The sequence below is a fragment of the Hyphomicrobium sp. genome (assembly GCF_036262015.1).
Taxonomy (GTDB): Bacteria; Pseudomonadota; Alphaproteobacteria; order Rhizobiales; family Hyphomicrobiaceae; genus Hyphomicrobium_C.
On sequence record NZ_DATAJR010000006.1, the window covers coordinates 224,320 to 281,990 of the forward strand.

The 57,671-nt window shown below is 62.7% G+C and carries 46 protein-coding genes and 2 tRNA genes (2 of these 48 only partly in view); 24 read left to right on the top strand and 24 right to left on the bottom strand.

Translation table 11 applies throughout. From position 1 onward, the window contains the following. From folD to VHO05_RS06640, 3 genes are all read right to left on the bottom strand, one after another. A protein-coding gene (folD, locus tag VHO05_RS06630; RefSeq protein WP_329645807.1) for a bifunctional methylenetetrahydrofolate dehydrogenase/methenyltetrahydrofolate cyclohydrolase FolD crosses the window boundary here: on the bottom strand, nucleotides 1-57 show its beginning. The gene continues 843 nt to the left of window position 1, outside the view; only the first 57 of its 900 coding nucleotides appear in the window; the start codon lies at nucleotides 55-57; its stop codon lies off the left edge, out of view. Between the two features lie 206 nt (nucleotides 58-263). Beyond that, nucleotides 264-1,205 (bottom strand): 50S ribosomal protein L11 methyltransferase, encoded by a 942-nt coding sequence (locus VHO05_RS06635; RefSeq protein ID WP_329645808.1) that lies wholly within the window; start codon nucleotides 1,203-1,205, stop codon nucleotides 264-266. 12 nt (nucleotides 1,206-1,217) lie between these two features. Beyond that, nucleotides 1,218-2,909 (bottom strand): GMC family oxidoreductase N-terminal domain-containing protein, encoded by a 1,692-nt coding sequence (locus VHO05_RS06640; protein ID WP_329645809.1) that lies wholly within the window; start codon nucleotides 2,907-2,909, stop codon nucleotides 1,218-1,220. 344 nt (nucleotides 2,910-3,253) lie between these two features. Here VHO05_RS06640 and VHO05_RS06645 point away from each other — a divergent pair. The 5 genes from VHO05_RS06645 to VHO05_RS06665 all read left to right on the top strand — a co-directional run bounded on the left by VHO05_RS06645 (nucleotide 3,254) and on the right by VHO05_RS06665 (nucleotide 6,258). Further along, nucleotides 3,254-3,325, top strand: a tRNA-OTHER gene (locus VHO05_RS06645). A gap of 4 nt (nucleotides 3,326-3,329) precedes the next feature. Further along, a tRNA-Pro gene (locus VHO05_RS06650) sits at nucleotides 3,330-3,394 on the top strand. A gap of 375 nt (nucleotides 3,395-3,769) precedes the next feature. Next, nucleotides 3,770-4,930, top strand: coding sequence for a slipin family protein (locus tag VHO05_RS06655; protein ID WP_329645810.1), 1,161 nt, complete (start codon nucleotides 3,770-3,772; stop codon nucleotides 4,928-4,930). 69 nt (nucleotides 4,931-4,999) lie between these two features. Beyond that, on the top strand, nucleotides 5,000-5,734 hold the full coding sequence (locus tag VHO05_RS06660; RefSeq protein WP_329645811.1) for a GH25 family lysozyme: 735 nt from the start codon (nucleotides 5,000-5,002) through the stop codon (nucleotides 5,732-5,734). 89 nt (nucleotides 5,735-5,823) lie between these two features. Beyond that, a complete protein-coding gene (locus tag VHO05_RS06665; protein ID WP_329645812.1) occupies nucleotides 5,824-6,258 on the top strand; it encodes a heme-binding protein in 435 nt (144 codons plus the stop codon). Between the two features lie 36 nt (nucleotides 6,259-6,294). Here the strand turns inward: VHO05_RS06665 and VHO05_RS06670 are convergent, their stop codons facing one another. Next, the gene (locus tag VHO05_RS06670) at nucleotides 6,295-7,407 is read right to left on the bottom strand and encodes a saccharopine dehydrogenase family protein (RefSeq protein ID WP_329645813.1); all 1,113 of its coding nucleotides are present in this window, start codon (nucleotides 7,405-7,407) and stop codon (nucleotides 6,295-6,297) included. A 372-nt stretch (nucleotides 7,408-7,779) separates the two neighbouring features. Between VHO05_RS06670 and VHO05_RS06675 the strand changes: the two genes are divergently transcribed. Beyond that, nucleotides 7,780-9,981, top strand: a complete 2,202-nt coding sequence (locus VHO05_RS06675) for a putative bifunctional diguanylate cyclase/phosphodiesterase (protein ID WP_329645814.1) — start codon at nucleotides 7,780-7,782, stop codon at nucleotides 9,979-9,981. A 16-nt stretch (nucleotides 9,982-9,997) separates the two neighbouring features. Here the strand turns inward: VHO05_RS06675 and VHO05_RS06680 are convergent, their stop codons facing one another. The 7 genes from VHO05_RS06680 to VHO05_RS06710 form a co-directional block, all read right to left on the bottom strand. After that, nucleotides 9,998-10,564 (bottom strand): TIGR00645 family protein, encoded by a 567-nt coding sequence (locus VHO05_RS06680; protein WP_329645815.1) that lies wholly within the window; start codon nucleotides 10,562-10,564, stop codon nucleotides 9,998-10,000. Between the two features lie 74 nt (nucleotides 10,565-10,638). Further along, nucleotides 10,639-11,631 (bottom strand): murein L,D-transpeptidase family protein, encoded by a 993-nt coding sequence (locus VHO05_RS06685; protein ID WP_329645816.1) that lies wholly within the window; start codon nucleotides 11,629-11,631, stop codon nucleotides 10,639-10,641. 159 nt (nucleotides 11,632-11,790) lie between these two features. Continuing rightward, nucleotides 11,791-12,669: a murein L,D-transpeptidase family protein gene (locus VHO05_RS06690; RefSeq protein ID WP_329645817.1), complete on the bottom strand. Its 879-nt coding sequence runs from the start codon at nucleotides 12,667-12,669 to the stop codon at nucleotides 11,791-11,793. Nucleotides 12,670-12,702: 33 nt separating this feature from the next. Continuing rightward, nucleotides 12,703-13,704 (bottom strand): murein L,D-transpeptidase family protein, encoded by a 1,002-nt coding sequence (locus tag VHO05_RS06695; protein WP_329645818.1) that lies wholly within the window; start codon nucleotides 13,702-13,704, stop codon nucleotides 12,703-12,705. Nucleotides 13,705-13,851: 147 nt separating this feature from the next. Next, nucleotides 13,852-14,835 carry an acetyl-CoA carboxylase carboxyltransferase subunit alpha gene (locus VHO05_RS06700; protein ID WP_329645819.1) on the bottom strand — a complete coding sequence of 328 codons (984 nt, stop codon included), beginning with the start codon at nucleotides 14,833-14,835 and terminating at the stop codon, nucleotides 13,852-13,854. 238 nt (nucleotides 14,836-15,073) lie between these two features. Further along, on the bottom strand, nucleotides 15,074-16,036 hold the full coding sequence (locus tag VHO05_RS06705; RefSeq protein ID WP_329645820.1) for a site-specific tyrosine recombinase XerD: 963 nt from the start codon (nucleotides 16,034-16,036) through the stop codon (nucleotides 15,074-15,076). A gap of 177 nt (nucleotides 16,037-16,213) precedes the next feature. Beyond that, nucleotides 16,214-17,971 carry a hypothetical protein gene (locus VHO05_RS06710; protein ID WP_329645821.1) on the bottom strand — a complete coding sequence of 586 codons (1,758 nt, stop codon included), beginning with the start codon at nucleotides 17,969-17,971 and terminating at the stop codon, nucleotides 16,214-16,216. A gap of 388 nt (nucleotides 17,972-18,359) precedes the next feature. On the opposite strand from VHO05_RS06710, the gene VHO05_RS06715 reads away from it, so the two are divergent. The 4 genes from VHO05_RS06715 (at nucleotide 18,360) to VHO05_RS06730 (ending at nucleotide 22,787) form a co-directional block, all read left to right on the top strand. Next, nucleotides 18,360-18,941, top strand: coding sequence for a shikimate kinase (locus VHO05_RS06715; RefSeq protein WP_329645822.1), 582 nt, complete (start codon nucleotides 18,360-18,362; stop codon nucleotides 18,939-18,941). Nucleotides 18,942-18,987: 46 nt separating this feature from the next. After that, nucleotides 18,988-20,142 (top strand): 3-dehydroquinate synthase, encoded by a 1,155-nt coding sequence (aroB, locus tag VHO05_RS06720; RefSeq protein WP_329645823.1) that lies wholly within the window; start codon nucleotides 18,988-18,990, stop codon nucleotides 20,140-20,142. A gap of 87 nt (nucleotides 20,143-20,229) precedes the next feature. Continuing rightward, a complete protein-coding gene (locus VHO05_RS06725) occupies nucleotides 20,230-21,555 on the top strand; it encodes an HlyC/CorC family transporter (protein WP_329645864.1) in 1,326 nt (441 codons plus the stop codon). A 71-nt stretch (nucleotides 21,556-21,626) separates the two neighbouring features. Further along, entirely contained in the window at nucleotides 21,627-22,787 is a 1,161-nt protein-coding gene (locus VHO05_RS06730) for an NAD(P)/FAD-dependent oxidoreductase (RefSeq protein WP_329645824.1), read from the top strand. Here the strand turns inward: VHO05_RS06730 and VHO05_RS06735 are convergent. After that, nucleotides 22,760-23,035 (bottom strand): BolA family protein, encoded by a 276-nt coding sequence (locus VHO05_RS06735; RefSeq protein ID WP_329645825.1) that lies wholly within the window; start codon nucleotides 23,033-23,035, stop codon nucleotides 22,760-22,762. The genes VHO05_RS06730 and VHO05_RS06735 overlap by 28 nt on opposite strands. Nucleotides 23,036-23,140: 105 nt before the next feature. Between VHO05_RS06735 and VHO05_RS06740 the strand changes: the two genes are divergently transcribed. The 5 genes from VHO05_RS06740 (at nucleotide 23,141) to VHO05_RS06760 (ending at nucleotide 28,344) form a co-directional block, all read left to right on the top strand. Further along, entirely contained in the window at nucleotides 23,141-23,773 is a 633-nt protein-coding gene (locus VHO05_RS06740) for a J domain-containing protein (protein ID WP_329645826.1), read from the top strand. A 142-nt stretch (nucleotides 23,774-23,915) separates the two neighbouring features. Next, on the top strand, nucleotides 23,916-24,917 hold the full coding sequence (gene cobS / locus VHO05_RS06745) for a cobaltochelatase subunit CobS (RefSeq protein WP_329645827.1): 1,002 nt from the start codon (nucleotides 23,916-23,918) through the stop codon (nucleotides 24,915-24,917). Between the two features lie 25 nt (nucleotides 24,918-24,942). Next, nucleotides 24,943-25,260, top strand: coding sequence for a hypothetical protein (locus VHO05_RS06750; RefSeq protein ID WP_329645828.1), 318 nt, complete (start codon nucleotides 24,943-24,945; stop codon nucleotides 25,258-25,260). Then, entirely contained in the window at nucleotides 25,257-27,140 is a 1,884-nt protein-coding gene (gene cobT / locus VHO05_RS06755) for a cobaltochelatase subunit CobT (RefSeq protein WP_329645829.1), read from the top strand. The genes VHO05_RS06750 and cobT overlap by 4 nt, the downstream gene beginning before the upstream one ends. A 28-nt stretch (nucleotides 27,141-27,168) precedes the next feature. Continuing rightward, complete coding sequence (locus VHO05_RS06760; protein WP_329645830.1) at nucleotides 27,169-28,344, top strand: esterase-like activity of phytase family protein; 1,176 nt, start codon at nucleotides 27,169-27,171, stop codon at nucleotides 28,342-28,344. Here the strand turns inward: VHO05_RS06760 and VHO05_RS06765 are convergent. Beyond that, nucleotides 28,284-28,955, bottom strand: coding sequence for a CAP domain-containing protein (locus VHO05_RS06765; RefSeq protein ID WP_329645831.1), 672 nt, complete (start codon nucleotides 28,953-28,955; stop codon nucleotides 28,284-28,286). The genes VHO05_RS06760 and VHO05_RS06765 overlap by 61 nt on opposite strands. Nucleotides 28,956-29,373: 418 nt before the next feature. On the opposite strand from VHO05_RS06765, the gene VHO05_RS06770 reads away from it, so the two are divergent. From VHO05_RS06770 to VHO05_RS06780, 3 genes are all read left to right on the top strand, one after another. Beyond that, nucleotides 29,374-30,534, top strand: coding sequence for a hypothetical protein (locus VHO05_RS06770; RefSeq protein WP_329645832.1), 1,161 nt, complete (start codon nucleotides 29,374-29,376; stop codon nucleotides 30,532-30,534). A gap of 34 nt (nucleotides 30,535-30,568) precedes the next feature. After that, on the top strand, nucleotides 30,569-33,943 hold the full coding sequence (locus VHO05_RS06775) for a helicase HerA-like domain-containing protein (RefSeq protein WP_329645833.1): 3,375 nt from the start codon (nucleotides 30,569-30,571) through the stop codon (nucleotides 33,941-33,943). Nucleotides 33,944-34,643: 700 nt separating this feature from the next. Next, the gene (locus VHO05_RS06780; protein ID WP_329645834.1) at nucleotides 34,644-37,124 is read left to right on the top strand and encodes a transglycosylase domain-containing protein; all 2,481 of its coding nucleotides are present in this window, start codon (nucleotides 34,644-34,646) and stop codon (nucleotides 37,122-37,124) included. A 16-nt stretch (nucleotides 37,125-37,140) separates the two neighbouring features. On the opposite strand, the gene VHO05_RS06785 is transcribed toward VHO05_RS06780, so the two are convergent. After that, on the bottom strand, nucleotides 37,141-37,686 hold the full coding sequence (locus VHO05_RS06785) for an isoprenylcysteine carboxylmethyltransferase family protein (protein WP_329645835.1): 546 nt from the start codon (nucleotides 37,684-37,686) through the stop codon (nucleotides 37,141-37,143). Between the two features lie 166 nt (nucleotides 37,687-37,852). After that, on the bottom strand, nucleotides 37,853-38,830 hold the full coding sequence (locus VHO05_RS06790) for a beta-ketoacyl-ACP synthase III (RefSeq protein ID WP_329645836.1): 978 nt from the start codon (nucleotides 38,828-38,830) through the stop codon (nucleotides 37,853-37,855). A gap of 50 nt (nucleotides 38,831-38,880) precedes the next feature. Between VHO05_RS06790 and mutT the strand changes: the two genes are divergently transcribed. Continuing rightward, entirely contained in the window at nucleotides 38,881-39,288 is a 408-nt protein-coding gene (gene mutT / locus VHO05_RS06795) for an 8-oxo-dGTP diphosphatase MutT (RefSeq protein ID WP_329645837.1), read from the top strand. 11 nt (nucleotides 39,289-39,299) lie between these two features. Here mutT and VHO05_RS06800 read toward each other — a convergent pair whose 3' ends face one another. Then, nucleotides 39,300-40,187 carry a methyltransferase domain-containing protein gene (locus VHO05_RS06800; protein ID WP_329645838.1) on the bottom strand — a complete coding sequence of 296 codons (888 nt, stop codon included), beginning with the start codon at nucleotides 40,185-40,187 and terminating at the stop codon, nucleotides 39,300-39,302. Nucleotides 40,188-40,256: 69 nt separating this feature from the next. Here VHO05_RS06800 and VHO05_RS06805 point away from each other — a divergent pair, with 69 nt between their 5' ends. The 4 genes from VHO05_RS06805 to VHO05_RS06820 all read left to right on the top strand — a co-directional run bounded on the left by VHO05_RS06805 (nucleotide 40,257) and on the right by VHO05_RS06820 (nucleotide 42,767). Then, the gene (locus VHO05_RS06805; RefSeq protein WP_329645839.1) at nucleotides 40,257-41,060 is read left to right on the top strand and encodes a ComF family protein; all 804 of its coding nucleotides are present in this window, start codon (nucleotides 40,257-40,259) and stop codon (nucleotides 41,058-41,060) included. A gap of 131 nt (nucleotides 41,061-41,191) precedes the next feature. Continuing rightward, complete coding sequence (gene grxC, locus VHO05_RS06810) at nucleotides 41,192-41,455, top strand: glutaredoxin 3 (RefSeq protein ID WP_329645840.1); 264 nt, start codon at nucleotides 41,192-41,194, stop codon at nucleotides 41,453-41,455. A gap of 4 nt (nucleotides 41,456-41,459) precedes the next feature. Further along, a complete protein-coding gene (locus tag VHO05_RS06815; protein ID WP_329645841.1) occupies nucleotides 41,460-42,329 on the top strand; it encodes a carbon-nitrogen hydrolase family protein in 870 nt (289 codons plus the stop codon). A gap of 3 nt (nucleotides 42,330-42,332) precedes the next feature. Beyond that, a complete protein-coding gene (locus VHO05_RS06820) occupies nucleotides 42,333-42,767 on the top strand; it encodes a DUF1178 family protein (protein WP_329645842.1) in 435 nt (144 codons plus the stop codon). On the opposite strand, the gene VHO05_RS06825 is transcribed toward VHO05_RS06820, so the two are convergent. The 8 genes from VHO05_RS06825 to VHO05_RS06860 are packed head-to-tail and all read right to left on the bottom strand — an operon-like array spanning nucleotide 42,764 to nucleotide 50,880. Further along, the gene (locus tag VHO05_RS06825; RefSeq protein WP_329645843.1) at nucleotides 42,764-43,582 is read right to left on the bottom strand and encodes an SDR family oxidoreductase; all 819 of its coding nucleotides are present in this window, start codon (nucleotides 43,580-43,582) and stop codon (nucleotides 42,764-42,766) included. The genes VHO05_RS06820 and VHO05_RS06825 overlap by 4 nt on opposite strands. Next, nucleotides 43,570-44,058, bottom strand: a complete 489-nt coding sequence (locus tag VHO05_RS06830; RefSeq protein ID WP_329645844.1) for an acyltransferase — start codon at nucleotides 44,056-44,058, stop codon at nucleotides 43,570-43,572. The genes VHO05_RS06825 and VHO05_RS06830 overlap by 13 nt, the downstream gene beginning before the upstream one ends. Continuing rightward, the gene (rfbC, locus tag VHO05_RS06835) at nucleotides 44,052-44,603 is read right to left on the bottom strand and encodes a dTDP-4-dehydrorhamnose 3,5-epimerase (protein ID WP_329645845.1); all 552 of its coding nucleotides are present in this window, start codon (nucleotides 44,601-44,603) and stop codon (nucleotides 44,052-44,054) included. Before rfbC ends, VHO05_RS06830 begins: the two co-directional genes overlap by 7 nt. Then, nucleotides 44,600-45,865 (bottom strand): class I SAM-dependent methyltransferase, encoded by a 1,266-nt coding sequence (locus VHO05_RS06840; protein WP_329645846.1) that lies wholly within the window; start codon nucleotides 45,863-45,865, stop codon nucleotides 44,600-44,602. The genes rfbC and VHO05_RS06840 overlap by 4 nt, the downstream gene beginning before the upstream one ends. Further along, a complete protein-coding gene (gene rfbG / locus VHO05_RS06845; RefSeq protein ID WP_329645847.1) occupies nucleotides 45,858-46,934 on the bottom strand; it encodes a CDP-glucose 4,6-dehydratase in 1,077 nt (358 codons plus the stop codon). The genes VHO05_RS06840 and rfbG overlap by 8 nt, the downstream gene beginning before the upstream one ends. A gap of 1 nt (nucleotide 46,935) precedes the next feature. Beyond that, a complete protein-coding gene (locus tag VHO05_RS06850; RefSeq protein ID WP_329645848.1) occupies nucleotides 46,936-47,718 on the bottom strand; it encodes a sugar phosphate nucleotidyltransferase in 783 nt (260 codons plus the stop codon). 43 nt (nucleotides 47,719-47,761) lie between these two features. Next, entirely contained in the window at nucleotides 47,762-49,174 is a 1,413-nt protein-coding gene (locus VHO05_RS06855; RefSeq protein WP_329645849.1) for an HlyD family type I secretion periplasmic adaptor subunit, read from the bottom strand. After that, nucleotides 49,171-50,880, bottom strand: coding sequence for a type I secretion system permease/ATPase (locus VHO05_RS06860; protein ID WP_329645850.1), 1,710 nt, complete (start codon nucleotides 50,878-50,880; stop codon nucleotides 49,171-49,173). Before VHO05_RS06860 ends, VHO05_RS06855 begins: the two co-directional genes overlap by 4 nt. Before the next feature lie 541 nt (nucleotides 50,881-51,421). Between VHO05_RS06860 and VHO05_RS06865 the strand changes: the two genes are divergently transcribed. Then, nucleotides 51,422-57,671, top strand: partial view of a calcium-binding protein gene (locus VHO05_RS06865; RefSeq protein ID WP_329645851.1) — the beginning only. Its footprint extends 11,669 nt past the window's final position; 6,250 of the gene's 17,919 nt are visible here — the first part of the coding sequence; the start codon lies at nucleotides 51,422-51,424; its stop codon lies beyond the right edge, outside the window.

Genomic DNA, 57,671 nt, shown 5'->3' on the forward strand with positions numbered 1-57,671 from the left:
GCATTTCTGGCGTTCTGCTGCGGCTACGGCCTTGCCGTCGATGAGACGTGCTGTCATTGCGTTTCCCAACAGTAAAATTGATTGAATAATACGCAATAGTTTGGGAGTCGCAAGCACCATTGAGATCCACTCCAGCATCGTGCATTGGCGCGGGAAAATGCGGGAGTGGGTCGCGTCGAGCGGCGAAGATGCTGATTTGGAACGGATTAAACGAAGTCCGCTCTCACGCATGGTTCGCGTGTCGGAGCGGAAGACGAGAGTCGCTAAGGAATCCAGCCCTTATCGAGATCCATGGCCTGGCGTGACTTGGAGGCGCCGTCGCGATCGAAGTGCACGGCCGTCCAGGCGAGATGCGTCCCGGCTTCTTCCGATGAGCGCGAGCGTAGCGTGACGAGCACGCTTTCGCCGGCCTCAAGCGTCATCGGCTTTTCCAGCGGGAAATAGAGCTGCTCCCAATGCGTGCGCGGTGCGCCCGGTGCCGTGGACAGCGTGATGCCGTCGATCAGATCGGCCTCCCACCAGTAGGCGAAGCCGTAAACGGTTTGCGCCTTGTCGAGCTTCCACGAGATCTCGCCTTTACGCGCGCCCTTGGTGTCCGATCCAAGCGTGACCGTGTCCCACACCTTGGCCGAGCGGCCGCCGTCGAGAAGGTCGTCGGCCGTGAAGCTGCGCACGTAAGCGTTGTTGAGGCTCATTTGCCGGGCGACGGACAGATCGAGCCCGAAACCCACGCTGTCCCACACGACAAGCTCACGATGAATGCGGTCCGACACGACCGGAACGGCGAACTGACGGATACGCGCGGGAATGATCACGCCACCATCCTTGAGGTGCCGTTTCCGCGCATCTGCCAGCGTGTCGATGATGTTTTCTTCGAACGCGTAGTTGCCAAGCGTCTCGGAGACGACCACGTCGACGCGTGGAGGATCGTCCATCTCGGTGGAATGGCACGGCATGAGATGGCACGTTTTGCCGGCGCGGTTGGCCTTGATCGTCGCCGCGGCAACGCCAGCCACTTCGGCGGCTTCATAGAGCATCACCTCGCGGGCGCCGAGCTTCGAAGCCATGAGGCCGAGAAGTCCTGTCCCGGCCCCGATGTCCGCAACCGCCGTCTCGCCGGGCCTGATCACCCGCGAGAGCGCGTCATGGAAAGCTTGATTGCGAACGTGGTCGGCGATCAGCGTGCGATGGTATTCGATGCGCATGAGGGCTCAGGATCAGATCGGTGCGGCGGCGTAGCCCGCAGCAGTCTCGGTCGTCTCTGTGACGGGTGCCGTTGTGTAGCTCAGACCGCGATCCTGCGCAAAGTGCAGCATGGCGCGTTCGGCGAGCGCGGTGATCGTGAGCAGCGGATTGACGCCCAGCGAACGCGGGATCACTGCGCCGTCGACGACATAGAGCCCTTCGTGGACGGCCGTATCGCCTGCGTTCACCGATCCGGAAAACACGCGGCACTTGTGATCGACGACACCGTTGGTGCGGTCGCGTCCCATGCCGCAGCCCCCGAGCGGATGCGCGGTTGCCGGCTGATGCCCCATCACGGTACCCGCGAGAGGGTTCTTGACGTACGAGCCACCGCTAGCGGCCACGAGCTTCGAAAGGATGGCATCGAGCTTCGCATAGACCGGCTCGTTTTTCGCGTCGGCCCACGAGAGCGCGAGTTGGTCGTCTTCTAGAGAGAAGCGCCCGGACGCGCTGTCGTGCGACACGGCAAAGAACGTCTGCAGGCTGGCGAACGGGCCCTTATAGACGCCGTTGACGAGGCTCTGCAGGGCGCCGAGCAGCCGCCCGTTCGGAAGGAAGAGGACCGGAAGCACGGACGCGAACGCCGACGGCAGCGCGCCTTCCTGCACGTTGAGTTCGTTAGCAAGGGTGTCGGCGTCGCGGAATTCCAGCTGTCCGGAGACGGACGCGCCGATTTCGAGCCCGTCAACCTTGGACGGATGTCCGACGCCGACGCCGTTGACGATCATCTTGGAGCCATAGCCGAAGGCAATGATGTCGCCGTTGGCCGAAAACCGCTGGCCCAGCCGATCCGAAAGCGCGAGCCCAGCCTCGCGCGACCGCAGCAGGATTTCCGTCGAGCCGAGCGTGCCCGCTGCCAGCACCACGATCTGCGCTTCGAGCGAAACGTCAGACGTCTGGCCGCGATCCGGCCCCACGGCCCGCGCGGACACGTGCCAGATCCCGTCGGGACCCTTGCGCACGGTATCGACCTTGAGGCCCGTGAAGAGTTCCGCCCCGTGACGCACGGCGTCGGGCAGATAGGTCATGGCGACGGTGTTCTTGGCGCCGACGTTACAGCCCGCGCAGCAATCGCCGCACCGCGTACAGGCTTTCTGGGAGATGCCGGCCGGGTTGGTATTGTCCTCGAAGCTGACGGCGACGCGCGGAGGCACAAGCGTTCCGCCGAGCCCCTGGCCAGAGCGTTCGAGAACGCCGAACTTGGTCATCTCGCGTGCCCGCGGATCGGCGGAGGGGCGCAGCCACTGCTCGGCGCGCCGATAGCCTTCCCCGAGCGTGCCGTCCTGCGCCACCTGACCGGGCCAGGCGTCGTCGGTGAACACGCGCCAGTCAGGGATCAGCGACACGCCGGCGTTGACGAGCGATCCGCCGCCAAGGCCGCAACCGACGAGAACGTGCATGTCGCGGCCGAGGCGCACGTCGTAGAGCGCCTGCTCCGATCCGGTCTTGAAGCTCTTGCCGGTGACCTGGAACTCGTTCTTGAGCTCGGAAAATTTCTGCGGGAACTCGCCCGTCTGGATTTCGCGGCCACGCTCGAGCACGGCGACGCGCTTGCCTGCCCGCGCGAGGCGGGAAGCGGTGACACCCCCGCCATAGCCGGAACCCACGACGATCACATCGTAGCGAGACTTGAGCGCTCCGAGCGGAAGACTAAGCCGCGACATTCTCTAATCCCGCCTAACGTGTTGAGCTGCACCGGGCCTTGACCCGGCGGCAACCTGCAGGCCCACACCCGAGCCGGCTGTTCCGCACGTGACGTCCCCACGGCCCAGGGGTATCCCCGTAAGGATCAAAGTGCAACGCGGGCGGACGAAGCTCCGGGTGCCTTTGCGGCCGCATGGTGAATCCAGGCAACGATGCAGCTTAACGACATCTCGAATGAAATTTCGCCAAATTCGGCTGCTTACTCACCAATTCCTGATCCTGACGCCACGTGTCCGGGCTCGTTGAGACCCGGCTGGCGCGCACCGCGCTGCGGGAGTGTGTTCCGCGTCTTCAGGAGCAAAACGAGGCTGTAGCTCAGGGGCAGAGCGCCCGGTTCGCCGGGAGGTCAAGGGTTCGATTCTCTTTAGCTTCTCCAAAACGGCTAGCTCAGTGGATAGAGCACAAGATTAGGGATCTTGCTGTCGTGGGTTCGACTCCCATGCCAAATCGCCTTTCAGCGATCTCCATCTGGGAAGCCGGTCGTTGCTTCGGCCCATGTTTCGCTTCGAGGCTTCGGCCAAGAAGGGGAGCGGAAGGCAAACGTCGATGCGCTCCGCGCACTCGCGGATACCGCCTCGCGGCAGAGCCGGAGCCGTTCGTTGGAGCCTCGCTCGTCCTTTGGGACCGGCGGGATCAGGCGGGCGGCGCAGGGCCGAGCGGCGGGGCTCAAGCGGGGGCCCGCGTTGTCGTCGTGGGGTGACGGCCGGCGACCTGCCGGCCGCTCGATAAAGTTACGAACGAAATGAACGGGACGATCACGTTTTTTTATATCTGAATTGCACCGGCCCTCGATCGTGAGCCGATACCTCTGGAGTTTCCCATGTCTCGCTTGAGCTTTTGGACCACGGCAGTCGTGAAGGACGACGAGCGCGCATTTCTACGGCGCGATGGCCGCTTCGTGCGGCTGCTCGAGCCCGGCCGGTTCGCGGACTTCGATCCGTTTGGTCAGCTATCCGTCGAGATCGTGAAAGTTCTCCGCGCCGAGATCGCGCCCGAGAAGGCGCTGCTACTCGCCAAGACGGAGCCGGACGTGGCGAGCGAAAACTTCGCGATTGTCAAGCCCGGCCCGACCGAGGTCGCCATCGTGTCCATGGACGGCGAGCCGAGGCATCTGGTGCTGCCGAACACGACACGCGCCTTCTGGAAGACGCTGACCGCGATCGATGTCGAAGTCATCGATACGGCGGAAACGTTGCGCGTTGCCAAGCGCCACCTCGACAAGCTCGACGCCTCGCGCGCGGGCGGCGCCATCGTGACAACGGTTGTCGAGGCGAACGAGGCGGGACTTCTCTATGTCGACGGCGTTTTGACGGAACAGTTGAAGCCGGGCCGTCACGCGTTCTGGTCGGTCGGCCGCACCGTGCGCATCGTGAAGGCGGATCTGCGTCCGCAGGCGCTTGAGGTAACGGCGCAGGAAATCCTGACCAAGGATCGCGTTGGCATCCGCGTGACGCTGACGGCCTTCGCGCGCATCGTCGATCTGGAGAAGTCGGCGGCTGCGTCAGGGGACGTCAACGCGACACTGTACCGGTACATCCAGTTTGCCATCCGCGAAGCGGTGGCCGCACGCACGCTCGATGAAATCCTGGCCGCGCGCGACACGATCGACCGCGAGGTGCGGGCGTACGTGACGGAGCGTGCGGCGATGCTCGGCGCGGAGGTCGGTGAGATCGGCGTCAAGGACGTCATCCTGCCGGGTGATGTGCGCGAGCTTCTGAACAAGGTCGTCGAAGCCGAGCGGGTTGCCAAGGCGAACATCATCCGTCGCCAGGAAGAGACGGCCGCCACGCGCTCGCTGCTCAACACCTCCAAACTGATGGAGAACAACCCGCTCCTGATGCGCTTGAAGGAGCTTGAGGCGCTTGAGAAGCTGGTCGAGAAGGTCGGCCGCATCGACTTGCACACCGGTGCTGGAGTCGGGGGCTTCGATGCCCTGCTGACCAATCTCTACAAGCTCGGCGCCGAGAAGGCACCGGACTGAGCCTGAACGTATAAGGCCCGCAACGTGAGTTGCGGGCCTTCGCTTGCGTGCACACATCGGGAGCCGCGCGTGTCTTCACGCATTCGATGCGCGATCATCGTCATAGCGCTTGCAGCGGTCGCAGTTTTCGCGGCGCCCCACGTCTATCCGCGTTTCGAGCTTGCGCCGCTTCTGTATCCGGTCGTCGGTGTCGACGTCTCGAACCATCAGGGCGAGATCGATTGGAACGCCCTGGCATCGAGCGGCGTCGCCTTCGCGTACATCAAGGCGACGGAAGGCGGAACGTTCAAGGACAAGAGCTTTGCGCGCAACTGGCGGGAAGCCGAGCGCGTAGGCGTGAAGCGCGGTGCCTATCACTTCTTCACGCTCTGCAAAAGCGCGATCGAGCAGGCGCAGAACTTCATCGAGACGGTGCCCAAGGAACCGCACGCGCTGCCGCCCGTTGTCGACGCCGAGCACATGGGCCCCTGTACCGCGACGCTCACCCCCAGCGACCACGTCGCGATGCTCGGGCAGTTCCTCGACACCGTCGAGAAGCACTACGGGCGCCGTCCCATCGTCTACACGACCTGGGAGTTCGACGGGGCCATGCTGGACAACGCCCTGCCCCGCGAACGCTTCTGGGCGCGGAGTCTCGTCGTTCCGCCGCCGTTCCGCCGCGACCAGTGGCTGATCTGGCAGTATCACAATCGTGGCCGCCGTCCCGGTGTGAAAGGCGACCTGGATCTCAACGTCTTCTGCGGAAGCCTGGACGAATTCGAGCGCTTCGCCGCCGGCATCACGTCTCCGGAAACCATCCCGTAATCCCGTTTGTCGGTAACCATTGAAATATCGCTAACCTGACGCGATATCACGGTCCCACGCTAGGTCTCGCGCCCCGGAGGAAAAACACCATGCACGTTACGATCGACGACGCTCAGAAAATCGTTGCCGCAGCCGTCAAGGAAGCGCAGCAGACAAAGACTCAAATGTGCATCGCCGTAGTCGACAGCGGCGCAGACTTGAAGGCGTTTTTCCGCATGGACGGCGCCTGGGTGGGCTCCATCGACATCGCCATCAAGAAGGCCAAGACGGCCGTCTTCTTCGGCATGCCGACGGGCGCCATCGGCAAGCTCTCACAGCCCGGCGGCCCGCTGTTCGGCATCGAGCATTCGAATGACGGCCTGATCACCTTCCCGGGCGGTCTCCCCATCGTTGACAATGAGGGCGTTCTGGTCGGTGCCATCGGCGTGTCTGGCAGCTCGGTCGAGAACGACCATCAGGTGGCGGCAGCCGGCGTGAAGGTCGTCGGCGTCTCCGATCTGCCGGAGCATCCCTGGCGCACGTAAGCGATCACGAGTTTGCTGCGATCGGCCCCTCTCGCTTCACGGCGGGAGGGGTTCTTTGTTTGTGGTGCAGGTGATATCGAGCCCCTGTGCCTCCGCCAGGATGTCGGCTAGAGGCACGAGGCCATGGCACGGCAACGCGCCGGTCCGTGTCTCCAACCCTGAAGCCAGCCGCTTCGCCAAAGCAACTGAGACGAGCGCCGGAACATAAGGCCCGTGTCCGCTCCGCGCTGCGAGTATCCAGGTCATGGACTTCGGTTTGCCGTCGCGTCCGAGTCCGCGTAGCGCAACCGTCATGCCGCCCCGATCGCTACCCAGCCGATGAAGGCTGCGCTTCACCGCAAGCAAACGCGGTGCAAGCGATGCGAGGCTCGACACCAGGCCCGCTCGCACCAGCCAGGATGCGGCCCAGAGTCCGAGATGAAACGCGGAGACTTCCAGCCCGGCCTGGAACCGGACCGTCTGGATACCGGCAACATGCGCTGGCAGGAGGTCGAGATCTGGCACATCCACATAGCCGAGCCAGCGCCGCCCCGCCGCGCCGAATGAACCCCGGCGCAATCCTTGCCAGCCGTACACGGTTCGCCAGGTTCCGTTGCTCAGCATGCGCATCGGCTGGCCGACGCCGCCGAGCACGGAAGCAACCGTTGCGACGCCAGGGTCGAACGAGTTGCCCGGCGAAATGGCGATGTCGATCTCACGCAACCCCGCGAACGCGTCGCGGTAGTGGGTGACCACGGCCGAGGAGAGTCCAGGCACCGAGCTCGCGCCGCTGACGACCAGCACGCCAGCGTCGCGTGCCGCTGCGTCCAGCGTCTTGATACCGGCCACGAACGCGCGCGCATCCGCAAGATCTACGTAGTGACAGCCTGCGCCAATCGCGGATCGCGCCAGCGTGTAGTCTCCGCTTTGAAACGGGCCGGACGCATTGATCACGAGGTTCGCGCCGGTCGCCGCAATCTCGGTCGCCGTCACGGACGATGCGTCGAGAGCCACTGAGGAAGTGGGCCGCCCCGTGGCTCGCGTCAGCGCTTTGGCTTGCGCGTCCAGCGCTGCGCGAGTTCGCCCGGCCAACGTGAGATCGAACAGGTCGCTACGCAACAGCAGCTCGGCGATCTTGGCGCCAAACGCCCCCGTGCTGCCGACGATCAAGACCCGAAAGCGATCTCCCCGCGTGATACTCAGGCCCCGCCTCCCTCTATTAACCCGGCCGTAACCCTAAACGCACATTTGCACCAATCCTTCAAATGCAATGCGCCCGCGCAAGAAATGGGCGCGCAATGCTCTGCGTTTGGGCAAGCCGCGCTTCCAGGAAAATCGAACGACCCACAAGTGTCTGTCCCGACGGCATCCGTCGCTCAGGTCTCACGATCTGTCCCGAACTGGGACGCAGCTTCTGCCTGATTTGTGAGCATTTGTTCTAGGAATTCAATGAGTTCCGACGGTTAGAGGCATCCGCTGCGAAAGACGCCGTTAAGCCCTGCCGTCGATGATGAGGCAACAACGATCGAATGGGCTCGGCAAATGAACAGGCGGACTTCCAGCAAACGCAATGGACCAGTAGGCAGGCGTCCGCTGCGTGCCGCCTTGCGCGTGCTCCGGGGAGACGTCGCGACCAGGCACGGCGCGGACGCCGCCGCCCAGATTTCGGAGCTGGAAGGCGCACTTCAGGTCGCGCGCACAGCGGTCGAAGCGGCCCGCACCGCCAATGCGCGCCTGCGCGAGGCAATCGACATTCTTCCCCAGGGCATCGTCTTTCTGGATTCCGAGGGCAGGTACGTCCTTTGGAACGAGCAATACGCTCAGATCTACCATCGCTCCGCTGATCTCTTCAAAGTTGGCGCCCGCCTCGCGGATACCCTTCGCGAGGGTGTTATGCGCGGCGACTATCCGGCCGCCGTTGGGCGCGAGGAGGAGTGGATCGCGGAACGCCTTGAGAAGCTCAAAACGCCGAGTGAGCGCCATGAGCAGTGGCTCGCCGACGGCCGCTGCATCCTGATTGACGAGCGTCACACGAGCGAGGGCGGCGTGATCGGCTTGCGCGTCGACATCACGCAATTGAAGGAACGTGAAGCCTCCTTCCGGATGCTGTTCGAAGCCAATCCCGTTCCAATGTATGTCGTCGCACAGACAGGAAAAACGATCCTGTCGGCGAATGCGGCCGCAAGAAATCACTACGGATATCCCGGCACTGAAATGATCGGACGGCCGGTCGATTGCCTACACCTTGGTCCTGAACACGGCAGCCTTGAGGATCTCTATAGCCCCGCGCCCGGCATCCTGGCCGATCATGTCTGGACCCACTTGAAGCGGGACGGCTCGCAGATCGAGGTGGCGCTCTATTCGCAAGCCATCGAGCACGAGCGCACGTCCGCTGTGCTGGTGGCGGCCGTTGACATCACCGAGCGCCGCCGCGCGGAAGCTCAGGTCGCCTATCTGGCGCACCATGACCCCCTGACAGGACTTGCGAACCGCACGCGTCATTTGGAGCACGCCGACGAGATGCTGCGGTCCGTCGCGGAGAACGGCGGCATTGGCGCCTCGCTCTGCATCGGCATCGACAACTTCAAGTCCGTCAACGAGACGATGGGACCCGCCGCAGGCGATCAACTGCTGCAGGCCGCCTCCCGGCGGATTGCAAAAACGCTGCGGCAGGGCTCGTCCGCGGCGCGCCTGGGCGGCGACGAGTTCGGCATCATCATGCCCGACGTCGCCGATCCGGAAGAAGTGAGCGCCGTCGCCAAGCGGCTGATTGATGTCATCAGCTCCCCGTTCCGAATTCAGGGCCAGCGGGTGAGCATCGGCGCCAGCATCGGCATTGCTGTGGCTCCGAACGACGGCCACGAGGCCGGCAAGCTATTGAAGAACGCAAACCTCGCCCTGTCGCAGGTCAAGCTGCGCGGCAAAGGGGCGTTCCGCTACTTCGAACCCGAGATGAACGCGCGAGCGCAAGAGCGGCACCGTCTCGAACGCGATCTGAGGGCGGCCTTAGAGAACAATGCGCTTCAGGTCCACTATCAGCCGCTGGTCTGTCTTTCGACTGGACGGATTGTGGCCGCCGAGGCCCTCGTGCGCTGGGAGCACGAAGAGCGCGGCTATGTCTCGCCGGCGGAATTCATTCCCATAGCTGAGGAGGCGGGCCTGATCGGCGCGTTGGGCCAGTTTGTGCTCCGGCGCGCCTGCCACCACGCGACGGCTTGGCCCGAAACGATGCGCGTGGCGGTCAACCTCTCACCGATCCAATTTCGGTGCAGCAACGTCCGCGATATGGTCCAAGACGTTCTGTCGGCCACTGGTCTCAACCCCGATCGGTTGGAGTTGGAGATCACGGAGTCGCTCTTTCTCGATCGCTCGAACCTCGTCCTCGATACGCTCGCGGAGCTCCGCAAGCTCGGGACCCGCATTGCCATGGATGACTTCGGCACCGGCTATTCGTCGCTCGGTTACCTCTGCAGCTTCCCGTTCGACAAGATCAAGATCGATAGCTCGTTTGTTCATGGGATTTCGACCAACGTCGAGCAACAGGCCGTCGTTCGTGCCATCGTTGGACTTGGCCAGACGCTCGGCAAAACCATTACGGCGGAAGGCATCGAGACCGATGCAGAGCTGGCGTGCCTGCGTGGCATCGGCTGTGATCAAGGGCAGGGCTTCCTGTTCAGCAAAGCGCGTCCTCAGGATGCCTTGCTGCCCTTCATAACCAAGCGCAAACCGAAGCGCGTCGCCTGACGAGCGCGCTGAGGAATCAATGCGCGTCCTTGCTAGGCGTCGTGCCGCTCGCGGCGGCCGGCTCCTTGTGGTTGCCATGAGCGATGCGGTCGGAAAGCGCAAGCAACACGCTCGAAACGACGAACACCACGTGCACGACGACCAGCCAGAAGATCTCGCGGTCATTGACGTTCTGGATCGACATGAACTGCTTCAAGAGCTGAATGGCCGAAATCGCGACGATCGACGAGAGCAGCTTCAGCTTGAGTCCGGAGAAGTCGATCGTGCCCATCCACTCCGGCCAGTCTCGGTGCCCCGTGTGATCGATCTTGGAGACGAAGTTCTCGTAGCCCGAGAAGATGACGATGATCAGCAGCGATCCGGTCAGCGTGAGGTCCACGAGCGCCAGAACGCCGAGGATCACTTCGGTTTCCGTCGAGGTGAAGGCATGCGCTGCGATGTGGAACAGCTCGCCTGCGAACTTGATGAGCAGCACGACCAGAGAGACTGCGAGGCCGAGGTAGAACGGCGCCAGGATCCAACGGCTGGCAAACACGATAGCTTCGAAAGCGTTTTCGACTTTCTCGATAAACGAATCCCACATGCTGGTGCCCTCATGCGCTTGGCTCTTCGAAGGGCTGTATGGCACGCGGGTCAGACGTCCAGCAAGCGGGTGGATCAGCGCTGGCTAACGGCTTGGCTGGAGGGGGCACCTGCGGCTGGCGCCGCCAAGTTTTGATCTTTGCGCTCGGCCGTAACGACGACTGGAGCCGGGCATCCCGTGCGGATGGCGCCGAGCATCATGTCCTCGCGCGACTTCCCGCGGCGGGGCTTGCCCGTCTCCTCGGTGTGCTTGCTCGATTTCGGGGGCGCATCCTGGACGCGATAGGTGCCCTCGCAGACGCTGACGCGCGGCGGGCGCCGTGTGCGCTCGAACGAATCCGATCCTGCTTTCAGAGAGGCCCAGAACCCATGCCACGGGCTCGACGCCCTGGCTGCGAGCGCTGCGTCTGTCATGCGGAAGGGAAACACGTGGACGGGAATGTGCCGCTGCCCGTCGCGGATTGCGGCCTTGGCGAGCCCGTAGATCTCGCCAATCACGGGATTGGTCATGGCGAAGCAGCCGACCGACGAGCATCCGCCGTGCATCAGAATGTACGAGCCGTCGCGATTGTGGGCGCGGTCGAACGCATTCGGAAAGCCAAGGTTGATCGCGCGCTGCCAGCGGCCGAGATGGCGAATCTGCCGGTTGGTGATCGTGTAGAACCCTTCGGGCGTCTGCTTGTCGCCTTCCTTGAGCTTCGGTCCCACCGTCCCGGACCAGTGACAGATGGGATACGTCGCGAAGAGAACGTACTGCTCGCCCCTCTCGATCCAAATCTCGAGCTCGCTCGTCTCCTTGAAGATGCGCATCAGCATCGGCGAGCCGGACTTGACGCCTGCCTCCGCGAGGCGCTGATCGAACTTGCTGATGTCCGGCGTTTTGGCCAGAGGCAGCCGGCCATCAGCTGCGGCCCGCTGGCGTTCGATCCGGTCGGACGCCACATCCTTGAGCTCGATGGTGAGCGCCGAAGCGCCATGGGTGGCGACCGTGAGCCCGGCAAGCATCGCGAGCCCGGCTGCTACCGCCGGTCGCCCCGCAACGCGCCATTTCGGCATTGGGCCAGCCATCTCGTCACTCGAGGAAAAGGGTACACTACGCAATTCAAAGCACGGCTGACTGGAGGACGAAACCTTGGCTTCGCTTTATCGGTAATTCGACCATTCCAGCGCTGCCGCGCCGCAACAGCAGCTGTGGAAAATGGTGAAAAACTCGGGACTTGCCAGAAATTAGGGAGTGGCCGGACAGCTGGCCTCGACCGGGGTGCTGCCATCCGATCCTTCGGCACCTGGAGCAAAGGCATACTTCGTCCCGCACGCGCTGACCTTGGGAGGCACGTGGCGCGCTTCAAAGAGATCGTATCCGGGCTTTAGCCCGGACCAGAATGCGGCCTGAGGCGAATTCGCGTGGCGGCTCAGGTTGTGCTCCGTCAGACGGAATGGAAACACTTGCACTTGGAAGCGCTGCTGCCCGCCGCGCAGTGCGGCTGTCACCAGGCTCCACATCTCGTCGATGACCGGGTTCGTCATCGCGTAGCAGCCGATCGAGCCGCAGCCGCCGTGCACCATCAGGAATGAGCCGGTGCGCTTGTGGGCCTGGTCGAATGCGTTGGGGAAGCCGAGATTGAAGGAGCGATGCCAGGAGCTGTTCGGATTGAGCGCCTTCGAGTCGACCGTATAGAAGCCCTCGGGCGCCTGCCGGTCGCCCGTCTTGATCTTGGGACCGAGCTCTCCTGACCACTTGCAGATCGGGTAGGTCGCGAAGCGGTGAAAACGGCCGTCGCGCATCATCCAGAGCTCGAGTTCGAACTCGCGCTTGAAGATGCGCATGAAGATCGGATTGCCGACGGCGAGCCCGTGCGAGGCAAGGCGTCCGTTGAGATCGGAAAGGTCCGGCGTTCCCGGCAGCGCGATATTGAAGTCGGCCAGCGTATGCCGCCAGAACCGCTGCGCACGGATCCACTCGCGTTCCGCTTCGAGCGGCCACGCGAACGCGAACAGCCCGATGGTCACGGGCACGGCAATCAGGACGAGGACGAGGAGTCGGAAAATGGTCGCGATGACGCTTCTGCCCGAAGCGCGTCGGCGTTCCGGTTTCGGCTCAGTCACGCGTGAAGCTCCCGAGGACGAAGGTGCGAGGCTCTAGGGATTGAAGCCGAGCGCCGAGGCGCCGGGCGGCATACCGGAGGTTCGCGAGATCGAGCCCGTTGCCGCGAAGTACTCCTGCGACTCCCGCGTCGAAGCCGCGACGTCCGCCGCGCTGCGCGTCTTCGGACCGACGACCGTTACGCGCTCGGTCGCGAGCTGCCATTCGGCGGGGCGCGGTGAAAACGGCTGCAAAGCGGGCCTTTGAAAGCGCGGGCAGCGACCGCTGGGGTCGAGCTTCTGCGGAGAGGCAAGCGTAGCGTTGACCACGTAACGCTTCTCGCACACGGCGATCGCCGGCGGAATGCGGTTGACCTCGAAGAAGTCGTAGCCTTCCTTCAGCGTTTTCCAGAAAGCGTACCACTTATGCTGCTTGAAACGATCCAGCTTCTCCTGCGTCATGCGGAAGGGGAAGGCATGGACCTCGAAGCCGGTCTGACCGCTGCGGAAAGCATCGCGCGCCAGCGCATAGATTTCTTCCGCAAGCGCATCCGTCATGGCGTAGCAGCCGGCTGACTTGCACTTGCCATGCACCATCAACGCCTCGCCCGTACGGCCGAGCGAGCGATCGTAGGCGTTGGGATATCCGAGATTGAAAGCCAGATAAAACTTGGAGTTCGGGTTCATCTGGCTTTGCGAGATCGTGTAGAAGCCCTCCGGCGCCTGCTTGTCGCCTTGGAACTGCTTCGGACCCAGTTCGCCGGACCAGTTGCAGATCGGGTAGGTCTTGAAATGATAGAAGCGCCCGTCGTCGCGCATCTTCCACACTTCGAGCTCGGACTCTTCCTTGAAGATGCGCACGAAAATTGGCGCAGCCGAGTTCATGCCCTTCTTTCCGAGGAGCGAGACCGTCTCTGCTGTGAGTGGTTGTTCGGCGGGCGGGATAAGCCCTGTGGCGGTGCTGCAGGCCGAAACCAAAAGCGCAACGAGCCCGGCGGCGACCGCGAGCTTGAGGCGAGAGACGATCCTGTCACCGAGGATGTTTAGACGCACACGCATTCCCCCTGGCGCATACGAACGACCATCCGACCGAAACCGTAAAGATTCCATTAACGTTACGGATTCCCCAAAGTTTTCAGCGCGTGAACGCAATTGTCAAGTGTTGCCCGGGAATGCGGCACCGGTGGGGCGCTGCCGCTGTGCGCCCTACAACTGGCGCCCGATGCCGAGGAAGCGATCATGGCGCATACGCCTGATCTCAGAGGGAGATTTGCCATCGAACTCTGCCAGGGCCTTGGCGATTGCATCCCCAGCCGTCTGGATGGCGAGGGCGCGGTCGCGATGCGCTCCACCCACAGGTTCGCGGATAATGACGTCGATCACGCCTAGGGTATCCAGGTCCTGGGCCGTGATTTTCATGTTCGTCGCGGCGTCGATGGCTTTGGCTGAGTCGCGCCAGAGGATTGAGGCCGCGGCCTCCGGCGAGGCAACCGTATAGATCGAATGCTCGAGCATCAGGATCCGGTTGGCGGTCGCAATGGCAACCGCGCCGCCCGATCCGCCCTCGCCGATGACGACAGCGATGATTGGCACGCCGACTTCGAGGCACTTGTCGGTCGAGCGGGCGATGGCTTCGGCCTGCCCGCGCTCTTCGGCGCCGATTCCGGGATAGGCGCCCGCGGTATCGACCAGCGTGAGGACGGGAAGATTGAAGCGATCGGCCATGTCCATGAGGCGGACTGCCTTGCGGTAGCCCTCAGGGCGCGCCATGCCGAAGTTGTGCCGGATGCGGCCTTCCGTATCGGAGCCCTTCTCGTGACCGATGACGACCACCGGCCTGCCCCGGAAGCGACCGAGGCCACCCATGACAGCTTCATCTTCGGAAAAGTAGCGGTCGCCTGCCAGCGGCGTGAAGTCCTCGATCAAGGTTGCCACGTAGTCGAGGCAGTGCGGGCGGTCGGGGTGCCGGGCCACCTGGGTCTTCTGCCAGGGGCTCAGCTTTCCGTAGGTGTCGACAAGCGCCGCTTTGGCCTTCTGCTCGAGCTTCTTGATCTCGTCCGAGATCTGGACGCCCTCGCCGTTTTCGAGAGCCTTCAGCTCCGAGACTTTGCTTTCAAGCTCGGCGATCGGCTTTTCGAAATCGAGATACGTGCGAACGGCAATGGGGCGGTCGGACTTTGTGGGTTCCAAGGAGAGGCCTCATCCTGCCGCGGCTCAGCACGGCGTTCTTCGGGATTGCATGAATTTGGGGGCACGTTGACCTTCCCGCTTCTCGCATGTCAAGGCCCGCGCGGATCGTCGTAAATGCCGCGCAAGCCCTACCCGATCGGCCTCTGAGCCGTGGGATGGGCGAAAAAGTCGGCAGTTTCAATTTGCAAAACTGCCGTTTTGCGCCGGTCTCGGACGCCGAGCGGGCAACCTGGCCCATTTAAGGCTCTTTTTTGGCCAGGGGATGATGCTCCGTGACCAGCCGTTTGAGCCGTTCTTCGAGAACGTGCGTGTAGATCTCAGTGGTCGAGATATCGGCATGGCCGAGAAGGCTCTGGACGCTGCGAAGGTCTGCACCCCGATCCAGAAGATGGCTCGCGAACGCGTGCCGGAGCACGTGCGGCGAGACGCGTTCGGGATCTATCCCCGCCTGGATCGCCGTTTCCTTGAGGTCCTGAGCGAAACGCTGGCGGGTGAGATGCCCTTCCTGGCCACGCGATGGAAAAAGGTACCGCGTCGTGACCATCGGGGCGACGCCGTCCTCGGGAGACAGACCGAGCGAGAGGTAGCGAACAAGCGCCGTCCGTGCGCCTGTGTTGAGCGGCACCAGCCGCTCGCGCCCGCCCTTACCGCGGATGGCCAGGAGACGCGGATCGCCCTTGAGCACACTGCGCGGCAGCGAAACCAGCTCCGAGACGCGCATGCCGGTCGCGTAAAGCATCTCGAGGAGGCAATGGTGGCGTACGGCGCGAACGAGCTCGCGGCCTTTGAGGCCTTCCACGGCGCGCGCCGCTGTTTCGATCAGACGATCAACCTCGTCGACGGAGAGAGTCTTCGGAAGAGCGCGCTCTTTCGTGGGGGCGGCGAGCCCTTCGACCGGGCTCTCGCGAACCGCGCCTTCGGCTTCGAGGAATTTGTACAGCTGACGGACCGCCGAGAGTCGGCGGGCGCGGGAGGCCGGCTTGAGACCGGCAACCGAAAGCCCTTGCATGTAGCGCGACACGTCCGGCTTCGTTGCTTCTGCCAGGGAAACGCCGGCTCGGTCCAAATATCCGGTGTAGTCCTCAAGATCGCGGCGGTAAGCGTCGAGCGTATTGGCTGCCGCGCCCTTCTCCGCCACCATCATTTCGAGGAACGCCGCGATATGGCGGCGATCCTTGCTCCCAGTCGTGTCGCCATGCATGTCGCGTCGCCTCACGAGTGTCCCGATTCCGAAGTTCGCTCAAGTTTGCGGCTAGGCTCGGGAGCGAACTTCGGAATCATTGGGGACACTAGAATCATAGACTTGCTAGTGTGATTCAGATCGAGAAATTCGCTCGGCACCTTGCCGCCAATAATGGCGAATTTCTCGATCATCACACTAGCTGACGGAGCGCGGCCAGGCGCCAAGCAGTCCCTCGAGCGCAAGCTGCCTCGCTTCAGCGTCGAGGCCTGCCCGCTTGAGGGCCCGAAGCGCATCGCCAAGCGCAATCATATGCGCGCTTTCCGCTCCATGCGGCCCAATTGTGCGCATGACAAGCAGCACCGTGCGGCCGAACTGCTTTTTCTGGGATGCGTCTGCAAGCTCCGAGAGCACGCCGGTGTCGGGCAGATGCCCGCTGTTCGGTTGCGGCGAACGGCTTGCGATCTCCCATAGCGGTACGGGTACGTTCATATCCAGCGCATCGAGCACGGTGGCTAGGCGATGCAGCAGGGCCGGATCGAATCGGCCGCTGCGCGCCATGGTCTCGAGCGCGCCGAAGCTTTGCCCACGATCCGAGGTCGGCGTGGGATCGGCGATGTCGGCCAACGCAATCCAGTGCGCAAGCGGCTGTCCTCCGGCGCCGATTTGATCCCCGAGGCGCGCCCAGCGGCGCACGCCCTCGAAATTGCCGCTCGCCAGGTTCACCTCGATAGCAGTTTCCGCGAACCATCCGATCTCGGGCACCGGTTCGAGATCCCGCACAGCCGGAGCCATGAGCTGCAGGGAAGGCCAGTAGAGATTGGCGCGCCGTGCATCGTCGAGGAACGCGCGGATGAGACGCGCTTTCTGCATCGGGGTTTGCTGGCTTTGCGCGGATCGAAAGAGACCGGCTCGCTCAATACTGCCCGCGTCGTTCCCGGCTCCTTCAAGGAGATACAGCGGAGCGAGATCACGCGTCGAAAGCGCGTTGAGTTGAGCAGCCGCTTCCCCTGCCGCGAGCCGCACGTCCGGCGCACCGCGCGGATCCTGTGCAAGCCCGGCGAGCAACGCAGGGGTCGCCGCCCTGATGAGCTTGGCGCGGTCGAGCCCGCCCTTGAGCGCGGCGATCCGATAGTCGAGCAAGGACAGCTTCGCATCGGACGGGATTTGGGGCGTAAGGCCATTGGCGACAGCATCGAGAAAGTCAGCGCCAGCGAGGCCGAGATCCAGCTCCTTCAGGAGGCTAGCCTGCAGGGCCGCGCCGGCCGTGTCTCCGCGCGCGGCCGCGCAATAGCCGTTGATCAGGATTGCATCGGCCTGGATCGGCTTCGGAAGCTGCGATTGGACCTGCAGCAGGCCTTTGCCGATCTCGCAGCCGCGCTCGGTATTGCCGAGCCCGATCTCGCTGCGGGCCGTCAAGGCTTGGAGAAGCGGATCGCGCTCGGCATTCGGATCCTTGGCCAGCACCGCGGCGACTTCATCGACGAGGCCGGACTGATCGAGCGCCTCCACGCGAAGAGCCGTGAATCGGGCATTGCCGACTCCGTCGGCGGGTGTCGAATCCGACCCGACCAGCCGGCGCCAGAGGGCGTGCAGGGCTGGAGATCGGGGGGGAAGCTGAAGCGCTGCGATACTCTTTGCGAACTGCTCGGCGGACAGCCCGCTCCAGAGCTCGTAGGGCAGCCCGGAGCCGTCGTTCGACATCACGGGATCGAGCTCTTCCTTGACCACGCCGCGCTCGCCCTCTTGTGTCGCGGCCGACGGCGGAAGGTCTTCCCGCGTGACGCCGCTGTCCGATCGCGCGGGTTCGCTCGTGCCAAAGGGATCGAAATTCTGCGCCGCCGCGCCTGATGCCATGAGCAGCACCAACGAAGCGGCGGACGCCGGAAAGAGGACGCTTCGCCGGAAACGAGTGAAAGCGGAATGGCTCAGCGCGCTCATCGCCCTGCCGGTCATTGCTTGGGTTCGGGGGGCTTTCGGATTTTGACGCCGGGCACCACCTTCACGACCTCGTGCTGGGGTGGCTCGAATTGATGGGAAAGAATGTACAACCCCGCCAAGATCAGCGCCACCAGCGACCCGACCGTGACGAGGAATCGAAAGAGGCTTGGCATTGATGGAAGCAGCTCGAATAAAGGCGCACTACTTGATTGCGGGTGCGATGGTTGTGGTATGTCGAGACGCAACGTGGCGCGATTATGACTGAAATTTCCCTAACCATGGGAAAGAATATACCGTAAGCACGCCAATCGGCTCGCTTGGGCGAGGCAACTTGCAGTATGGGTTCCTCAGCCTCGAGTTCGATACGAAATGTGCCTACGGGATACTGCGTAGACAAGGGCGTATGGATCAGGAAAAGGACATTGTCGACAAGGTTCGTCGCGCTCTGGGGTCGCGCTCGTTGGTGCTTGTCGGTCTGATGGGGTGCGGCAAGTCGTCGATCGGCAAACGCCTCGCCACGCGCCTAGGCCTGCCCTTCATCGATGCCGACGAGGAAATCGAGCGGGTGGCTCAAAAGTCGATCAGCGAAATCTTCGCCGATCATGGTGAGGGCTTTTTTCGCGACCGCGAAGGCAAAGTGATCGCGCGCCTCCTCGCATCCGGCCCGCAGGTCGTGGCGACGGGTGGCGGGGCCTTCATCTCGCCGGGCACGCGCGAGCAAATCCGCGAAACGGGTTTTTCGATCTGGCTGAGGGCGGAGTTGCCGGTCTTGATGCGGCGCGTTGCCAAGCGCGACACGCGGCCCCTTCTCAAGACCGCAGATCCGGAGGGCGTCATGCGCGAACTCATGGAAAAACGTTACCCGATCTATGCGGAGGCCGATCTGACGATCGAGAGCCGCGATGTACCCCATGACGCGATCGTGAATGAGATCCTGGAAGCCCTCGCAAAGCACCCCGCGTTGGCGCTTACGACCTCCATCTGATACCTCTACATCTCGAAGACCCGGACACGAGAAGAAGAACGCCCCAATGCCGACCTTAGCCCACTCTCTCGCTGCGACGACCCGCGCGGCGCGCACGGTCACCGTCCCGCTCGGAGGGCGCACGTATGACGTGCTGATCGGCCCCGATCTCCTCGCAGAGGCTGGCCGTCTCATCGCCGGGCGCTTGGGGAAGGCCCGCTGCGGCATCGTCACGGACGAGAACGTCGCCCGGCATCATCTGGCCGCGCTTGAAGCGAGCCTCAAGGCCGAGGGGCGCCACAAGGGATCGATCATTCTGAAGCCCGGCGAGCCAACCAAGAGCTTTCGTGAGCTCGGTCCGTTGTGCGAGCGTCTGCTTGAGCTTGGGCTCGAGCGCGGCGATCTGGTTGTCGCCTTCGGCGGGGGCGTGATCGGCGATCTCGCGGGGTTCGCGGCCGGCATTCTCCGCCGTGGCATTCGCTTCGTTCAGATCCCGACCACGCTTTTGGCTCAGGTCGACAGCTCTGTGGGCGGCAAGACAGGAATCAACACGCCGCAAGGCAAGAACCTGATCGGCGTCTTCCATCAACCCTCGCTCGTGATCGCCGATACGGATGTGCTGAAGACACTTCCGCCGCGAGAGATGCGTGCTGGCTATGCAGAGGTCGCGAAGTACGGGTTGCTTGGCGACGCAGGTTTCTTCGGCTGGCTGGAGAAGGCCTATGAAGGCGTGTTTTCTTATGACCAGGAAACGCTTATTACGACCATCGAAACGAGTGTGAAGGCTAAGGCGGATATCGTCGCTCGTGACGAGCATGAGACAGGCGATCGCGCCCTTCTCAATCTCGGGCACACGTTCGGCCATGCGCTCGAGGCGTGGACCGGGTACTCGGATCGCTTGCTGCATGGAGAAGGCGTGGCCATTGGCATGTGTCTCGCCTTCCGGTTCTCGGAGAGCCTTGGCCTGTGCCCCGCCGGTTCCGCAGAGCGCGTGTCGCGTCACCTTGAGGCAGTTGGACTCCCGACGCGGATTTCTGACATTCCAGGTGGCAAGGCGGACGCGAACGAATTGGTGCGGCTCATGGGCCAAGACAAGAAGGTCCGCGACGGACGGCTGACGTTCATCCTCGTGCGCAACATTGGCGAAGCCTTCGTTTCGCGCGATATTGACGAGGCGACTGTTCGGCAATTCCTTGCCGGTGAAATCGACGCTGCCCGATGACTGGCCTTTACGCAGTCGGGGTTTTGCACTCGAACAGTGAGGGCGAGCAGCTATAAAGCTGTAGTCGCGCAGCCGCTTGGTATGTCCATGCCACTCGACATCGTACTGCTGATTTCGGCGATCATTCTGCTGATTGCCATGAGCGCCTTTTTCAATTTGAGCGAAACCGGCCTGACCGCCGCCTCGCGGGCGCGCATCCATGCGCTCGATCAGGACGGGAATACGAAAGCCAAACTCGTCAATCGCCTCCTCGCGTCTCCCGAGAAATTCATCGGCGCAGTGCTGATCGGCAATACGCTCGTTGACGTGCTGGCCGCCGGCTTGGCGTCCACGCTTGCCATCCGTCTCGTGGGCGAGGTCGGAGTGATCTACGCCACAGGCATCGTGACGCTGCTGATCGTGATCTTTGCGGCCGTTCTGCCGAAAACCTATGCCCTGGCCTACTCGGAACGCGTTGCCCTCTTTGTTGCGCCGATCATGCGCGTGCTCATTGTGGTCCTCGGCCCTGCAACACGCGCGATTGAGCTGATCGTCCGTTGGATACTGGCCTTCACACCGTCGACCAAGGATGACGAGGCCAACATTCTTGCCGCTCACGAGGAAATCCGCGGTGCGATAGATCTGCAGACGAGGGGCGGCGCTGTAGCGCGCCACGACGCCCACATGCTGGGCGGCGTGCTGGATCTTGGCGACCTCCAGATCGCAGACATCATGATTCACCGCACCAAGATGGAGACCTTCGACGCCAGGGAAAGCCCCCAGGAGATCATCGACGAGGTGCTGCGCTCGCAATACACGCGCGTGCCGGTTTGGAAGGACGAGCCTGAGAATATCGTCGGTGTGCTCAATACCAAGGATCTTCTTGGCGCGCTCGCTCGCTCCAACTGGGACGTCTCCAAGCTCGACATCATGAGCATTGCGGCGGCCCCCTGGTTCGTTCCTGACACCACCACGCTCAAGGATCAGTTGCAGCAGTTTCTGAAGCGCAACGCTCAGATGGCTTTGGTCATCGACGAGTACGGCGAGGTCCAGGGGCTGATCACGCTCGAGGACATTCTCGAGGAGATCGTTGGCCAGATCGCCGACGAGCACGACACTGCGGAATTGCACATTCGCCCGCAAACGGACGGGACCGTCAACGTCGACGGTACCGTGCCGATCCGCGACCTCAATCGCCATATGGACTGGGATCTGCCGGACGATGAGGCGACGACCATCGCCGGTCTCGTCGTTCACGAAGCCCAGTTGATCCCGGAGCCGGGTCAGGTCTTTACGTTTCACGGCTACCGGATGGAGATCCTGCGCCGCAGCCGCAACAAGATCTCAGCCGTTCGCATCAAGCGGCTCGAAAATCCCGAGTCTGCCGCGGATCCCGCACGCGCGAAGCGCGCCCGTAGCAGTACAGACAATTGACCACCGGACTGGCGTGACCCCGCCACAATCGAACGCCACTCTTCCGGGACGTACAGCGATCGGAGAGTGGCATGACGGAGCCCGCGCGTCCCTATGATCTCGTCATTGTTGGCGCGTCGTTTGCGGGATTGGTAGCCGCCCGCACGGCCGCGATGCGCGGCTTGAAAGTTGCTGTTATCGAGGCAAAGCCGGAAGCGGGACACCGGGTCGCGACGACAGGCATCTTGGTCAAGGAAGCCGCCGAAGAGATCGACATCCCGTACACGCTGACCAAGCGTGTTCACGGTGTGCGGCTTTACGCGCCGAGCCACAAGCACATCGATCTGTTCGCGCCGGGTTATTTTTTCCTCACCACCGACACGGCGAACGTCCTGCGCTGGCTGGCCAACGAGGCGATGCGAGCCGGCGCTAAAATTCTATATCGCGCCCGCTTCGAAGGAGCCGACCGCGAAGGCGGCGTTTTCCGCTTTCACGGCATGAACATCGCAGCGCGTTTCATCCTGGGCGCCGACGGCGCAAGGTCCGCCGTCGCGCGCGCGTTTGGGCTCGGTGTAAACACGAAGTTTCTGACGGGGCTTGAAATCGAGTACGAGGGCCTCGCGAACGCTGACCCGCGCTTCCTGCACTGCTTCCTCGATTCGAAACTCGCCCCAGGCTATCTCGGATGGGTCGCGCCGGGCCCTTCTGTCACGCAGGTGGGGGTTGCAGTCGGACCGGGACGCCGTCCCAACCTCAAGGCGTTTCTCGCGGCCACTGATCCCATCTTCGGCTATTCCGGTGCAAGGGCGGTCGAACGGCGGTCTGGCCGCATTCCCGCAGGCGGCCTGGTCCACCCTTGGTCCACAGACGGCGTGATGCTGGTCGGCGATGCCGCCGGCCAAGTGTCGCCAGCAACGGGAGGCGGCATTAAGCTCGCGTTCGAATTGGGGCGCCGATCGGCACAAGTGATTGCCGATCACCTCATGGATCTTGGACCGCCGCCGGCTGTTGCGCTTGCTGCCGAGCTGCCGGGTTTCGCAACCAAGAAAGTAATGCGCGCGGCACTGGACCTTGCACTGCCGAACTGGACTTTCGATATAGCGCTTGGGCTTTCCCCGATGCGCCGGCTTGCGCAGCACATCTACTTCCACCGCCGCAACGCGGGCGGACTGAGCTTCGCGGAGTTCGAAGCGAAGCTGAGCCGCGAAACGGCACCGGGTCTCCCTTATCCCAAGGCTTCACCGGGCGCGTAGGTCGTAAGCGCGAGTGCGTGGATGCCGCCTTTGAGCTCTTCGGCAATGGCGTCATTCACCATGCGGTGACGTCCGACGCGCGATACTCCCTTGAACATGGGCGAGACGATGAGGATTCGAAAATGGCTTTCACCTGTATTGGGTGAGGAGCGGTGGCCGGCATGCAGCTCACTTTCGTTGACGATATCGAGCCGCGTTGGTTCGAGTGCGACCATGAGCTTTTCGCGCAGGCGCGCTTCAGCCGACATGTAGGTGTCCTCCGTGCAATGAGTGGGCCCGTGATATGGCCCTGCGGCAGTCCAGCCGAAGAGTTCGTCTTGTGTGGCCGCGGCCGTGAGATCATAATCTAACCTATGAAGCTCAACTCGAAATACTTCGATTCGATCCGGGTCGCTCCGAAGCGGCAGGCCGAAGGGGAAGCTGCGCAAAAGCATCCGCCCTGCCAGTGGAAGGGGTGCGGCCGTCCTGCGCCTCATCGCGCTCCGAAGGGCCGTGGTCGGGATGGAGAATATTTCGCGTTCTGCGTCGATCACGTGCGTGAGTACAACGCCGCCTACAACTATTTCGATGGCATGAGCGATGCCGAGGTCACGGACTTCCAGAAGGACGCGATGACCGGCCACCGCCCGACCTGGAAAGTCGGCGCCAACTCCTGGGCGCATGGGACCAGTGAGGGCATTTCGCCGGGCGGCCCAGGGGGCGCAGGCTTCAAGGCGCACGACCCCCATGGATTTTTTGCCGAACGAGCCCGTCAGGCCCGCGAGCAACCGGTCGAAAGCCGTCGGGTCCTGAAGCCGATCGAGAAAAAATCTCTCGAAAGCCTGCATTTGCCGGAATCCGCCTCGAAGGCGGAAATTAAGGCGCGCTTCAAAGAGTTGGTAAAGCGCCACCACCCGGATTCCAACGGCGGCGATACGCGCTCCGAGGACACGTTGCGCGAAATAATCCAAGCCTATAACTATCTGAAGAAGGCGGGTCTCGTCTGAGCCGCAGTCGCGGCCCGCTTTTCGGAGCGGGTCGCGCGCGGGCCGGGCGGCTCCGCGAGTATTTTGCAACATCGCCTCCAGGGAGGCGAAGCTCACGCGCTCGAGGTCAGTCCCTCGGACGCTCTTGCCCGAATAGGTTCCAATGCGCGCGCAATCCACGACTGGTACGGCCTCGGCAACGGGGCTTCCCGACATGAAGCTCTCGGTCCGTCAGGTGTTCGGGATCGACTCGGATCTCGAAGTGCCCGCTTACTCTCAAGCGGACGAGCACGTTCCGGATCTCGACCCGGACTACCTCTTCAATCGGGAAGTGACACTCGCGATCCTGGCAGGCTTCAAATACAACCGCCGCGTCATGGTGCAGGGCTATCACGGCACCGGAAAGTCGACGCACATCGAGCAGGTTGCTGCGCGCCTCAACTGGCCTTGCATTCGCGTGAACCTCGATAGCCACGTCTCGCGCATCGATCTCGTCGGCAAGGACGCGATCGTACTGAAGGACGGAAAGCAGATCACCGAGTTCCGCGAAGGCATTCTGCCGTACGCACTGCAGTCCAACACCGCACTCGTTTTCGACGAGTATGACGCTGGCCGCCCCGACGTCATGTTCGTCATCCAGCGCGTGCTCGAAGTCTCGGGCAAGCTGACGTTGCTCGACCAGTCAAAGGTGATCCGTCCGCATCCGGCGTTCCGCCTGTTTGCGACGACGAACACCATCGGTCTCGGCGATACGTCGGGCCTCTATCATGGTACGCAGCAGATCAACCAGGGTCAGATGGACCGCTGGTCGATCGTCGCAACGCTGAACTATCTGCCGCACGACGACGAGGCCCGCATCATCCTGTCCAAGGTCAAGGGCTGGAACAAATCCGACGCCAAGCGCAAGACGGTATCGAACATGGTGCGCGTTGCCGATCTGACGCGCCAGTCGTTCGTCAACGGCGACCTGTCGACCGTGATGAGCCCGCGCACGGTGATGACGTGGGCCGAGAACGCCGAGATCTTCGGCGATGTCGGCGTCGCGTTCCGTCTGACGTTCCTGAACAAGTGCGACGAGCTGGAGCGCCCGCTCGTTGCCGAGTTCTACCAGCGCTCGTTCGGTGAGGAGCTCCCCGAGAGCGCGGCGAACTTCGCGCTCGGCTGAGATGGGATACGCAGGCCTGTCCGCAATGGACGAGAGGGACCAGAGAGACGCACTGACGGCGGCCGGATATACCGGTCTGCGCGGCGCTGTACTGTTCTGTCTCCTGCTCGCCGGTGTGGGTGGCCTGTTGGGATCGGTAGTGATCGCGATCGTCTGGAACATGCTTGCGCCCGCAACCTCCGACACGCTGAGCACCGCCATCGGTGCCGCAATAGGCGCTGGGCTAGGCGTCCTTGTCGGGTCGATCAAGGTCAAGCAGGGCAACATCGAAGCCCGCGAGCAGGTCGACGATCGAGAGTGGCGGCGGCTCGTCCGGCGCGTTACGTCGGATAAGTCGAGATGAGCCTACCGCCCAAACGGCGCGAGTCGCCCTCTGAACCGCTGAAGCGCGTGCTCGGCCTTGCTGTCCGAGCCATTGCGGGCGACCCGGAGATCGAAGTGACCTACGGGGCCGCAAAGCCGGCGCTCGAAGGCAAGCACGTGCGCCTCGCCGAGCCATCCCGCGCGCCGAACGAAAACGAGATCGCCGTGCTGCGCGGCTGGGCGGACAGCTTTGCGCTGACGGCGGCCTGTCATGATGAAGCCCTCCACCGCCGCCTGGCGCCGCCGTCTGGCCCCGGACGCGAGGTGTTCGAAGCGATGGAACGCGCGCGCGTTGAAGCGCTCGGTGCCAATCGCATGCGCGGGATGGCCGAAAACCTCGCCGCAAAATGTGCCGACGAATTTTCTCATGGCCGCTTCGCGCAGGTTTCCGATCGCAATGACGCGCCTCTGGGCGCGGCGCTTGGGCTTCTGGTGCGCGAGCGGTTGACAGGCCGTGCACCGCCGGAGTCGGCGCGCGCTATTGTCGATCTCTGGCGTCCCCACCTTGAGGAACGGGCCGACGCAACCTTCCGCAAGATGGAAGACGTCGCAGAAAGCCAGGAAGAGTTCGGGCGGTTGGTGCGTGACCTCTTGAAGTCGCTCGACTTGGCGGATGACCTCGCCGAAGGACAGGCCGACGAAACCGAAGAGACCTCCGAGGAACAGCCTGACGGCGGGGAGGCGGAGGCCGAGAGCGAGGATCAGGGCGGCGAAACAGGCGAGCAGGAGCGCCAGGAGGATCAATCGGAAGGCGAGTCCGGCGAAGCGAAGGAAACGACGGAAGCGCCAGACCGCGACGACTTCGATGCCGACGCCGACGAGCCCGAAGGCCTCGAAACGTCGGAGCCGTGGCGCCCGAATACGTCCGTTCTCGATAATCCGGAGCCGTTTGGCTACAAGGTCTACACGCGCGCGCACGATGAGGAAGTTGGCGCCGAGGACATCTCCAACCCCGAAGAGTTGGAGCGTCTGCGCACATTCCTCGACAAGGAGCTGAAGGCGCTTGCGAGCGTTGTTGCTCGTCTGGCCAACCGGCTGCAGCGGCGTCTCCTGGCGCAGCAGAATCGCGCGTGGGACTTCGATCTCGAGGAGGGCTTGCTCGACGCCGCTCGGCTCACGCGTATCGTGACCGATCCGTCGCATCCGCTCTCGTTCAAGCGCGAGCGCGACACCGATTTCCGCGATACGGTTGTCACATTGCTGCTCGACAATTCCGGCTCGATGCGAGGTCGCCCGATCATGGTTGCGGCCTGCTGCGCGGATATCCTGGCGCGCACGTTGGAGCGGTGCGGAGTGAAGGTCGAGATCTTGGGCTTTACGACGCGCGCTTGGAAGGGCGGCCAGTCACGCGAGGATTGGCTTGCGGCCGGAAAGCCATCTGCGCCCGGCCGTCTCAACGATCTCCGCCACATCATCTACAAGACGGCCGATGCACCATGGCGCCGCGCCAAGCGCTCGTTGGCGCTGATGATGCGCGAAGGCCTTCTGAAGGAGAATATCGACGGCGAGGCACTCGCCTGGGCCCACGCGCGTCTCATGGCACGCCCTGAGCAGCGCCGTATCCTGATGATGATTTCCGATGGCGCGCCTGTCGACGACTCGACGCTCTCCGTGAACTCGGGCAGCTACCTCGAGCAGCATTTGCGTAAAGTGATCGACGAGATCGAGATCCGCTCGCCTGTGGAATTGATTGCCATCGGCATTGGCCATGACGTGACGCGCTACTATCGGCGCGCCGTCACCATCTCCGATCCGAGCGAGCTGGCGGGCGCCATGACCGACAAGCTGGTGGAGCTGTTCGAGGAGGCGCCGAAAGCGCTACCTACGCATCCGCGCCGCAAAGCGCACCGGGTACACTAATTCATGCAGTAATACGCAGGGGGCTGGCGTGCGCGCTTGGTCGTTCAGTGCTGTGGCCGTCGCCGCGCTCGTTGCTGTGTCTCCGGCATGGGCACAGCTGAAACCGGACACCGCAGGGATTCCCACCCAGGACATCGAGGTTCGCGCAACACCAATCGCAAGCTTCGCCCGGAGCGGCAAACCGCTCGATAATCCGCGCCTTGAATGGCGCGGCGGACTGGTCTTGACGTCGCCGTCGGACAAGTTTGGGGGCTGGTCGGGCCTGGCGCTCGGCGCGGATGGAAAGAGCCTCGTTGCCGTGTCGGATTCCGGCGTGTGGATGACGGGTGAGATCGCCTATGACGGCACGCGCCCCATAGCCGTTCGGTCCGCGCGTCTTGGCTCCTTGCAAACCGCGAGCGGAAAGCCGCTGACCCGGCAACGTGATCGCGACGCCGAAGCCGTCACGTTGGCGAGCGGTACGCCGAAAAAGGGCACGGCCTATATTGCCTTTGAGCAGAACGATCGCATCGGTGTATTCGCTTTGGAAAAAGGCGGTCTCGGTAAGCCCACGTCCTATGTGACGATGCCGAAGGAGGCTGCGCGGATGCGCCTCGATGGGATTGAATCCGTCACGGTGCTCGCCGGCGGCCCGCGCAAAGGGGCTTTGATCGCCTTCGCCGAGAACCCGCTTCGGGGTGAGAAGACGCATCGCGGCTGGATCTGGGTGTCCGGGGAGCCGCGCGGCTTTTCCGTCGCCGACATCGGCCGCTTCAGCATAACCGATGCCGCAGGCCTGCCCGACGGCAGCGTTCTCATCGTCGAGCGGTTCTTCCGCTGGACTGAGGGGCTGAAAATTCGCCTCCGCCATCTTGCGGCCGATGGGATCAAGCCCGGCGGGATTGCCAAGGGGGAAATTCTGCTCGAAGCCGACACTGGGTCCGAAATCGACAATCTCGAAGCCCTCGCCGTCTCTCAGGGCGAGCGGGGCGAGACGGTGATCACGCTGATGTCGGACGACAACTTCAACCGCTTCCTGCAGCGCACAGTGCTTCTTCAGTTCACCCTGAAGAACAAGCCTGCAGCCGCCGCCGGCCCGTCGAAGAAAACGGAAAAGGCAGAGAACGTGCGCTGGGTCTGCGCCGGGTGTAGCGGCGCGCAGCCTTACATCGGCGTGCCGATGACGAGCGTCCAGAAGGATTTGAATTCGGTCTTTGGATCCTGAACCAGCGCCAGACCCATTTCGCGGGCGTCGCCCAGCAACAGATTCTTGTTGTGGCCGGGGCTTTCCTTCCAGCCCTTCAGGACCTCGTTGAACGAGACTTGTCCCGTGCCGACGTTCTCGGCGGCCAGGCGCGGCTTATAACCCGTGCGCTTCACGCGATCCCACGGGTTCGAGCCGTCGGAGCCGTAATGCGAGATGCGGTCCCACTTGGCGAGGTCTCGGCTGTGCTCTTTCGCGGCATCGGTCAGGGCCGTATTGAGCCGGAGCGGCTTCAAGCCATTGTCCTTGCGGTATTGATTGATAAGGTCGCGCGCCTTGTCCGGGTCGAGCGCGGTGGCCGAATAGTCGCGATCAGCAAGGGCACCCGCGGGAGCCTTCTCGAACGAGCCTTTCGGCGCTTTGTCTGGGGTCAGTGCGGCGACCTGTGTGCCGCCGCTCAGGCCGGAGCGGGAGCTGCGGTCGATCGAACCGGTCGTGGTTGATCCAGCAGGACTCAGAGAGGCCTGGCTTCCGAGATCGTTGTAGCCGGAAGAGAGGCCAACGGTGTTGAGGCTGCAGGCACCGAGGCCGAGTGAGGCCGCAAGCACGATCGATAGGGCGACGCGATACATTCCCGTAACTCCCGCAAGAGGACGCGCGGTACTGAGTGTCAACATCGCAGTAAGGAGTTAACTCGCCGTTAACACTAAGACGGTGTTGACCCAGTTATCGCTGCGAGGGGATGAGGTCGCCGCTATCGTTCCCCGGACATGTCCGAAACAGTTGCAGCTTCAATGAAGCCGCTCCTCATCCGTCATGCGTCCCCCCGAAGCCCGCTATGTATTTTGCCAATGAAGGTGTCGCCATTTGGGCAAGGCCGGGGCGAAAGCCGGGCTTCCGGACCCGAGTCGATACAACCAAAAAATTGCCGACGCCGTGCCCGCGAATCCCTTGGAACTTAAGGCCCTCTCCCGCAATGTATCGGAATCATGCCGGTGATTCGCGCGTACGGCTTCTCGTCACTTCAGGCCCAGAAGGAGGCGTGCGGACATGTCGGCGCTTGGCAGCGGTGCTTCCCTTGCCGGGTCGCGGCGCGGTGGCGCATCGGCGACCGGTCATCTGATCCTGGTGCGCGTTGCTGCCGCTGGCGGCGCGACGCGGGCCGAGGTGGCGACTGAGCTTGCGCCCCTCTTTACGCATAAGCTTTCACCCGCCGATTGGCGCCGCTTGGCCGAGAAAGAGATCGGACAGCTGGTTGCGAACGGTTTCGTCACGGAGACGAAGACCCGCCTCGCCCCGACGGATGCAGGGACCCTCGCCGCCGCCCGCTACCTCGGTCAGAAGTCCTATGACCCTCGACCCTGGGCGGAGCTGCGCGACATCGCCCTTATCGCCAAAGGTCTCGGGCTCGAAAAAGAATCCCCGGCCCGGCTCAAACCTTTGTCCCGCGTTGAGGGTCTACGCACGATCATTGTTCAGAAGGCTTTTGGCCTTTCCGTCAAAAAGAACGTTCCGCCCACGAAGCTTCGGGCGCAGCTCGCGGTGGTTGCGCTCGAGCGCGCCTTCGGCAACCGGATCAAGGCGGGCTTCGGAAAAGGATCCGCGCTCTCAGCCAAGGCCGGCCGCCTGCTCGCGGGCCAGCTTTCGCAAATTCCGCGCGCCTTTGCGACGGACGGCAAGCTGATTTCGGAGCTTGCGGCCGAGTACGCGGGCACGACGGACACGGCTCTCGATGGCCTTCGTATTGGCGTGTTGCGGGGGCTCGGAGCGCGTGCGCTTGAGGCCGGACAGACAGACGAGCCGGAAGCGCAGCGTCCGGTGATGCCGGTTCGCGTGACAGCACCGGCAGCCCCGCTTGCGCCTGCGGCCAACGATTCTAAGCCCGTCGCAAAAGCGGCGCCCAAGTCATTGCGCCCGGACCTCAACGAGTTTGCCCAGGCCGTCAAGAAAGCGGCGGCCGGGCGCGCGGAGGGCTGGCCAGGCAGCCGCAAAGCATTTATCTCCCACGTCTGGGACGCGATCCGCGTCACTCAGCCGTCGTGGCAGGTTTCCGAGATCGAATTCAAATGCATGCTGGCCGAGGCCCACCGCCTCGGCGCCCTCGTCCTCGCCAATGCGGATCTCAAGGACCGGAAAAGCATCAAGGATCTCGAAAGCTCCGCAGTTCCTTACAAGAATACTGTTTGGCATTTCGTGCGCGTCGAAGAGTGACGACCGTTACGATCGCGTTGGAGACTGTTGACGCATGCACCAGGACGTCGTTGCCGGGGGAACGGACAAGCTGTCCCAGGCCTTTGAGCACAGCATCACGTGGGAGGACGACATCTGGCGGGCTGATCCCGTCGATGTTCCCGAGGTGCATGTAAAGGCCCGCCGCAAGTTTTCGGACCTCTTGTCCCAGGTGACGAGCGGGCGCAACGGCGCGCCAACCCAATCGCGCATCCTTCTCTTCCACGGACAATCAGGCGCCGGAAAAACGCACCTCTTGCGGGCGCTGCGCACGACCGCACATCGCGAGGGCAGGGCCTACTTCGGCTACGCCCAGATGACGCCTGACATCTCCAATTATGCGGACTACTATCTGCGCCGCCTGATCCACTCGCTGGAAAAGCCGTACGATCCCGACAACGAGGGCATCAGCGGTCTTACACGCCTGACAAACCAATTGGTCGGCGACACGGAGGTCCTCTCCAAAGCGAGCCTCGAAGAGCTGCGCGAAGGCGCGCTGTCCGACGACGATCTCGCGAGCCTCATCTTGCGGTTGGCCGACGAGATCGTTGCCAGCGCCAAGTTCCGCGAGCTCGAGCTCGACATCAACATCGTGCGCGCGCTGCTTTATCTCGAGCGCAAGGATCCGCGCATCGACCAGCGCGTGCGCCAATACCTGTTCGGACGCCAGCTCACGTCGCTCGCGCATCAGGCGGTCGCCGCGCTCGATCCGAACACCGGCGAGGATCGCGCCTTCGAAATCATCACGGCCTTCGGCACCCTGATGTGGACCGTGGAGCGCGCGGCACTCGTCTTCTCGATCGACCAGGTCGAAGACCTGCGCTTCTTCCCGGACGCCGACGAGCGCTTCCAGAAGGCCGCGCGCGATCTCATCCAGATCGCCAACCGCCTGCCGAACGCGATCATCATCATCTCCTGCCTCGAAGATTTTTACGGGCAGGTGCGCGGTGTTCTCGCGCAATCCTACATCGACCGCATCGAGAAATCCGGCCCCGTGCCGCTGCTCGAATCCCGCACACCCGAAGAGGCGCGCCTGATCATCGCCAAGCGCCTGGAGCACCTCGCCGAAGATGGCGCGGCCTTGAGCTTCCCCGATCCGGCGCAGTATTTCGGTCCTGACTTCTTCGAGGAGTTCGGCGGCCTCTCGACGCGTCGCTTGCTTGAGCATGCGCAGAGCCGTCTGCGCGACAAGACCGCTCCCGAACAGGACGACGAGCCGCGCGAGCAGGGCGGTTCTTGGACATCGACCCTGGCGTCCGTGCTGGGCGGCTTCTTCGGCAACGCAGAGGGAGACTCGGGCTCCCGTCCGCTTATGCCGTCGGTCGACTATCGCGATGCCTGGGAGCGCTTCCAAAGCGCATCCGAGGCCGAGATCCCGTCCGACGAGAACGAGCTGCTCGATGTCTTCACGTCCGCCCTTGCGCTTGCACGGGAGGAATGGGGCTCCGCCATCAAGCTCAACATCGGCCGCTTCGAAATTTCCGATGAAGTGCCCGCCATCGACGTGCGGATCAGCCACAAGGCGGGGCACATGAGCGATCTGCGCGTGTTCCTCTGCAACCGCACGACACAGGGCGGCGGCTTGAAGCGCCAGCTCGATAAGGTATTGCCGATGACGGCCGGCAAGAGCTGCGTCATGCTCCGCGCCAGCGACTATCCGCCGAACAAGAAAAACCAGACGGCGCAGGCGTTCCGCAAATTCCGCGAAGGCGGCGGACGTCTCTTCACTATTCCGATCCCGGAGTGGGAGCGGATGATGATGGTGCGCGAGTTCCACGCCCACTACAAGAACGACCCCGGCTTCCAGGCTTGGTTCGAAGACGCCAAGCTGCTGTCGAACATTATCTCGATCATCAGCGTCCTGCGCCTCGATCTTCTGGGCCGCACGCTGCCGCGTATCACGCGCGAGCCGGAGGTCGCCGCTACGGTCGCGCAGCCGCGAAGTCTCGAAGCCCTCCCGCAAGACCCGGCCCTTCCGCCGCCGTGGTCGCTAACCGGAGAGCAGGGCGAGGTTCTGCCGGCCAACGACGATGAGCTGCCGCTGTCCGTCATCCTCGACGAAACGGGTGCCAACGGCACGAGCATTCTCGCCGGCCGCGAAATCGGCGCTCGCGGGAAGCCGGTCTCACTCAACATGAACGTGCTGAAGCGGCACGCCGCGGTGCTCGGTGGCTCAGGCTCAGGTAAGACGACCCTCGCGCTCTGCATCATCGAGCAGCTTCTGCTCAAGGGTATTCCTGCGGTCCTCATCGACCGCAAGGGCGACCTGTGCAGCTATGCCAACCCCGATGTCTGGCGCGCCAACGATGACGAATTCGGCGAGCGTCGCGGCGAGCGCGAGCGCCTGGCCGACGCTATCGACGTGGCGGTTTACACGCCCGGCCGCTCGTCGGGCCGTCCGATCTCGATCACGCTGCTGCCGAACGGCATCAACGAGCTGCCGGATCACGAGCAGCAGCTGCTGGCTAACCTGTCGGCCGCCGCCCTCGGCGACATGCTGCATCTCAAGAACTCGGCCACGCACCAGAAGCAGTCTGGCACGCTGTCGGTTGCGCTCCGCATCCTCGGCTCCCGCCACAGCCGCGAAGTGACGCTCGCCGACCTCATCGCTCTCCTCGAGGACGAGGATCCGGAGCTGACCGATCTTACGCAGCGCATGGATCCGTCCGGCAAGATCCGCCGCGATCTCGTCGCCCAGCTGGACAGCCTCCGCCATCGCAATGCCGCGCTCTTCGAAGGCGGCGGCGAAAGCTTGCGCATGGACAGCCTGCTCGGCATCGGGCCGTTCGCGCGCGACGGCCGCACGCGCCTGTCGATCATCTACACCGGCTTCCTCGGCGACAACGAGAACATCCTGTTCTGGGTCTCGCAGTTCCTTTCGGAAGCGCTGCGCTTCTGTCAGCGCAACCCGAACGACGAGCTGCAGGCCGTCGTCATGTTCGACGAAGCTGACCTCTACATCCCGGCCAACGCCAAGCCGGCCACAGCCGAGCCGCTGCAGAGCTTGCTCAAGCGCGCCCGTTCGGCGGGCCTGGGCCTCATGCTGGCGACCCAGTCGCCCGGCGATCTCGATTATAAGTCACGCGACCAGATCACGAGCTGGTTCATCGGCCGCGTCCGCGAAGACACAGCTCTCCGCAAGCTCAAGGCCGCGTTCCAGAGCGAAAGTGGTCTCGACCCCGCAGCCGTCCTGCCGGGCCAGACCGTCGGCGAATTCCATCTCGTCCAGGAAGGCCTCGTCCGCTCGATGAAGGCGCAGCGTTCGCTGATCGAGGCCGAGCAGGTGCCCTTTGACCGCATCGAGCAGCTCGCCAACGAAACGAAGGGGCAGGACGAGCGTCAGCTTCGGTTGTTCGACGCGCTGCGAATGTCGAGCGCACGCCGATCGTAGGGGATCGGAAGATTGACCTGCGGCGCCCTAAGGTGAGTAGCAAAATTGCAACATCCGGGGCGGATTCGCTCGATTCTGCTCCGCTTGCTGGCGCAATTTTCAGCGTTTTCTAGCGCCAGCAAGAGTGCAACTGCTTCCTTAGAACCATTTGAAGGATAAGCACAAAAAGCTGTCCGCATAATGCGTGTGCCGCCTTGCCGTGCAGTTTGTTAGCCGTTGCGAGATGAAATTGCGGCAAAATTGGGAATAGCGGGTGAGGGAATTTTTTCCTTGTTGTATTATCTCCAAGTTTCGCGGGTGAGGGGTCCTCGCGAAATTGGAAGGAGACATCCACGAAGCGTGGGCGGCTTCGGGGGTGGGTGAGTAAGCGTGCGGGGTATGCTGTGCTATGGTTGCGAAGTCATTTTTGATGCTCGTGGTGGCCACGTTAATTGGTCCGGCGGTCGGAGTTGGGCTTTTCGTCCTCCTCAATACGATGTAGGGGCCGGCCGCATGGCGGTCGTCCAAAAACGGGAATAGCTGGGTGAGCCCCAACCAGGAAGGCTGGGCGCGCGCGTCCGCTTCTTCGCGGCTTCCCGCTTTGCGCGTGTCGCGCACGCGCTGCCAAATTTCCCCCGAGCTTCCGCCATAAACATTTTCTACGACAGCGAGATCGCCAGCGGCAGGTCCGGCTTGGCAATCTTTGAATTTCTGTCGCGTGATGCTGCTCCTTTTTCGCCTTGTCGCTTATGTGCGCGAGCTCTTGATCAGCATTCCGATGCGGTTCGCGAGCCTGTTTGGCGAATGGGTCGCTTTCAATCCTCGCCTCGGTCCATTTCGCTACGTCGCCCTCGCCGCTGCGGCTTACTTCGTATTTGCGGTTGTCCTCGTCTACGCTGTGGCTCCCGTGCGCGGTGTTGCGGGCCACTATCTGCTCGGAGAAAAGCTGCGCTACGACGCCGAGCGCTGGCTCGCCACCGCCATCTACGACCGCACCGGCGCTTTCGTTGGCACCTTCGACGCCCGTCTCGATAGCCAGCGCGACGTCAACTACACCGACGCGGCCATCGATGTCGGGACCTACACGGCCAACCCCGACCACAAGTCGATCCCCGTCCGCGAGGTGCCGCCCCAGTTCTGGCAATGCCTCGTGCACCACGAGGACCGCTACCTCGGCACCTGGCTCAACCCGTTCGGCATTGACCTCGCGGGCGTTCTCAAGATTCCCTATTCGTCGCTGCGCCGCTCGATCGCGTTGAAGCGTCCCAGCATTGGCGTCGGCGGCTCGACCCTGCCGATGCAGCTTGTGCGCGTGATCTACAACACCCCACCGCACAGCGGCGAAGGCGCGATGACGAAACTCTCGCGCAAGTTTTCCGAATGGTGGCTGGCCCCCGTTGTCTACTACGAGCTGACGCGCGGCGGTAATGCCTCACCGTTGAAGCAGTGGACCGCAAATCACATCTGGCTCGCGCAGCGGACCGGCGGCGCGCCGTTGCAGGGCGTGGAAATCACGAGCCGCGTCGTTTTCGGCAAGGACGCAAGCGCGCTTTCGAAGGCGGAACAGTTCGTTCTTGCCTCTGCGGTCAACAAGCCGATCATCCTGCTCTCAGGTGATGAGCGTCTGAACAAGGTGCGTCTCGACCGTTGGCGTTTCATCGTCGAGGTCCGCGCTCGCCTCTGCGCCGAAGCGCTGATTTCCGATGAGGCCGAGAAGAAGCAGGTGCTCTTCGAGTTGATCGCCATGGCGGGCGGCCCGCCCGATCCGAAGGTGCGGCCGAAGCTGCAGGCCGCCCTTGATCGGTACGCGCCCGATCAGGCCCGCCGAGCGGAAGCTAACCCGGTCGCTCGCGCCAACGCACTGATGCCCGCAGCGCGCTTCGGGCTCCGCGAGGAGATGAAGGAGCTCTATGGCTTCGCTTGGCGCGAGCACGTGCGCGGTGTGACCGCCACCTTCGACGCGGCGGCGAACCTGGCGTTTCACGACAAGATCAAAGCAGGTCTCGCGAAGATCGATGAGTCCGTTCGCCAAAAAATCAATCCCGGCTTCACCCTAGATCCTGCGCGCGTTGGGGCGGACTTGAAATTGCCGACAATCACTGTTGTCGCCGCCAATGCCAAGGGCGAGATCGTCCGCTACTACGAAGCTGGCGAAACCGCGCCCTACTTTGGCGCCTCAGTCGCACGAGATCCCGCCACCGGCTATTATCTGCCGTCGCGTGATCCGCGCATGATCGCCTCGACCGGCAAGATGATCGCAGCCATAGCAATTTCTAACAGCGGCCGCGACAGCACCGGATCGCTCTACGTTGACACCGAGGCTCCGTCACACGGTTTGGACACCTGCGCCAAAGGGGGCAGCCGGTACGGCCGTCGCGCCATCGTCGCTTTCGCCTGCTCGCTCAATTCGCCGCTGATCAATCGCGCGGCGCTGGCCGGGCAGACCCGGATCAAGACTCTGATAGATGCGTTCGGATTCTCAATGCCGCCATCAGATGCGTCCGGACAGGGTACGCCTCCGTCGACGGCAGCGGTGCTCGGGCAGATCTCCGGCTCACCACGTCGCGTGCACCACATGTCGGCAGTAATCCTCGCATCCCTCATTGGTCGTGGCGCGACGCCCGTGCGCGAGCCAACTCTGGTGAAGGGATATGATTTCACGAATCCGGACGAGCGCGGCGAGAAGCACGCAGATGTCGGCGCACCCATCATTCCCAATCGCCTCATTCAGCGCCGCGCCACGCCGTTGCTCCGCGCGCTGCTCTCCGCACCACTTTGCTACACGGTCAACGGCACGCCGATGGGAACGCTGAAGTCGCTTTCCTCCTGGTGCGCCTCGCGTCACAAGGGCTTGCGGCTTCACTTTGCCAAGACCGGCACCCAGGTGACGGCGGACCCCAACGCTACAGTCGATGTTTGGACGAGTGGCGGCCTGCAGTTCACGAACGGAGCGGCCTATTCCTACGTCGTGGTGGTCGGAACAGGTTCCGGATCCGAGCCGTGGGCCACCAAGGTGCACGCAGCCGATGTTGCCGCGCCGCTGCTCGAAATTCTGCTCGAGGACCTGTCGCGTGATGCGCGTGAAAATCCGATGCGGGGATTGCTCCCGCCAAAGGCATCTCCACGTCCCGTCGCAAGCAATGAGGGAGCGGCGGTAGAAGATGCGATGACACGCGCCCTCAATCTGCAGCAGCTCCGCTGAACCAGACATCCCGCGCCTAATACACGCCTGGCAAGAAGCGCCACGTCCTTTGCGCGAAAGTGGCGTAGCTTTCGCCGAGACGAGCCGTGAGGAGGCGCTCCTCTTTTCTCGCGGCGAATTTGTAGGCCGCGACCATGACCCCCGCCATGACGAAGGCGCTCGGATCGAAGGAAGTAAGTGGCAGCCAGCTTAGCCAGTAGAGAATGTACGACGCATAGAACGGGTGCCGGATAATGCGGTAGATGCCGCGATCGACGACCGCGTCGGGAGTGCGGTCGCTGAACGCGAGAGAGAGGCCGCCGTTCTGTGTGGCGCGAACAGCCGCGAAGAAAAGAATGAAGGCGGCAAGCGAGATGGCGATGGCAAGGTCAGCATCCAACCCAACGTCGTAGCGATGCGCGATGGCGTGCCAAACGTTGAGACCAGTACCTGCAATCGTCGCGATTGTCAGAAGGGTCGCACCGCGGGGCTCACGTTCTTTGCGCGCAAAGTGCCGCGCCGACGCCCACGCACCGACGCCGAGAAAGAGCATGTTGACCACGAGAGCGATTTCGACAGGCATGCGATCTGATGCCTTCGTTGAGGCCATGCGGGCCGATTTTTTCGAAGCTGTGAAACGGAGGGCCGCTCTGGCCACTTGTCGGTCCGTCCGGGCATATGGGGGAACGGCCAAACGAATGCTAGACGTCTTGCCAGACTGTAAGTTTCGTAAAGTGGCTGACGAAAGCCTAGACCTCGAACACAACGGCGCCGCCGGTGAGCCCGGCACCAGCCGCAGTAAGAAGAAGACGCTCCCCAGGCTTGAAGGCGCGCTGCTCCGAGGCAATCGAGAGCGAAAGCGGAATGGTCGCGGCTGAGCTGTTTGCAAACAGTGCGACCGTTGAGATCATCTTTTCGTCGGGGACACCGAGCTGCCGCTGGACGGCACCGATGATGCGGGCGTTGGCTTGATGCGGGACAACGAAGTCGATGTCCTCGAGATCGAGACCTGCACGCGCAAGCGCTGCCTGCGCCGCGCTTGTCATGATTTTTACGGCACGCGTGAAGACGGCTCGCCCATCCTTGATGTGCATGAGCGTGGCGGTAGGATCGAGATCTCCCTTGAAGGGACGGCGACTGCCTCCCGCCGGAATCTGAATGAGATCGTATGCCGATCCGTCAGATGCGAGATGGACCCCGCGCACGCCGCTGTTCGCTCGCTCCGATGGAACGAGCAAAGCCGCGCCCGCACCATCTCCGAACAGGAGTGCGCTTTTCGGATCGTTGAGGTTGAGGCGTCGAGAAAGGATGTTGGCGGCGATCACGAGCGCGGGCGCACGGTTCAAGCGCACGAAGCTTTCGGCAAAAGTCAGGGCGTAGAGAAACCCGCCGCACGCTCCGGCCATATCGATGGCCCCTGAGCCCGTCATTCCGAGTTGGTGTGCCACGAGGGGGGCCGATGGAGGCAGGAGGTGGTCAGGAGTGGACGTGGCGAGAACGAGGAGCCCGATTGTGCTGCGGTCGATACCGGCGCGGGCAAGGGCCATCTCGCCAGCCTTTGCGGCGAGATCCGAGAGTGCCTCGTCCGGCGCGGCGAAGCGCCGCTCGACGATGCCCGTACGCCGCTCGCTCCAGCCGGCTTCAACGCCAAGCCGGGCCTCGATTTCCGCATTTGTCACGCGCCGCTCGGGCGCATAGTGTCCGAGCGCAAGAAGTGCCGATCCCATGCCCCTTCCTACAGGCGGCCTATTCCCCCGCACAAGGTCCAAATCACCTCATGACTAAGCCCATCCTGCTCGTGGCCGCCGCGGCGCTGGTCGATTCCGACAACCGGGTGCTTCTGTCCAAGCGGCCGGAGGGTAAATCGCTAGCAGGACTGTGGGAGTTTCCCGGCGGGAAGGTCGATCCGGGCGAAACACCCGAGGAGGCGCTGCGCCGCGAGCTCAAGGAAGAGCTTGGCGTTGACGTCTGCGAGACGTGCCTGGCGCCGTTTACATTCGCGAGCCATAGCTACCGGGATTTCCACCTCCTGATGCCGCTGTTCCTGTGCCGCAACTGGGAGGGCGAGGCGGAGCCGCGCGAAGGCCAGGAGATCGCATGGGTTCGCGCCAAGCGTCTCGCAGACTATCCCATGCCGCCGGCCGATGCGCCGTTAGTACCCTGGCTGCGGGACTTGCTGGGCTAAACCGGCGTTGACTAGAGTTTTTGCTCGCGCACGCCGAGAGCGTCTGCAAGGCGGGCCTGCGCAGAGCCCGGTTTGAGCGGCTTCTGCTGGCTTTCGTGCGGGACCCAGGCTGTCAGCGTGAGAATCTCGAAGGTGGCTGGGACGCGTCCGTTGTCGAGCGCAAAGCGCTCCGCATAGATCTCCGCGGCACGAAACAACAGCCTGCGAGTGACGGGCACGCGGCGCCGGTCCGTGAGCATATTGGCGCAACCCATGCCTTTGATCTCGCGCATCAAGGCGAGTGGGTCGGCGTAGGTCACGACAACCGTGTCCGAATCGACCACGGGCAGCGCGAAGCCCGCGCGTTGCAGAAGGCCACCCAGATCGCGCACGTCCGCAAACGGGGCCACGCGCGGGGAGGCGCCTCCGAGAATTTCGTCTTCGGCTGCAAGCCAGGCTTCACGAAGTTCGTACAGTGTTCGGCCGCCAAGCAGAGCAGCGAGCAGAAGGCCGTCAGGTTTGAGGGCCCGGCGGATCTGCACGAGAGCACCGGGAAGGTCGTCGACGAGGTGCAGAGAAAGCCCGGATACCACGAGGTCGAGGGATGCGGGTGCGAAGGGCAGCGCATCCAGGCGCCCAAGCACACGGGGCGCGGGCGCTTGGGCAAGCAGACGCTCGGCGGGATCGAACGAGACGATGGCCTCGATGCTGGGGTTCAAGGCCACGCGGCGGCCGAGGAGGCCATGATGGCACCCGAGATCGAGGGCGAACGGAAAGCTGCGCCGAACGATGGCCAGGCGCTCGCTCAGGTCCTCGGCGACCCGCTGCAACAGAAAATCGTGCGCGCCAGCCGTTGCAGCCGCCCGGTTGCGGCGGGCGGTGAGAAGCGTGGTGTCGAAGATGAGGTGCGGTTCGGACATGGGCCTGTGCTATCTATCCCGCACTAGACATAAGGGGATTGCCTCAATCACGCGAGTGGGGAGCAGAGCGTGCCCAAACGAGGCCCAGCTGATGGCACGGATGAAGACACCTTGGCCGAACCCCGTCCGGGCCTTTTTCGCCGGTTCTTGGGTGCCCTCTCCGACATCGTGATGCCGCCCGTTTGCCTGGTTTGCCGGACGCCCATCGGCGACCACGACGCCCTGTGCGCCCGCTGCTGGCGGGATATCGACTTCATCCGCCCACCTCTTTGCGATCGCCTTGGAATGCCGATGCCCTTCGACACCGGAGGGATCATGATATCGGCCGCAGCGGCCGCTGCGCCACCGGCCTATGACCGTGCCCGTGCGGTTGCCGCCTATTCGGGCTCGATGCGCACGCTCGTCCATGCTCTGAAATTCCACGACCGTCACGACACCCGGCGCCTGCTTGGCCAATGGCTGATCGAAGCAGGCCGTGATCTCGTGCCAGATGCCGAGATTGCGGTTCCTGTCCCACTGGCGCGCCGAAGACTGATGGCTCGCCGCTTCAACCAGGCTGCGATCCTGGCGCGCGAGGTCGCGCACCTCGGCGGCCTGCGCTACGAACCGCTGCTGCTGGAGCGGGCCCGCGCGACCCAAAGTCAGGTGGGTCTTTCGCGCGGCGCTCGCCAACGCAACGTGGCGGGAGCGTTCACGATCCCGGCCCGTCGTGCGTATCAGGTGCAGGGCCGCAAGATCCTGCTCATCGATGACGTTATTACCACCGGATCGACAGTCGGAGCCTGCGCCCGAACTCTGCGGCGGGCCGGTGCGGCGCGGGTGGATGTCCTGGCATTGGCGCTGGTCACGGATCGGGGCATCGTGCCGGCCTGAAAACGCCGAGAAATGTTGGAAAGTTGCCGCAAATCATTGTGACATGGTACCAAACCGCACTTTGCGGATCGAAATCGACCCGCTACATTTCGGGAGCGGATCAGGCTGGCCGTCAAGGAACTCTAGGAGACATGTCCAAAGTCACCATCTACACCTCCGCTCTCTGCCCCTACTGCCACATGGCTAAGGAGCTTTTGCGAGCGAAATGCGTGGCTTTCGAAGAGGTTGACGTAACCGGCAAGGCGGCGTTGCGCGCCGAGATGAGCTCGAAGGCGGGTGGACGCCACACCGTCCCTCAGATCTGGATCGGCGAACAGCACGTTGGCGGCTGCGACGACCTGATGTGCCTCGAGCGGAGTGGCAAGCTCGATCCCCTCCTGAGCGCGAGCAACTAAGTCGATGTCTGCGGAAACTCCCTCTAAGCCACTGCGCGTGGCGCTGGTCCAGATGTGTTCGGGCCGTGACGTGGCACGCAACATACGCGATGCGTCCGCGCTGATCCGCGAAGCAGCAAGTGGTGGCGCGAGCTACGTTCAGACCCCTGAGGTCACCACCCTGATGGAGCTGGATCGCGAGCGCCTGTTCGCGGCGGCGCAACCAGAAAGCGCCAACACGGCTCTCCAGCAATTCGTTGGTCTTGCAAAAGAGCTGAAGATTTGGCTGCACATCGGGTCGATGGTGGTCAAGGCGAGCGATGACAGACTGGCCAACAGGTCCTTTCTCATCTCTCCGCAGGGCGAGGTCACCGCCCGTTACGACAAGATTCACATGTTCGATGTCGACCTCCCCAACGGCGAGGTCTACCGCGAAAGCGCGAACTATGAGCCCGGCGCGCACGCCGTCGTCGCCGGCCTGCCCTGGGGTGCGCTCGGTTTCTCCATCTGCTACGATCTGCGCTTCCCGTATCTCTATCGTGCGCTGGCTCACGCGGGCGCCTCGTTCCTCGCCGTGCCGGCTGCGTTTACGAAGCTCACGGGCGAGGCCCATTGGGTCACGCTGCTGCGCGCCCGCGCCATCGAAGCCCAGTGCTTTGTCTTCGCCGCTGCTCAGGGCGGACTGCATGAGCATGGCCGCGAGACGTTCGGGCACAGCTTGGTCGTCTCCCCATGGGGGCAAGTCCTGGCAGAGGGCGGCGTTCACCCCTCAGTCATTTTCGCCGATATAGACTTGGGAATGATCGGAGACGTGCGTTCGCGCGTACCATCATTACGGCACGACAGGAAATTCGACGTCGTGCGCGCGGGTGCGACACCCGCGGCGGAGGTTTAGGCAGTGATCAAGTTTAGTTTGGTGTGCGGCGAAGGACACGAGTTCGAAGGCTGGTTTCAGAGCGGAGCCGCTTACGAAGCGCAGATTGCGCGCGAGCAGATTGTCTGCCCGCATTGTGGCAACCACGCTGTTCACAAAGGTATCATGGCGCCTGCCGTAGCCACCAAGCGTACGGTCTCGAGTGAGCCTGCTGCTGAGCCTCCACGCGATGTGCCCGCCGATGAAATTCTGAAGCATCTGCGCAAGGTCCGCGAAGAGGTCCACGCCAAGGCCGAGTACGTCGGCGGCAGGTTTGCGGAGGAAGCGCGCAAGATCCATTTCGACGAAAGCGCACCCCGCGGCATTTACGGCGAAGCATCCGCCGACGAGATCAAGGGATTGTCGGAAGACGGTGTGCCGTTCTTCCCGATGCCGCGTCTCCCCGAGGATCTCAACTAGTCGCGGCGCGCGTAGGCCTGCGCCAGCTCATTGATCATCGCCAGAAGTGGCGTTCGCCCGGTCACGCCGAGGCGATCCAAACGCACTGTCTCAATTTGCGGAAACGTTATGGTCGGCGCGTTGGGCGCAATCTTGATCTCGGCGCCAGTCGCGGAGCTGACCCGCTCCAGGATGTCGCGGTGTGTGGTGTTGTGGCCGAACGCGACATTGGTGATCGGCTCGGTCCCATCGGTGGCGATGGCTTCCAGGGCCCGTACGACATCGCCGACCCAAACGTAGTCCTTCTCCGACGCGAGGTCCGTACGGAGGTTCACCTGCATGCTCGCCGCAGCTTCGCGCAACACGTCGGCCAGGAAATTGGCCGACGCCAGATCGCGCCCGAACACATTCGAAAGACGCGCCACACGCGCGTTCGATAGCCCCGACCCGAGGCAGGCGGCCTCGCCCATCAGTTTCGAGAGATTGTAGAGGTGATCGGGGTTGCCGGGGTACGCTGCGATCGGAACCTGCTCGTCCGTTGCGGCGGCCGTTCCGTACACACGCGTCGATGACAGGTAGACGAACGAAGAGAATTTCGAGTTACGCAAAACCTCTGTCAAAAGGCTCACGTGCGCGTCGATAGTCTCGAAGGGGCGCGATCGAAAATCGGCCGTGAGACCGATTGCGTAGAATGCGTGACCGAGATCGGCACCGCGCCAAGAGGCGTCTCCGCGCACGATCTGGCGCACGGCGTAACCGCGTACGCGTAGATGTTCCACAAGTGCCCGCCCGACGAATCCATGCGCGCCGAAGACGGTCGCCCTCAGGTCCGCCATGAGACAGTCCTCGCCGGCGCTCCGACGTTGATCGAATACTCGGGGAGCTCATGCCGGACGACGGATCCCGCGCCGACGACAGCGCCTCGCCTAATGATGGCGCCGTCAAGCAGCACCGAGTTCGCACCGATCCACACATCGTCCTCGATGACGATGCCGCCGCGGCTGGGGCTGAACCCTTGCTCGCGGATGAGGCGGCTCCGGTCGCGGACCTCATGATTGGTCGGGGCCAACGTGCAATTCGCCGCGATGAGAACATTGACGCCGATGCGGATGCCATGACCCGTATACAACACGCACCCCGAATTGATGAACGATCCGGCGCCAATCAGCACGTCGCCGTTGCCGCCCGCCGGTTTGATCTTCACGAACGAGTCGATCGTCACGCCATCTTCGATCACGATCTTTGTTCCACGCGTCGAATCTTCGATATCGGCGAGCGGTGAGATCTTGGCCGTCGGCGAAATGATCAGCATGACACGGGCTCGAAATCGGCCAGCAAACCAAGGCCAGCGTCACGATCGGAGATTGCGGTGACCTCCGGCGACGGCCAACGAATTCCGAGGACCGGATCGTTCCAGAGAATGCCGTCCGCCAGGGCCGGCACGTACGGCGCCGAGATGTGATACGTCACGTCCGTATCGGCCGAGAGCGTCTGGAAGCCATGGGCGACGCCTTCAGGAATGTAGAGCATCTTGCGGTTCGCCGCCGATAGCTCCGTTCCGAACCATTGTCCGTAGGTCGCCGACCCAGATCGGACATCGACGATCACATCGAAGATGGATCCTGCCGTCACGCGAACGAGCTTGCATTCCGCAACGGGCGGCCGTTGCAGATGAAGCCCGCGAACAGTGCCGGCCCTCACGTTGTGAGACATGCTGATCTGATCGAGATGCGGATTGAGCCCTCTGTCCGCGAAGGTCTTCCCGCAGTACAGCCGCGCAAAGAAACCGCGATTGTCCGACACCGGCTCCGGCACGATCACATAGGCGCCGTCCAACGGAGTCGGTTGGAAGATCATGGGATGATCTTTGCTTCGGGAAGCGGCACGATGAACTTCCCACCCCATGCTCGGATTGCGTCCGACTGCACCATGATCTCGTCTTTGAGATTCCAAGGCAGGATCAGCACATAGTCGGGCTTCGTCTCGAAGATCCGATCCGGCGCGTAGACCGGAATGGCCGTTCCCGGCAGAAGAAGCCCCTGCTTGTGCGGGCTGGCATCGACCGCATAGTCGATGAAATCGCCACGTATGCCGCAATAGTTGAGCAACGTGTTGCCTTTGGCAGCGGCGCCATAGGCAACGACGCGCGCCCCCTGCTCCTTGAGCCCGATGAGCAGGTTGAGGAGCGCGCGTTTGGCATGGCGCACTTTTGCGGCGAATTCGCCGTAAACTTCGAGCCCGTCCAACCCTGCTTCGGCTTCGCGCGTCCGGAAGGCGTCGAGCCGCTCGGAAGCGGAAGGTGTGGTTCCGGAATGCCCTGCGAAAATACGGAGACTTCCGCCGTGCGTCGGCAACTCCTCGGCGTCGAACACCGTGAGGCCGTGCCGTGCGAAGAGGCGCTCGACAGCTAGCAACGACAGATACGAGTAGTGCTCGTGATAGATCGTGTCGAAGTAGCTGTTTTGGATGAGGGCCAAGAGGTGCGGGAATTCTATGGTGACGACGCCGCCGTCCTTCAGCAAGGTTTTGAGCCCGCCGACGAAGTCGTTGATGTCCGGCACATGCGCCAGCACGTTGTTGCCTGCGATGACGTCAGCCTTGCCGCTCGCCGCCACTTCGTGCGCCGTCTCGATGCCGAAGAAGCGCACCAGAGTCGGGATGCCGCGTTCGCGCTCGGCAACTTCCGCGCAATTCGCCGCCGGGTCAATCCCGAGCACCGGGATGCCTTGGGCCTTGAAGTACTGCAGCAGGTAGCCGTCGTTGCTCGCCACCTCGACGACCTTGGAGGTCGGGCCAAGACCAAAGCGTTCCGTCATCATCTCCGCGTAGCGACGGGCGTGCTCGAGCCAGGATTTCGAGTAGGACGAAAAGTAGGTGTAAGAGCCGTGGAAGTGGGTTTCCGCCGGCTGCACATCATCGATCTGCACGAGCTTGCAGGTTTCGCAGACGAACGTGCGCAGGGGATAGAAGGCCTCTGCCAGATGCGCCTCAGCGGGGAGCCGCATGGCGTTCGAGATCGGCGACATTCCAAGATCCACGAACACATGGCGGAGTGGCGTCCCACAGGCTCGGCAGGGTAAAGTGCGTGAGACGTCAGCCGGGCGATGGTCGTCAGCCATTGAGATACTCGTCGATCTGGCGAAGGGTAAGAATCTGCATGTCCTGGCCCTCATAGTAGGCCTTGTACCACGCGATAGTCTGATCGAGGGCCTGGCCGAGCCGCCACTGTGGCCGCCAGCCAAGGGCGGCACGCGCCTTTGCGCTGTCCACTTCGAGCAGGCGGGCCTCGTAGGGCTGAAAACGCGTGTCGTGATCCCAACGGGCTCCGTCCCCCCAGCGGGCGGTGATTGCGTCGGCAATGACGCGCACGGAAACAGCGTCATCCTGAGCGGGGCCGAAATTGAAGGTGAAAGGCTGTGGCAGCGTGCTGCGCTCGTCCACCAAGACCTCGGCAAGCCGCAGATATCCCGAAAGCGGCTCCAGCACGTGCTGCCACGGCCGCACCGAAGCCGGGTTGCGGATCATAAGCGTTTCACGCGTGGAGAAGGCGCGGATGGCATCGGGAATGAGTCGGTCTTCCGCCCAATCGCCGCCGCCGATGACATTACCGGCCCGTGCCGAGGCGAGAGCCGGCTGCCCGTCGCCGGAGAAATAGGAAGCGCGATAGGCTTCGACCACGATCTCCGTGCAGGCCTTGCTTGCCCCATAGGGCTCCTTGCCGCCGAGCCGGTCAGTCTCGCGATAGGCCCAAGCCCATTCGACGTTGTCGTAGACCTTGTCGCTCGTTACGACGACGCACGCTTTGACGCTGGGCGTCTGGCGAACTGCGTCGAGCACCTGCGCGGTGCCGACGACATTGGTGGAGAACGTATCCACGGGCTCTGCCCGCGCCGGCCGCACGAGCGCCTGAGCTGCGAGATGCAACACGATATCCGGGGTAGCCGCGGCCATCGCTGCGGTTAGGCTCGCCGCGTCGCGGATGTCCCCGATGGCGGAGCCACCGAAACCTGCGACGCGCGCAGCCGTGAAGAGATTGGGCTCGGAGGGCGGCGCCAGCGCATAGCCGGCCACTTCGGCGCCGAGCTGGCGCAGCAGCGCCATCAACCAGCCACCCTTGAAGCCGGTGTGGCCGGTAACGAAGACGCGGCGCCCCGCCCAGAACGTGTGCGACAGTGGCGCCGTGCCCATACTAGTTCCAGACCTGCCAGGGCGCCTTGCCCGACGACCACATGTCGTTCAAAAGCTGCATTTCGCGGTAGGTGTCCATGCACTGCCAGAAACCGCCATGCTGATGCACGGCAAGCTCGCCCATGGCCGCGAGGCGTTCCAGCAGGCCGGTTTCCAGCGGCTCGTTCAGCTCCGGATCCAGCATGTCGAAAGCGCGCCGATTGAAGACGAAGTAGCCGCCGTTGATCCAGCCTTGGGTCACCTGGGGCTTTTCCGAGAAGCTCGTGATTTTGCCGTCCTCGATGGCGAGCTCGCCGAAGCGCGACGACGGATGTACGGCGGTGACGGTCGCCAGCCGGCCCATGCGCTTGTGAGTTGCAATAAGGTCGTCGATATCGACGTCGGCGACGGCATCGCCGTAGGTCGCGAGGAACGTATCGCCTTCGATGTGGGGCAACGCTTTCAGGATGCGCCGCCCAGTCAGACTTTCCAGCCCCGTCTCGGCAAGGACGACACGCGCATCGAGGAGTTCCGAGTTCGCGGCCCGCCGTGCATAGATTCCGCCGGTGCGGATATCGATTTCAAGGTCATGCGCCCGGTGATGAAAATTGACGAAGTAGTCGCGGATCGCGTCGCCCTTGTAGCCGAGGCACAGAATGAAGCGTCCGACGCCGTGATGCCGATAGTGCATCATGATGTGCCAGAGGATGGGCTTTCCGCCGACCTCGACCATCGGCTTCGGCTTGAATTCGGTCTCCTCGCGCAAGCGCGTGCCGAGGCCGCCGCAGAGAATCAGTGCTTCCATTGATTCGCCCCCACCTGAAACGTCTAAGTCTCAGTAGCTACAGTTATTTCTCTCGCAGGCCATGGCGCATCGACATGGTCAGCGGCTCGAGTATGTAGTCGAGGACCGTGCGCGAGCCTGTCGGGATGATGACTTCGACCGGTGTGCCCGGCGTCAGCTTGACGTTGCCGAGGGTCTTGAGCTCCGACGGGTTGATATCCACGCTGACATCGAAGTAGAGCGCCTTTCCTTCGGGATCGGCCCGCGCATCCGCCGAGCGATTGCGCACGGTTCCATGCACAACCGGGAGACGGCGTCCCTGAGCCGTTAGAACACGAAGCTCGGCGTGCATGCCTTCATGGACTTCCATCGCGTCCGACGGTTTGAGCTGTCCTTTGATGACGATGCCCGATTCGGCCGGCACGATTTCCATCAGGCGTTCGCCCTTGCCGATGACCCCGCCGACGGTGTTGGCGCTGAGGCCGAGCACGTAGCCGCTGACCGGCGCACGGATGGCCGTGCGAGCCAGCGAATCCTTGGCGACGCGCTCGCGTTCGGCGGCATCCGAGATCTTGTTGCGTGCGTCTTCGATTTCCTGGGCGATCTTCAACCGGAAGTCGCTTTCGATCTGGCTGATCTGGTTCTCGAGCTGCCCAACGAGGTGCTCGAGCCGCGAGATATGCCCGAGATATTCCTGCTTCTGCCCATCAAGCGCTGCGGCCGCCCGCTTGAGCTGCATCACGGCGGAGTTCGTCGCGTAGCCCTTGTCGAAGAGCATCTGTTTCGGGCCAAGCTCTTCGTTGACCATGCGATACTGATAGTCGGCGGATTTCGCCTGACCTTGGAAGATCTCGATCTGGCTCTTGGCTTGCTTCACCTGCTCGCGAATGGTGCCGACTTGATTTTGATTGGCTCGACGCCGCGCCTCGAAAATTTGGGTCTGCGAGGTGAGGAGCTGGTCGACCGACGGTTCGTCGCGGCGCTCGATGAGCGAGGCCGGAAAGTCGATCGCATCGCGCTTGGCTGCTTCCGCCTCGAGGCGCGCCAGGACGGCGGTTTGCGTGGTGACGGTTGCGCTCTGGATCTCGAGAGCCGCACGCGGCTGAAGCTGATCCAGCCGAAGCAGCTCCTGCCCCTGACCGACGAATTCGCCCTCTTTGACAAGAACGGCGCTGACGATGCCGCCGTCCATATGCTGCACGGCCTTGCGGTTTCCATCGGCCGCAACGACGCCATAAGTAATGGCAGCGCTCTCGATGGAGCTGAGCGCGGCCCAGCCGCCGAGAAAGCCGAAGAACCCGATAGCGATGCCGACGCCGACCTTGATGAGATGGCCCGCTTGCCGGAAGTCGGTGCCGGTCGGAGGCGGCGGAAGCGCCGGTGGAACCGTCATTTTGGGCGGATCTCCGGCTTGCGATCCTGCAGCCTGGGAGAATTCCGCCTTGAGAAGCTCGAGTTTTGCCAACGCCTGTCTCATGCGCGCTCCGCAATGCGTTTCTGGGCGACCGGGAAGCCGGGCGCGATGCGCGGCATCACCCGTTCGACGGGACCGAAGTCGGCAACAGTGCCATTGGTAAGCACGAGCACCTTGTCGAGAGAGACCAGCATGCTGGGCCGATGAGCGATCATGACGACGGTCGTGCGCCGGGCTTTGAGCATGGCGAGCAGGTTTTGCAGAGCCGCCTCGCCGTCGCCATCGAGATTAGAGTTGGGTTCGTCCAGCACGACCAGCTTGGGATCTCCGAACACGGCGCGTGCGAGCGCGAGCCGCTGACGCTGGCCGCCGGAGAGCGGAGCGCCGGAGGCAAGAAGCCGCGTGTCGTAGCCTTGGGGGAAACCGAGGATCATGTCGTGCACGCCGGCAAGCCGGGCCGCCGCCACGATCGCCTGCGGATCTGCCTGGCGAAAGCGGGCGATGTTTTCGGCAATCGTACCTTCGAAAAGTTCGATGTTCTGCGAAACGTAGCCGGTGAATTCGCCGAACTGGCTGCGGCCCCACGACCAGACTTCAGCCCCATCAAGCCGGATGCTACCAGAGTCAGGCTTGATCGCGCCGACAAGAAGACGAGCCAGCGTGGACTTTCCGGCGGCGCTGGGCCCAACGATGCCCAGTGATTCGCCAGGCTGGACGGCGAAGGAGATGTCGCTCAAGACGGCCGCGCGTCCACCGGGAACCGTATAAGACACGCCTTCCGCCGAAAGCCGTCCCTCGGGAACGGGAAGCTCCATCGTTCTTGGCCGTGCGGGGGTCGCCAGAACCGCTTCGACGCGTCCGAGCGCGTCCCAGGCCGCAAGGATCTGCCGCCACACGCCGACGAGTTGGTCCACCGGCATCAGCGCACGCGTGCAGATGAGCGAGGCCGCAAACAGCGAACCCGGCGAAATCTCGCGCTCGACGGCGAGCCAGGCACCGGCGCCCATGATCAGAACCTGAAGGGCATAGCGTACAAATTTGATAACGCTAGAAATTCCGGAGTTTCGCGCACTGGCCTCGGCTTGCAGGCCGATGCCGCGGACACGGACATCGGCCCAACGGCGCGACAATTCCGGAAGCATCCCCATGGCGCGCACGGTTTCGGCGTTTCCGAGCACGCCTTCCGTCATCCTGTAGCTCTGTTCCGTGAGCCTCGACGATTCGCCGATCTTGCGGCCAACGAGGATCTGGTTCAGTGCGGCCAGCCCCATCACCAGCAGCGCGCCGAAGAGCGCGATCATGCCAAGCACGGGGTGAAGATAGAAGCAGGCGCACAGGAACAAAGGCGTCCAGGGCAGATCGAAGAGCGTGATGATCGCGCTGCCTGTTACGGCATGACGGACGGTATCGAGATCGCGGACGACCGCTCCCTTCGTCGCGCCTGGCACGTCGCCGTCACGTTCCACGAGGCGTTCGAAGAGCTGCGTCGACAACTGCGCGTCGAACTGAACACCGAGTGCCACGAGCAACCTGGCCCGGATCTCCTCGAGAGCGCTCGCCGCGGCGATGGCGCCCAGAACCGCGACCGTCAGGACGATCAGCGTCGCGCCGCTGCCACTGGGTAGGACGCGGTCGAACACCTGGATTGTATAGAGTGGGATTGAGAGCGTCAGCGCATTCACGAAAACGCTGAAACCAGCCGCCCATACAAGAAAGCGTTTATAGCCGGAAAGCCCGGACCTGAAAACAGGCAAGAGATTGCGCGTCATTTGATTGAAACATGCTCTTCCGCTGGAGGAGAATCACGGACGCGAACAATGACGCACACTACTCAGGTTTTATGTCGTCCGCATCAACAAGAAGTAGATGCATCTGCTGGCGCTCCAGGACGACAAATGGGAGCGGAAATAAGATTCATATTCAACTCGAAATGACGATGTTTTGTAGTCGTTTTCGAGGGCTTGCCTAGGCAACAAAAAAAGGCAGAAGAGTCAGCAAGCTATGGCAGCAGCATAAACTGTTACTAGAGCGTTGCGAATAGCTGCTTTCAATTAGCAGTTTAATTGATGGTGTTGTTTCCACATATTTCCCGTAGTTTACCAAATAGAAATAATATCAATGCATTTAATTGGGATGCGTACGGTGAAAAAGCCCGTAATGGGTGTGCCTTATTGGGTCAACGGTAGCTGCAAGTCGAAAAGGGTCGAATGCGCAGCCCGAAAAGTGATCGAGAGGCGATTGCCGGTGGGGTCTTGGTTTTTGGTGGGGACGTTCTTGCGGTAAGCGGGAAACGATAATTCGGGGTCGAAAATGGCTGTCGTCACGTTGCCTAATAAGAGCAAGGCGAACACGTATACGTCCGCAAGCGTCGATACGTTGATCGGCGGCACGTCGACAGACACCGTAAGGGTGACTGGTCCGGTCGTGGACGGGAGCGTCGACCTCGGCGCCGGTAGCGACAAGCTGACCCTGTCGGACTCGGCCAACACGGTGACCATCTCGAACATCGAGAGTGTTCTCGACGGCGCGGGCGCTTCGACGATCACGGTGGCCGGTCAGGCCGCCAAGATGACGATCAACATGGGCGGCGGAAACGACGCCCTGGTGCTCGGGAATTTCGCGAACAGCGCCTCGATCGCGAATACCGAAACGATCATCGGCGGCAGCGCCGTCGACACCATCACCCTCACCACCGCCCTCACGAACACTCAGTCGATCGATCTCGGCGTCGGCAAGGACAAGCTCACGCTCGGTAACTTCGCCAACGTTGGATCCGTCTCCAACGTTGAAACCATCATCAGCGGATCGGGGGCCGACAACATCACCATCAGCACGCAGATGGTGAATGGCATGATCAACCTCGGCGTTGGCAACGACACCGTCACGTTCTCGGACGCCGGCGCGAATTCCGCGACCGTCTCGAACGTAGAAACGATCGTCGGCGGCTCTGCGGGCGACACCATCACGCTCGCCACCGCAACCGTTAAGGCTGCTATCAACCTTGGAGACGGCAGCGACAAGCTGGTCCTCGGAAACTATTCCAACACGGCAACGGTCTCTAACGTGGAGACGATCGTCGGCGGCACCGGCCTGGATACGCTCAATCTGGGCACCGCGCTCACGACGGCAGCGAACATCAGCCTCGGCGGCGGCCTGGATAAGCTGACGCTCGGCGACTTCGCCAACACCGGTACGATCACGAACACCGAGACGATCATCGGCGGTTCTGACGCCGACACCATCACTATCGGCGCAGTGTTCACGCGCGGCTCGGTCGATCTGGGATCGGGCAATGACAAGCTGGCGCTGGGCGATTTTGCCAACGCGTTTACAGTTTCGAACGTTGAAAGCGTGATCGGCGGCTCGAGCTCCGACGCGCTGACGCTCGCACGAGCACTGACGACCGAGCAGTCCATCGACCTCGGCGCCGGCCTCGACACACTCACGCTCGGACGCTTCACCAACACCGGATCCGTCTCCAACGTCGAAACCATAATCGGCAACACGGGCGCCGACACCATCACGGTGCTCTCGCAGATCTCGAGCGGATCGGTCGATCTTGGCGGTGGCGCCGATGCCCTGACCCTGGGTGATTTCGCGAACACGGCGACGGTTGCAAACGTCGAGACGCTCGTCGGTGGCTCGGCCAGCGACACGATTGTCCTCGGGATGACAGCCAAGGCGTCGGTAGATCTCGGCGCGGGCATGGACAAGCTCACCCTGAGCAACATCGCGGCGAATTCGCTCACCGTTTCGAACGTCGAGACTGTCATCGGTGGCACGGGCGCCGACACGGTCACGCTCGGCAACGCCCTTTCGTCCGCCACGACCATCAACTTGGGCGGCGGAAACGACAAGCTCACGCTCGGTAATTTCGTCAACGAGGGTTCTGTCTCGAACGTCGAGACCATCATCGGCGGTTCGAATTCCGATACGCTGACCTTCGGCGCGATCGTTTCGAAGGGATCGATCGACCTCGGAGAAGGTAGCGATACAGTCAAGCTCGGCGACTTTGCCAACGTTGTGACGGTCTCCAACATTGAAAGCGTGATCGGCGGTAGCCTGGGTGACCAGGTCACGCTCGGCGCCGTGCTCACGACTTCGCAGGAAATCAATCTCGGCGCTGGAAGCGACAAGCTCACACTCGGTGCGTTTGACAACAACGGCTCGGTCGCCAACGTCGAAACGGTCATCGGCGCACTCAAGAGCGACACGATTACGTTCTCGTCTCAGGTGTCGAACGGTTCGATCGACCTTGGTCTGGGCAGCGATAAGGTTGTCCTTGCGGACGCCGCCAACACGGCCAGCGTCGCCAACGTTGAAACGATCGTCGGCGGGTCGGACACCGACACCATCGCGCTCACGTCGTCGCTTTCAAGAGGATCTGTCGATCTCGGTTCCGGAGCCGACAAGCTCGTTCTGTCGAAGCTGATCAACATCGGCACGGTTTCCAACGTTGAAACCATCGTCGGCGGCGCCAGCGCCGATACCGTCACGCTCGGCAGCGCCTTGACTACCGGGCAGAGCATCGATCTGGGTGCGGGTACCGACAGCTTGACGCTTGGCAACTTCGTCAACGAGGGCACTCTCTCAAACATCGAGAGCCTGCTCGGCGGTTCGGACGCCGATACCATCACCCTCTCGACGATCGCGTCGCGCTCGACGATCAACCTCGGAAGCGGGAACGACAAACTCGTACTGGGCAACTTCGCGAACGTGGTCACGGTGTCGAACACCGAGACGATCGTCGGCGGCACCGCGAATGACACTGTCAGCATCGGCAGCGCGTTTAGCACCAATACGTCGATCGATTTGGGCGCTGGCGCGGACAAGCTGGTTCTCGGTAACTTTACGAACACAGGCACCGTATCCGGCGTCGAAACCATTGTCGGCGGCACCGGCGACGACTCGATCACATTTACCGCGCAGATTTCGAATGGATCTGTCGATCTCGGCGTCGGCAGTGATAAGCTCGTGCTCGGCGACTTCGCCAACACGCTGACCATCTCGAACATCGAAAGCCTGGTCGCTGGTTCGGCCGGCAACACGATCACCCTGGGTACAGCCGCGGCGAAAGTCACTCTTGATCTCGGTGCGGGCACCACCGACAAGCTGACGCTCGGCAACTTCTCGAACACCGTAACGGTCGGCAACGCCGAAACCGTCATCGGCGGCTCCGGTACGGACAACGTCACACTGACCTCCGTCCTTCAGTGCGTCGATCTGGGCAAGGGCGCAGACAAGCTGACGCTCGGCGACTTCACCAACATCGGCTCTGCAGCCGGCGTCGAAACGCTCATCGGCGGCAGCTCGACCGACACCATCACCCTTGGCGCCGCACTTTCCAATGGCTCCGTCGACCTGGCCTTGGGCAACGACACGCTTATTCTGGGTGACTTCAAGAACACGGGCGGTGTCGCAAATATCGAATCGCTGCTCGGCGGTTCCGACATGGATACCCTCACCTTCGGTGCGGCTCTGACGACAGGCCAAACCATTGATCTGGGTGCCGGCAAGGACAAGCTGACGCTCGGAAACTTCGTCAACACCGGCTCACTATCAAACGTCGAGACCCTCATCGGCAACGGGAAGGCCGATACGGTCACCCTTCTGACTCAGGTGTCCAACGGCACAGTCGATCTCGCCGCTGGCGATGACAAGATTACGCTCGGCGACTTCGCCAACAAGGGAACGTTCTCGAACGTCGAGACTTTGGTTGGCGGATCGGCCAACGACACCATTGTCATCGGCACGAAGGCGGTGAGCGCGTCGTTCGACCTCGGCGCAGGAAACGACATCATCACGCTCGGAAGCACTGGAAACACGGCGACAATTTCCAATGCGGAAACTATCATCAGCGGCGGCGGCGCCGACAACATCACGTTGAAGAGCCAGTTCTCCGGGCAGTCGATCGATCTCGGTGGTGGCACCGACACGCTCACACTGGGCGATTTCAACAACACCGGTTCCGCGAGCGGCGTCGAAGTCTTGTACGGCGGCAGCGCGTCCGACGTCATCACACTCGGCGGCGCGCTGAACAACGGGACCATCGACCTCAAGGGTGGCAATGACACCCTGATCCTCGCCAACGTCGCCAATTCGGGCAAAGTCGCGAATATCGAATCGCTATTGGGCGGCTCCGCCAACGACACACTCACCTTCGTTGGACTGCTGACGACGGATCAGAGCATCGATCTTGGCGCGGGCAAGGACACAATCACGCTCGCCAGCGTCAAGAACGGCGAGAATATTGGCACGTTGACCAATGTGGAAACCGTTATCGGCGGCACGAGTGCCGACACGATCACGCTGTCCACGGCGCTCTCCAATGGCAGCATCGATCTCGCCGGCGGAACCGACAAGCTGACGCTCGCCGATGCGGCCAATACCGCGACGCTTGCCAACATCGAATCGATCCTCGGCGGTTCGGCCAACGACACGATCACGCTGAGCACGCTTGCTAAATCGACGATCGACCTTGGCGCCGGCAGCAACAAGCTGACGCTTGGCGCTTTTGGCAACGAAGTGACGGTCTCGAATGTCGCGACCATCGCGGGCGGAAAGCTTGATGACAAGGTCACGCTTGCTGATGCGTTGACGACGTCTCACGCTATCGACCTGGGTTCGGGCTCCGACACGCTGACGCTCGGCAACTTCGCCAACACAGGCTCGCTTTCCAACGTCGAAAACATCAAGGGCGGCAGCGGCGCGGATACGATCACGCTGCTCTCGCAGGCCGCGAAGGCGTCCTTCGATCTCGGTTCGGGCAACGACACGCTGACGCTTGGAAACTTCATCAATACGGCCAGCGTCGCCAACGTCGAAACGCTCATCGGCGGCTCCAATGCCGATACCATCACGTTGACCGGAGCGCTCACCTCGGGATCGTCGATCGATCTCGGTGTGGGTAAGGATATCCTCACTCTGGCCAACGTCGCCAATGCCGGCTCTGTCTCCAACGTCGAGACATTGATCGGCGGCTCGGGCGCAGATTCGATCACCTATGCCACGCAGGTGTCCAACGGCTCGATCGACCTCAACGGAGGGGCCGACAAGCTCGTTCTCGGCGACTTTGCCAACACGGCAACGCTCGCCGAAGTCGAAACCATCATCAGCGGATCGGCCAACGACACGCTGACGCTGGTCTCGTCGGCTTCCAAGGCCTCCATCGATCTGGGCGTCGGCTCGGACAAGATCACGTTCGGAAACTTCACGAACAGTGCGACCGTCGCCAACGTTGAGACCGTGGTCGGCGGCGCATCGACGGATACCATCACGCTGGGCTCTGCGCTCACCACGGCGATGAATATCAACCTGGGATCGGGTAACGACTCCCTCACTCTCGGAGGCTTTGCGAACGAGGGCTCGCTGTCGAATGTCGAGAGCGTCCTCGGTGGCTCGCTGGCCGACGAAATCACGATGTCGACGCAGGTATCGCTCGGCAACATCGATCTCGGTGCGGGAGCGGACAGTCTCAAGCTCGGCAACTTCGCCAATAGCCTGAGCGTCAAGAATGTCGAGACGCTGGTCGGCGGCTCGAGCATGGACACAATAACGCTGGCATCGGCGCTGACGAGTTCAGATTCGATTGATCTTGGGGCCGGCGCCGACAAGCTGACCCTGTCGGCAAATACCAACACTGGATCGGTTTCCAACGTCGAAACCCTTATCGGTGCCACCGACGCCGACACGATTACGCTCGGAACGGCGATCTCGAATGGCTCGATCGATCTCGGAGCGGGCGCTGACAAGCTGACGCTCGGAGACTTCGCTAACAAGGCGACCATTGCGAACACCGAAACGGTCATTGGTGGATCTGGCAACGATACGATCACGCTGAGCGGCAGCATCGTCAAAGGTTCGATCGATCTCGGAGCAGGCAACGACGCGCTGGTATTCTCCAACTCGTCCAATAGCGCAACGATTGCGAACGTAGAAACGCTCACATTCGGGTCGGGCAACGACACGATCACGTTGGCGAGCCAGCTTTCGAATGCCTCGCTCAATATGGGTGCCGGCAACGACTCCCTGACGCTCGGCGACTTCGCGAATACCGCCACCGTCCAAAACGTCGAAACGATTGTTGGTGGATCCGACGCCGACACCATCACGCTAGGCACGGCCCTGACCAAGGGATTGGTGGATCTCGGGTCCGGCGCCGACAAGCTGACGCTTGGCAACTTCAATAACTCGGGATCGCTTGCAAACGTCGAGACCATTCTCAGCACCGGCACGGGCGCCGACAGCATTACCCTCACGTCGGCCGCTTCTAATGCGTCCATCGATCTGGGCGTAGGCGCGGACACCCTCACGCTGAAGAACTCCTCCAACGTTGCGACGGTATCGAACGTCGAAACGATTCTCGGCGGCACAGCCGACGACAAGATCACCCTCGGTACGGCTCTCGTCGGATCGACGAGCATCGATCTGGCGGCGGGCGCGGACACCCTGACGCTTGGCGACTTTGTCAACAATGGCACAATCTCGGGCGTGGAAACCCTGATCGGCGGTTCGAGCAACGACACGATCACATTCAAGACCGCAATCAACGGCTCGATCG

What these genes read in the sequence shown, in the direction of transcription:
- rfbG (WP_329645847.1), bottom strand. Translation starts at nt 46,934, where the DNA reads ATGGGCACGGCGCCACTGTCGCACACGTTCTGGGCGGGGCGCCGCGTC.
- VHO05_RS06635 (WP_329645808.1), bottom strand. Translation starts at nt 1,205, where the DNA reads ATGCGCATCGAATACCATCGCACGCTGATCGCCGACCACGTTCGCAAT.
- VHO05_RS06770 (WP_329645832.1), top strand. Translation starts at nt 29,374, where the DNA reads ATGTCGGCGCTTGGCAGCGGTGCTTCCCTTGCCGGGTCGCGGCGCGGT.
- VHO05_RS06775 (WP_329645833.1), top strand. Translation starts at nt 30,569, where the DNA reads ATGCACCAGGACGTCGTTGCCGGGGGAACGGACAAGCTGTCCCAGGCC.
- VHO05_RS06780 (WP_329645834.1), top strand. Translation starts at nt 34,644, where the DNA reads ATGCTGCTCCTTTTTCGCCTTGTCGCTTATGTGCGCGAGCTCTTGATC.
- VHO05_RS06800 (WP_329645838.1), bottom strand. Translation starts at nt 40,187, where the DNA reads ATGTCCGAACCGCACCTCATCTTCGACACCACGCTTCTCACCGCCCGC.
- VHO05_RS06855 (WP_329645849.1), bottom strand. Translation starts at nt 49,174, where the DNA reads ATGAGACAGGCGTTGGCAAAACTCGAGCTTCTCAAGGCGGAATTCTCC.
- cobS (WP_329645827.1), top strand. Translation starts at nt 23,916, where the DNA reads ATGCGCGCGCAATCCACGACTGGTACGGCCTCGGCAACGGGGCTTCCC.
- VHO05_RS06725 (WP_329645864.1), top strand. Translation starts at nt 20,230, where the DNA reads ATGCCACTCGACATCGTACTGCTGATTTCGGCGATCATTCTGCTGATT.
- VHO05_RS06850 (WP_329645848.1), bottom strand. Translation starts at nt 47,718, where the DNA reads ATGGAAGCACTGATTCTCTGCGGCGGCCTCGGCACGCGCTTGCGCGAG.
- VHO05_RS06710 (WP_329645821.1), bottom strand. Translation starts at nt 17,971, where the DNA reads ATGACCGGCAGGGCGATGAGCGCGCTGAGCCATTCCGCTTTCACTCGT.
- rfbC (WP_329645845.1), bottom strand. Translation starts at nt 44,603, where the DNA reads ATGATCTTCCAACCGACTCCGTTGGACGGCGCCTATGTGATCGTGCCG.
- grxC (WP_329645840.1), top strand. Translation starts at nt 41,192, where the DNA reads ATGTCCAAAGTCACCATCTACACCTCCGCTCTCTGCCCCTACTGCCAC.
- VHO05_RS06815 (WP_329645841.1), top strand. Translation starts at nt 41,460, where the DNA reads ATGTCTGCGGAAACTCCCTCTAAGCCACTGCGCGTGGCGCTGGTCCAG.
- VHO05_RS06665 (WP_329645812.1), top strand. Translation starts at nt 5,824, where the DNA reads ATGCACGTTACGATCGACGACGCTCAGAAAATCGTTGCCGCAGCCGTC.
- VHO05_RS06735 (WP_329645825.1), bottom strand. Translation starts at nt 23,035, where the DNA reads ATGTCGGCTGAAGCGCGCCTGCGCGAAAAGCTCATGGTCGCACTCGAA.
- VHO05_RS06785 (WP_329645835.1), bottom strand. Translation starts at nt 37,686, where the DNA reads ATGCCTGTCGAAATCGCTCTCGTGGTCAACATGCTCTTTCTCGGCGTC.
- VHO05_RS06830 (WP_329645844.1), bottom strand. Translation starts at nt 44,058, where the DNA reads ATGCTGATCATTTCGCCGACGGCCAAGATCTCACCGCTCGCCGATATC.
- VHO05_RS06790 (WP_329645836.1), bottom strand. Translation starts at nt 38,830, where the DNA reads ATGGGATCGGCACTTCTTGCGCTCGGACACTATGCGCCCGAGCGGCGC.
- VHO05_RS06825 (WP_329645843.1), bottom strand. Translation starts at nt 43,582, where the DNA reads ATGGCGGACCTGAGGGCGACCGTCTTCGGCGCGCATGGATTCGTCGGG.
- VHO05_RS06685 (WP_329645816.1), bottom strand. Translation starts at nt 11,631, where the DNA reads ATGGCTGGCCCAATGCCGAAATGGCGCGTTGCGGGGCGACCGGCGGTA.
- VHO05_RS06640 (WP_329645809.1), bottom strand. Translation starts at nt 2,909, where the DNA reads ATGTCGCGGCTTAGTCTTCCGCTCGGAGCGCTCAAGTCTCGCTACGAT.
- VHO05_RS06750 (WP_329645828.1), top strand. Translation starts at nt 24,943, where the DNA reads ATGGACGAGAGGGACCAGAGAGACGCACTGACGGCGGCCGGATATACC.
- aroB (WP_329645823.1), top strand. Translation starts at nt 18,988, where the DNA reads ATGCCGACCTTAGCCCACTCTCTCGCTGCGACGACCCGCGCGGCGCGC.
- VHO05_RS06675 (WP_329645814.1), top strand. Translation starts at nt 7,780, where the DNA reads ATGAACAGGCGGACTTCCAGCAAACGCAATGGACCAGTAGGCAGGCGT.
- VHO05_RS06695 (WP_329645818.1), bottom strand. Translation starts at nt 13,704, where the DNA reads ATGCGTGTGCGTCTAAACATCCTCGGTGACAGGATCGTCTCTCGCCTC.
- VHO05_RS06740 (WP_329645826.1), top strand. Translation starts at nt 23,141, where the DNA reads ATGAAGCTCAACTCGAAATACTTCGATTCGATCCGGGTCGCTCCGAAG.
- VHO05_RS06765 (WP_329645831.1), bottom strand. Translation starts at nt 28,955, where the DNA reads ATGTATCGCGTCGCCCTATCGATCGTGCTTGCGGCCTCACTCGGCCTC.
- VHO05_RS06715 (WP_329645822.1), top strand. Translation starts at nt 18,360, where the DNA reads ATGGATCAGGAAAAGGACATTGTCGACAAGGTTCGTCGCGCTCTGGGG.
- VHO05_RS06655 (WP_329645810.1), top strand. Translation starts at nt 3,770, where the DNA reads ATGTCTCGCTTGAGCTTTTGGACCACGGCAGTCGTGAAGGACGACGAG.
- VHO05_RS06680 (WP_329645815.1), bottom strand. Translation starts at nt 10,564, where the DNA reads ATGTGGGATTCGTTTATCGAGAAAGTCGAAAACGCTTTCGAAGCTATC.
- VHO05_RS06705 (WP_329645820.1), bottom strand. Translation starts at nt 16,036, where the DNA reads ATGCATGGCGACACGACTGGGAGCAAGGATCGCCGCCATATCGCGGCG.
- VHO05_RS06860 (WP_329645850.1), bottom strand. Translation starts at nt 50,880, where the DNA reads ATGACGCGCAATCTCTTGCCTGTTTTCAGGTCCGGGCTTTCCGGCTAT.
- mutT (WP_329645837.1), top strand. Translation starts at nt 38,881, where the DNA reads ATGACTAAGCCCATCCTGCTCGTGGCCGCCGCGGCGCTGGTCGATTCC.
- cobT (WP_329645829.1), top strand. Translation starts at nt 25,257, where the DNA reads ATGAGCCTACCGCCCAAACGGCGCGAGTCGCCCTCTGAACCGCTGAAG.
- VHO05_RS06840 (WP_329645846.1), bottom strand. Translation starts at nt 45,865, where the DNA reads ATGGCTGACGACCATCGCCCGGCTGACGTCTCACGCACTTTACCCTGC.
- VHO05_RS06730 (WP_329645824.1), top strand. Translation starts at nt 21,627, where the DNA reads ATGACGGAGCCCGCGCGTCCCTATGATCTCGTCATTGTTGGCGCGTCG.